The sequence below is a fragment of the Shewanella sp. OMA3-2 genome (assembly GCF_021513195.1).
Lineage (GTDB): Bacteria > Pseudomonadota > Gammaproteobacteria > Enterobacterales > Shewanellaceae > Shewanella.
Window position 1 is genome coordinate 2278497 of sequence record NZ_CP090974.1, and the last position, 57671, is coordinate 2336167.

General features: G+C 41.3%; 55 protein-coding genes and 1 pseudogene (2 of these 56 cut by a window edge). 37 read left to right on the top strand and 19 right to left on the bottom strand.

The window, feature by feature from the left end; translation table 11 throughout:
- The 6 genes from L0B17_RS10060 to L0B17_RS10085 all read left to right on the top strand — a co-directional run.
- Window positions 1–162, top strand: the final stretch of a protein-coding gene (locus tag L0B17_RS10060) for a HesA/MoeB/ThiF family protein (RefSeq protein ID WP_235084510.1). The gene continues 654 nt to the left of window position 1, outside the view; the window shows 162 of its 816 coding nt (coding positions 655–816); its start codon lies off the left edge, out of view; the stop codon is at window positions 160–162.
- A 109-nt stretch (window positions 163–271) separates the two neighbouring features.
- Window positions 272–475: a sulfur carrier protein ThiS gene (gene thiS / locus L0B17_RS10065; RefSeq protein WP_235084512.1), complete on the top strand. Its 204-nt coding sequence runs from the start codon at window positions 272–274 to the stop codon at window positions 473–475.
- A gap of 1 nt (window position 476) precedes the next feature.
- A complete protein-coding gene (locus L0B17_RS10070; protein ID WP_235084515.1) occupies window positions 477–1253 on the top strand; it encodes a thiazole synthase in 777 nt (258 codons plus the stop codon).
- Entirely contained in the window at window positions 1253–2365 is a 1113-nt protein-coding gene (gene thiH, locus L0B17_RS10075) for a 2-iminoacetate synthase ThiH (protein ID WP_235084517.1), read from the top strand. The genes L0B17_RS10070 and thiH overlap by 1 nt, the downstream gene beginning before the upstream one ends.
- A gap of 82 nt (window positions 2366–2447) precedes the next feature.
- A complete protein-coding gene (locus L0B17_RS10080) occupies window positions 2448–2729 on the top strand; it encodes a chemotaxis protein (RefSeq protein WP_235084519.1) in 282 nt (93 codons plus the stop codon).
- A gap of 73 nt (window positions 2730–2802) precedes the next feature.
- Window positions 2803–4371 carry a putative metalloprotease CJM1_0395 family protein gene (locus L0B17_RS10085; protein ID WP_235084521.1) on the top strand — a complete coding sequence of 523 codons (1569 nt, stop codon included), beginning with the start codon at window positions 2803–2805 and terminating at the stop codon, window positions 4369–4371.
- Here the strand turns inward: L0B17_RS10085 and L0B17_RS10090 are convergent.
- Both L0B17_RS10090 and L0B17_RS10095 read right to left on the bottom strand, forming a co-directional pair.
- Window positions 4347–5270: a LysR family transcriptional regulator gene (locus L0B17_RS10090; protein WP_235084523.1), complete on the bottom strand. Its 924-nt coding sequence runs from the start codon at window positions 5268–5270 to the stop codon at window positions 4347–4349. The two genes, L0B17_RS10085 and L0B17_RS10090, sit on opposite strands and share 25 nt — an antisense overlap.
- Window positions 5271–5466: 196 nt before the next feature.
- Window positions 5467–5871, bottom strand: coding sequence for a DUF1801 domain-containing protein (locus L0B17_RS10095; RefSeq protein ID WP_235084524.1), 405 nt, complete (start codon window positions 5869–5871; stop codon window positions 5467–5469).
- A 314-nt stretch (window positions 5872–6185) separates the two neighbouring features.
- On the opposite strand from L0B17_RS10095, the gene L0B17_RS10100 reads away from it, so the two are divergent.
- The gene (locus tag L0B17_RS10100; RefSeq protein WP_235084527.1) at window positions 6186–6752 is read left to right on the top strand and encodes a DUF6843 domain-containing protein; all 567 of its coding nucleotides are present in this window, start codon (window positions 6186–6188) and stop codon (window positions 6750–6752) included.
- 541 nt (window positions 6753–7293) lie between these two features.
- Here L0B17_RS10100 and asnB read toward each other — a convergent pair.
- The 4 genes from asnB to L0B17_RS10120 all read right to left on the bottom strand — a co-directional run bounded on the left by asnB (window position 7294) and on the right by L0B17_RS10120 (window position 13509).
- Window positions 7294–8961 (bottom strand): asparagine synthase B, encoded by a 1668-nt coding sequence (gene asnB / locus L0B17_RS10105; protein WP_235084528.1) that lies wholly within the window; start codon window positions 8959–8961, stop codon window positions 7294–7296.
- 351 nt (window positions 8962–9312) lie between these two features.
- On the bottom strand, window positions 9313–10989 hold the full coding sequence (locus L0B17_RS10110) for a M28 family metallopeptidase (protein ID WP_235084531.1): 1677 nt from the start codon (window positions 10987–10989) through the stop codon (window positions 9313–9315).
- Window positions 10990–11225: 236 nt separating this feature from the next.
- Window positions 11226–11972 carry an HAD-IIA family hydrolase gene (locus L0B17_RS10115; protein WP_235084533.1) on the bottom strand — a complete coding sequence of 249 codons (747 nt, stop codon included), beginning with the start codon at window positions 11970–11972 and terminating at the stop codon, window positions 11226–11228.
- 160 nt (window positions 11973–12132) lie between these two features.
- A complete protein-coding gene (locus L0B17_RS10120; protein ID WP_235084534.1) occupies window positions 12133–13509 on the bottom strand; it encodes an L-serine ammonia-lyase in 1377 nt (458 codons plus the stop codon).
- Window positions 13510–13865: 356 nt separating this feature from the next.
- On the opposite strand from L0B17_RS10120, the gene nagZ reads away from it, so the two are divergent.
- Window positions 13866–14882, top strand: coding sequence for a beta-N-acetylhexosaminidase (gene nagZ / locus L0B17_RS10125; protein ID WP_235084536.1), 1017 nt, complete (start codon window positions 13866–13868; stop codon window positions 14880–14882).
- Between the two features lie 373 nt (window positions 14883–15255).
- Here the strand turns inward: nagZ and L0B17_RS10130 are convergent, their stop codons facing one another.
- Genes L0B17_RS10130 through L0B17_RS10140 form a run of 3 tightly spaced genes read right to left on the bottom strand, consistent with a single transcriptional unit; the run spans window position 15256 to window position 17824 of the window.
- Window positions 15256–16203, bottom strand: coding sequence for a polysaccharide deacetylase family protein (locus L0B17_RS10130; RefSeq protein ID WP_235084538.1), 948 nt, complete (start codon window positions 16201–16203; stop codon window positions 15256–15258).
- A complete protein-coding gene (locus L0B17_RS10135) occupies window positions 16200–17144 on the bottom strand; it encodes a polysaccharide deacetylase family protein (protein WP_235084539.1) in 945 nt (314 codons plus the stop codon). The genes L0B17_RS10130 and L0B17_RS10135 overlap by 4 nt, the downstream gene beginning before the upstream one ends.
- A 14-nt stretch (window positions 17145–17158) precedes the next feature.
- On the bottom strand, window positions 17159–17824 hold the full coding sequence (locus L0B17_RS10140) for an isochorismatase family protein (RefSeq protein WP_235084540.1): 666 nt from the start codon (window positions 17822–17824) through the stop codon (window positions 17159–17161).
- Window positions 17825–18202: 378 nt separating this feature from the next.
- On the opposite strand from L0B17_RS10140, the gene L0B17_RS10145 reads away from it, so the two are divergent.
- The 18 genes and pseudogenes from L0B17_RS10145 (at window position 18203) to L0B17_RS10230 (ending at window position 36110) form a co-directional block, all read left to right on the top strand.
- A complete protein-coding gene (locus tag L0B17_RS10145) occupies window positions 18203–18976 on the top strand; it encodes an enoyl-CoA hydratase/isomerase family protein (protein ID WP_235084542.1) in 774 nt (257 codons plus the stop codon).
- A gap of 160 nt (window positions 18977–19136) precedes the next feature.
- On the top strand, window positions 19137–19388 hold the full coding sequence (locus tag L0B17_RS10150; protein ID WP_235084543.1) for a PaaI family thioesterase: 252 nt from the start codon (window positions 19137–19139) through the stop codon (window positions 19386–19388).
- A 132-nt stretch (window positions 19389–19520) separates the two neighbouring features.
- Window positions 19521–20459, top strand: a complete 939-nt coding sequence (locus tag L0B17_RS10155) for a DUF1838 family protein (protein ID WP_235084546.1) — start codon at window positions 19521–19523, stop codon at window positions 20457–20459.
- A 187-nt stretch (window positions 20460–20646) separates the two neighbouring features.
- Complete coding sequence (locus L0B17_RS10160) at window positions 20647–21378, top strand: hypothetical protein (RefSeq protein ID WP_235084548.1); 732 nt, start codon at window positions 20647–20649, stop codon at window positions 21376–21378.
- Window positions 21375–22571 carry a class I SAM-dependent methyltransferase gene (locus L0B17_RS10165; protein WP_235084550.1) on the top strand — a complete coding sequence of 399 codons (1197 nt, stop codon included), beginning with the start codon at window positions 21375–21377 and terminating at the stop codon, window positions 22569–22571. Before L0B17_RS10160 ends, L0B17_RS10165 begins: the two co-directional genes overlap by 4 nt.
- Before the next feature lie 59 nt (window positions 22572–22630).
- A complete protein-coding gene (locus tag L0B17_RS10170; protein ID WP_235084551.1) occupies window positions 22631–23023 on the top strand; it encodes a hypothetical protein in 393 nt (130 codons plus the stop codon).
- A gap of 6 nt (window positions 23024–23029) precedes the next feature.
- Complete coding sequence (locus L0B17_RS10175) at window positions 23030–24526, top strand: MmgE/PrpD family protein (RefSeq protein ID WP_235084554.1); 1497 nt, start codon at window positions 23030–23032, stop codon at window positions 24524–24526.
- A complete protein-coding gene (locus L0B17_RS10180; RefSeq protein WP_235084556.1) occupies window positions 24513–25889 on the top strand; it encodes an MmgE/PrpD family protein in 1377 nt (458 codons plus the stop codon). Before L0B17_RS10175 ends, L0B17_RS10180 begins: the two co-directional genes overlap by 14 nt.
- Window positions 25886–27286 carry a phenylacetate--CoA ligase family protein gene (locus L0B17_RS10185; protein WP_235084557.1) on the top strand — a complete coding sequence of 467 codons (1401 nt, stop codon included), beginning with the start codon at window positions 25886–25888 and terminating at the stop codon, window positions 27284–27286. Before L0B17_RS10180 ends, L0B17_RS10185 begins: the two co-directional genes overlap by 4 nt.
- A 49-nt stretch (window positions 27287–27335) precedes the next feature.
- Window positions 27336–28712: an amidase gene (locus tag L0B17_RS10190; RefSeq protein WP_235084559.1), complete on the top strand. Its 1377-nt coding sequence runs from the start codon at window positions 27336–27338 to the stop codon at window positions 28710–28712.
- Between the two features lie 248 nt (window positions 28713–28960).
- Complete coding sequence (locus L0B17_RS10195; RefSeq protein ID WP_235084561.1) at window positions 28961–29269, top strand: REDY-like protein HapK; 309 nt, start codon at window positions 28961–28963, stop codon at window positions 29267–29269.
- Between the two features lie 9 nt (window positions 29270–29278).
- Complete coding sequence (locus L0B17_RS10200; RefSeq protein ID WP_235084562.1) at window positions 29279–30121, top strand: SDR family NAD(P)-dependent oxidoreductase; 843 nt, start codon at window positions 29279–29281, stop codon at window positions 30119–30121.
- A gap of 27 nt (window positions 30122–30148) precedes the next feature.
- Entirely contained in the window at window positions 30149–31021 is an 873-nt protein-coding gene (locus L0B17_RS10205) for a polysaccharide deacetylase family protein (RefSeq protein WP_235084564.1), read from the top strand.
- A 23-nt stretch (window positions 31022–31044) separates the two neighbouring features.
- The gene (locus tag L0B17_RS10210) at window positions 31045–31860 is read left to right on the top strand and encodes an HpcH/HpaI aldolase/citrate lyase family protein (protein WP_235084566.1); all 816 of its coding nucleotides are present in this window, start codon (window positions 31045–31047) and stop codon (window positions 31858–31860) included.
- Between the two features lie 49 nt (window positions 31861–31909).
- On the top strand, window positions 31910–32428 hold the full coding sequence (locus L0B17_RS10215; RefSeq protein ID WP_235084568.1) for a MaoC family dehydratase: 519 nt from the start codon (window positions 31910–31912) through the stop codon (window positions 32426–32428).
- Window positions 32429–32453: 25 nt separating this feature from the next.
- On the top strand, window positions 32454–33629 hold the full coding sequence (locus tag L0B17_RS10220) for an acyl-CoA dehydrogenase family protein (RefSeq protein ID WP_235084569.1): 1176 nt from the start codon (window positions 32454–32456) through the stop codon (window positions 33627–33629).
- A gap of 10 nt (window positions 33630–33639) precedes the next feature.
- Complete coding sequence (locus L0B17_RS10225) at window positions 33640–34830, top strand: CaiB/BaiF CoA transferase family protein (RefSeq protein WP_235084571.1); 1191 nt, start codon at window positions 33640–33642, stop codon at window positions 34828–34830.
- A gap of 222 nt (window positions 34831–35052) precedes the next feature.
- Window positions 35053–36110 (top strand): annotated as a pseudogene (locus L0B17_RS10230) (CaiB/BaiF CoA transferase family protein).
- 91 nt (window positions 36111–36201) lie between these two features.
- Here L0B17_RS10230 and L0B17_RS10235 read toward each other — a convergent pair.
- A complete protein-coding gene (locus L0B17_RS10235) occupies window positions 36202–36903 on the bottom strand; it encodes a Crp/Fnr family transcriptional regulator (RefSeq protein ID WP_235084573.1) in 702 nt (233 codons plus the stop codon).
- 625 nt (window positions 36904–37528) lie between these two features.
- Here L0B17_RS10235 and L0B17_RS10240 point away from each other — a divergent pair.
- The 8 genes from L0B17_RS10240 to L0B17_RS10275 all read left to right on the top strand — a co-directional run bounded on the left by L0B17_RS10240 (window position 37529) and on the right by L0B17_RS10275 (window position 45432).
- A complete protein-coding gene (locus L0B17_RS10240; RefSeq protein WP_235084575.1) occupies window positions 37529–38278 on the top strand; it encodes an electron transfer flavoprotein subunit beta/FixA family protein in 750 nt (249 codons plus the stop codon).
- Window positions 38278–39222 (top strand): electron transfer flavoprotein subunit alpha/FixB family protein, encoded by a 945-nt coding sequence (locus tag L0B17_RS10245; protein WP_235084577.1) that lies wholly within the window; start codon window positions 38278–38280, stop codon window positions 39220–39222. The genes L0B17_RS10240 and L0B17_RS10245 overlap by 1 nt, the downstream gene beginning before the upstream one ends.
- Window positions 39223–39326: 104 nt before the next feature.
- Complete coding sequence (locus L0B17_RS10250) at window positions 39327–40217, top strand: DUF1838 family protein (RefSeq protein ID WP_235084579.1); 891 nt, start codon at window positions 39327–39329, stop codon at window positions 40215–40217.
- 61 nt (window positions 40218–40278) lie between these two features.
- Entirely contained in the window at window positions 40279–41643 is a 1365-nt protein-coding gene (locus tag L0B17_RS10255) for an FAD-binding protein (RefSeq protein ID WP_235084581.1), read from the top strand.
- On the top strand, window positions 41624–41785 hold the full coding sequence (locus L0B17_RS10260; protein ID WP_235084582.1) for a hypothetical protein: 162 nt from the start codon (window positions 41624–41626) through the stop codon (window positions 41783–41785). The genes L0B17_RS10255 and L0B17_RS10260 overlap by 20 nt, the downstream gene beginning before the upstream one ends.
- Window positions 41786–41797: 12 nt before the next feature.
- Complete coding sequence (locus L0B17_RS10265; RefSeq protein ID WP_235084584.1) at window positions 41798–42010, top strand: hypothetical protein; 213 nt, start codon at window positions 41798–41800, stop codon at window positions 42008–42010.
- 834 nt (window positions 42011–42844) lie between these two features.
- Window positions 42845–45187, top strand: a complete 2343-nt coding sequence (locus tag L0B17_RS10270) for a TonB-dependent receptor (protein WP_235084586.1) — start codon at window positions 42845–42847, stop codon at window positions 45185–45187.
- Window positions 45188–45267: 80 nt separating this feature from the next.
- Window positions 45268–45432 carry a hypothetical protein gene (locus L0B17_RS10275; RefSeq protein WP_235084587.1) on the top strand — a complete coding sequence of 55 codons (165 nt, stop codon included), beginning with the start codon at window positions 45268–45270 and terminating at the stop codon, window positions 45430–45432.
- A gap of 25 nt (window positions 45433–45457) precedes the next feature.
- On the opposite strand, the gene L0B17_RS10280 is transcribed toward L0B17_RS10275, so the two are convergent.
- The 7 genes from L0B17_RS10280 to betI form a co-directional block, all read right to left on the bottom strand.
- Complete coding sequence (locus L0B17_RS10280; RefSeq protein WP_235084590.1) at window positions 45458–46147, bottom strand: RES family NAD+ phosphorylase; 690 nt, start codon at window positions 46145–46147, stop codon at window positions 45458–45460.
- Window positions 46147–46557 carry an antitoxin Xre-like helix-turn-helix domain-containing protein gene (locus tag L0B17_RS10285; protein WP_235084592.1) on the bottom strand — a complete coding sequence of 137 codons (411 nt, stop codon included), beginning with the start codon at window positions 46555–46557 and terminating at the stop codon, window positions 46147–46149. The genes L0B17_RS10280 and L0B17_RS10285 overlap by 1 nt, the downstream gene beginning before the upstream one ends.
- 263 nt (window positions 46558–46820) lie before the next feature.
- On the bottom strand, window positions 46821–47528 hold the full coding sequence (locus tag L0B17_RS10290; RefSeq protein WP_235089741.1) for a TorF family putative porin: 708 nt from the start codon (window positions 47526–47528) through the stop codon (window positions 46821–46823).
- Window positions 47529–47556: 28 nt separating this feature from the next.
- The gene (locus tag L0B17_RS10295; RefSeq protein ID WP_235084594.1) at window positions 47557–48774 is read right to left on the bottom strand and encodes a BCCT family transporter; all 1218 of its coding nucleotides are present in this window, start codon (window positions 48772–48774) and stop codon (window positions 47557–47559) included.
- Between the two features lie 235 nt (window positions 48775–49009).
- Window positions 49010–50692 carry a choline dehydrogenase gene (betA, locus tag L0B17_RS10300; RefSeq protein WP_443019947.1) on the bottom strand — a complete coding sequence of 561 codons (1683 nt, stop codon included), beginning with the start codon at window positions 50690–50692 and terminating at the stop codon, window positions 49010–49012.
- Between the two features lie 26 nt (window positions 50693–50718).
- Window positions 50719–52185, bottom strand: coding sequence for a betaine-aldehyde dehydrogenase (betB, locus tag L0B17_RS10305; RefSeq protein ID WP_235084597.1), 1467 nt, complete (start codon window positions 52183–52185; stop codon window positions 50719–50721).
- Window positions 52173–52781 (bottom strand): transcriptional regulator BetI, encoded by a 609-nt coding sequence (betI, locus tag L0B17_RS10310; protein WP_235084599.1) that lies wholly within the window; start codon window positions 52779–52781, stop codon window positions 52173–52175. The genes betB and betI overlap by 13 nt, the downstream gene beginning before the upstream one ends.
- A 596-nt stretch (window positions 52782–53377) precedes the next feature.
- On the opposite strand from betI, the gene L0B17_RS10315 reads away from it, so the two are divergent.
- The gene (locus L0B17_RS10315) at window positions 53378–53584 is read left to right on the top strand and encodes a hypothetical protein (RefSeq protein WP_235084601.1); all 207 of its coding nucleotides are present in this window, start codon (window positions 53378–53380) and stop codon (window positions 53582–53584) included.
- Window positions 53585–53674: 90 nt separating this feature from the next.
- On the opposite strand, the gene L0B17_RS10320 is transcribed toward L0B17_RS10315, so the two are convergent.
- Entirely contained in the window at window positions 53675–55036 is a 1362-nt protein-coding gene (locus L0B17_RS10320) for an MATE family efflux transporter (protein WP_235084602.1), read from the bottom strand.
- Window positions 55037–55068: 32 nt separating this feature from the next.
- Between L0B17_RS10320 and L0B17_RS10325 the strand changes: the two genes are divergently transcribed.
- Complete coding sequence (locus L0B17_RS10325; RefSeq protein WP_235084604.1) at window positions 55069–55683, top strand: riboflavin synthase subunit alpha; 615 nt, start codon at window positions 55069–55071, stop codon at window positions 55681–55683.
- A gap of 297 nt (window positions 55684–55980) precedes the next feature.
- Here the strand turns inward: L0B17_RS10325 and L0B17_RS10335 are convergent, their stop codons facing one another.
- Entirely contained in the window at window positions 55981–56181 is a 201-nt protein-coding gene (locus tag L0B17_RS10335) for a CPXCG motif-containing cysteine-rich protein (protein WP_235084606.1), read from the bottom strand.
- A gap of 304 nt (window positions 56182–56485) precedes the next feature.
- On the opposite strand from L0B17_RS10335, the gene thrS reads away from it, so the two are divergent.
- Window positions 56486–57671, top strand: the 5' portion of a protein-coding gene (thrS, locus tag L0B17_RS10340) for a threonine--tRNA ligase (RefSeq protein ID WP_235084607.1). The gene runs 743 nt beyond the window's last position; only the first 1186 of its 1929 coding nucleotides appear in the window; the start codon lies at window positions 56486–56488; its stop codon lies beyond the right edge, outside the window.

Consider the following 57671-nt stretch of genomic DNA (forward strand, 5'->3'; position numbering starts at 1 on the left):
CCAGCAGTTGGCGTTATGGCATCAATGCAGGCATTAGCTGGTATGAATCAGATTATTGGCCGGCCAATAGAGTACGGTGTGTTACATCGTTTTGATGCGAAAAGATTATCCTGGTCAAAAGCCAAAATGAATATTGATAAGCATTGCTATGTTTGCCAGTAACGGTTAGCTCAGTGCTGATAAAAGTCGCTGACTAAGTTTACTGATAAAGCGAGACAGATCAAAGTTGTTGAAAAGTAATACTAACAAACAGAATAGTTAAGGTGCAGTGATGATTGAAATCAACATCAATGGAGAGCTTCAGCGTCTTCAACCCAATACCTCATTAGCCCAAGTGCTAATGCTAAAACAAATAGAGCCCAAAAGCGTTGCACTTGTGGTTAATCAGCAAATCATACCACGCAGCGAGTGGCATCAATACCAATGCCAAGCTAATGATCAAGTTGAATTTTTTTCCGCCGTAGCAGGAGGGTAATATGTTAACGATAGCCGATCATCAATTTGAATCCCGCCTATTCACTGGTACAGGTAAGTTTGCTAATTCGGCCACTATGTTGGCCTCTATCGAAGCGTCAAAGTCACAGTTAGTGACGCTAGCGATGAAGCGTATCGATTTCAAAAATGGACTGGATGATTTACTCAGGCCATTGCAGCAATTAGGGGTAAAACTATTACCTAATACTGCGGGCGCAAGAAATGCCAAAGAGGCCATTTTTGCCGCCGAGCTTGCCTATGAAATGCTAGGCACCAAATGGATTAAGTTAGAAATTCATCCCGATCCAAAATACTTAATGCCCGATCCTATAGAGACATTAATTGCTGCTAAAGCGTTATGTGAAAAAGGCTTTATTGTTTTGCCCTATATTCATGCTGACCCAGTATTGTGCCGGCGTTTAGAAGAAGTGGGCTGCGCTGCAGTGATGCCACTGGGAAGCCCTATTGGCAGTAATCAAGGCTTAGCCACACAAGCCTTTTTAAAAATCATTATTGAGCAGTCAAGCATACCAGTGATTGTGGATGCTGGTATCGGTGCACCTTCACAAGCCTGTCATGCAATGGAGATGGGAGCCGATGCTGTGTTAGTAAATACCGCCATTGCCAGCAGCGCTAATCCTGTTTCAATGGCCGATTGCTTTAAAAAGGCAGTCCAAAGTGGTCGACAAGCTTATGAGGCAGGCCTGGGGGCGGTTAGCGCTAATGCTCAAAATACCAGTCCGTTAACCGGTTTTTTAACCTCTGGGTCGGTTAGCTAATGCGCTATTCAGACCAATTTAATCAGCTTAATATTGATGATTTATCAATGAAACTGTATGCCTGCTCAGCCAAAGATGTAGAGCGAGCATTACAGTATCCAAGTGGCGATCTAAACAGTTTAATGGCGCTGTTATCGCCCGCGGCACAGCCGTATATTGAGCAAATGGCACAGCAGTCGGCTCGTTTAACTCGACAGCGTTTTGGGGCTAACTTAGGTTTGTACTTACCATTATATTTATCAAATTTGTGCGCCAATGAATGTGATTACTGTGGTTTTACTATGAGTAATAAAATCAAACGCAAAACCTTAAACGATGATGAAATTTTAGCCGAAGTGGCTATCATTAAATCCCGTGGTTTTGACTCTATTTTGTTAGTTTCTGGCGAACATGAAACCAAAGTTGGTATCGAATATTTTGCTCACGTTTTACCGCAAATAAAGCAGCATTTTAGTTATGTGGCAATGGAGGTTCAGCCGCTTGAAACAGATGAGTATCGTCGTCTAGTTTCCCAAGGGTTAGATGCTGTAATGGTTTATCAAGAAACCTATCGGGCGCGCACGTACGCAAAACATCATACCCGCGGTAAAAAACAAGATTTTAATTATCGTCTCGATACGCCTGACAGGGTGGCAGAGTCAGGCGTAGATAAAATTGGGTTAGGTGTGCTGTTAGGGTTAGATGACTGGCGTATCGATGCGTTATTAATGGGGTATCATCTTGATTACCTTGAGCGACAATACTGGCGGACTCGCTACAGTATTTCACTGCCAAGATTACGCCCATGCACAGGGGGAATTGAACCTAAAGTAGTGTTAACTGATATAGGTTTAGTGCAAATGATTTGTGCATTTAGACTGTTTAATCATCAGCTTGATATTAGTTTATCCACCCGTGAAACACCTGAGTTTAGGGATAACTTATTGCCCCTTGGGATAACCAATATCAGTGCGGGCAGTTCAACCCAACCAGGCGGTTATCAGCAGCCTGATAGTCAGTTGGATCAGTTTGAAATAAGCGACCAGCGTAATGTCGAACAGGTGATAATAGCCATGCAACAAAAGGGCTTTAATCCTGTGTTTAAAGATTGGGAAAATAGCTGGATAAAATGATAATTGAAATGGTTAAATACTGTACATTTTAGCCAGTGTGAGCGATACTGAGTGAAGTTTTTTGGTTATTAGAGGACGTATTATGCAAATTCAATCCGCGTATTCATCGGGCGTTCAAGGTTTACAAAATTCACAACAAGGTCTGGCGCAGGCAACTACCGCTGTAGCAGCGCCCGATCCTAAGCCGACAGGACCTGCGGCTCAACAGGACACGGTAACATTAAGTAGCCAAGCTGTTGCACAGTCAGATAAAACCAGCGCATTAGTGTCTGCGGTTGAATCAAGACAGCAGGGCGAAGCTTCAGTTAAAGTGATAGAAGCCGCCACCGAAACGGTTGGCAGCATCATCAATATTGAGGCCTAATGAGGTAAGTGAGCGGTGACCGTTTAATCAGTATTTAGCGCCACAGCAACACTTATTTCACTTGTGATGAAAAATGGACATTCGTCAATCAAGCTTAGCAACCAGTAATTTTCAACCTGCGACGAGTCAATCTAAGCAGGTTGAAGTCGTTTCTGCTTCAAGCTTAGCTTCAGCAAACTTGGCTTCAACCAGTTCAGTATCAACCAGTGCGGCTTCAAGCGCCCGTTTAGCTGCCAATGTGGCAGTTACCACGGCTAGGCCAATTGCTAAATCAACCGTTACACCAACGGCTCCTGCTGTTAGCCAAAATGTATCGCCAGTGTTGACTACTTCTGCCGTTAAAACAGCAAGTTTTGCTACTGTATCGGCTATCAACACCAATAGCGTCGCAGCCAATCAAACTCCTAGTGTTCCCCCGACTAACAGTTCCAGTGTTAGTCCATCTAATGGATTTAATTTACGCACAGGGGCAAGTCATGTTGCGGCAATTAATCCTGCCCAAATAGCTAAACCTGAAGTCAGCCAAGCAAGTACTGTTAATCAAGCAAGTACTATTAATGTTGATGCAATACAAGCAGTCAATATTTTTGCCACAACAGAACCTAGTGAAACAGAATCTACTAATACCAAAACCGATTATCAGCAGTTGTTTCAACAGCAAACACAAACCGAGCCCAATGCGGAAGTTGAAAAAGAGCGCATTAACCCTTTTGAAGATAAAACCCCGCCAAGTGAGATTAATACCGGGTTTAGTCAAAGTGCTGTTAGTCAGAGTGCGGTTAATCAAGATCCCGATAATCGTCAGCAAGACGCTCAAGTAAACGATCAAGCGCAACAAGCAGAACAAGCTTCAACATCAGAACAAGCCATTGCAGCTGAGCAACAAAAACAGCAGCAACAAGCGCAAGAACAACAGAAACAGCAAGCTAGCGATCAAGTAGAACAGCAGCAACAAAAAATTGTTCAAGCTGAACAACAGCAGGTAAGTGAACTGTCAAAGCGTGATATTGAAGTAAAAACACACGAACAAGCCCACAAAGCTGTGGGGGGAATGTTTGCTCAAAGTCCTTCTTATTCTTACGAAAAAGGCCCTGACGGCAAACGTTATGCGGTTGATGGTGAAGTTCAAATTGATGTCGGTGTAATAGCCGGTGATCCACAAGCAACCTTCAATAAAATGCAGAAAGTATACGCAGCTGCAATGGCGCCTAACCAGCCATCTAGTGCCGATATTCGTGTCGCAGCAGAAGCAGTGCAGCGAATGAATCAAGCTAAAGCTGAGATGGCAGATTTACGTCAGGAAAAAATAATACCCGCTGAAAATATTCAGCATATCAATGAATTAGCTAATACCTATAAGCAGGCTGATGCGGAACAAAATGGATTTCAGCAGTCGCAGTTAGCGCCTTTTACCTTGGCAGCAAATAACAAAACGGCTTCAGTGGGAGTCAATTCGCCTGAGTTACAAGCTGATCCTAAAAGTCGTTTTAGTCAAAAGATGGCTGAATCACAAGACACCCAAACACCTCAAGTACCACTAGCAACCTTAGCTTATTTACAAAACCAAGCAGATCCCAAAACTTCCGCATCTAACTCTGCAATGTACGATAAATCACGTCAGGCATTAGCTTTTTCAGTATAACGCTGACTTGTTTCTATTTGATGCTGCAATAAAATCAAACTTTCTAATAAACGACAGGCAGGGCCTTGTCGGTCTCTATTAGGCACAATCAAATTTAAGGTTATTCTGCGTTGATAACTGCCATGCAGTTTCAATTTATGTAACTTACCTTGCTGTAAGTCATGTTCAACTAAAAAGTTGGGGATCCAACAAAACCCTAGCTGGCGGCCTAAAATTACCTTGGCTTCATGAAAGTTAGATACGGTAATACGTTGTTCTGCTTTTAGCCAACCAATATCATTCATCGAGTTTGACCCAGTATCTTTAATCACTATCTGCAAATGCTGTGCAAGCTGTTTTTCATCTTCAATACTGTCTAACTGAGCCAATGGATGGTTAGGGTGACACACTAATTCAAAATCACATTCACATAGTGGTTGCGCTAAATGTCCCCGTGGTGGGGTAGCACAAATAGCAATATTAACCATCTGCTGATTAATTAAATCATGGGTGCCTGAAATAACTGAATCAAGCACAGACACGCGTGTACCACGACTGAGGGGAATAAATGCTTCAAGCGCATCGACTAACTTTTCAGTAGGGTAAATAATCTCTTTGGCTATGGTTAAACTTGGCTCCCAGCCTTGACCTAAGTTAGTGGCAAGCTGCTCGAGTTCATCTACAGATTGGGTTAAATGACGTGATCGACGCAGTAATACTTCACCTTGTTCAGTCAGATAGGCTTTACGACCTTTTACTTCTAATAACTGAATACCTAATTGATGCTGTAATTTTGCCACCGCATGGTTGAGTGATGATTGGCTTTTATTAAGTTGTTCGGCTGCTTGAGCATAACCACCATGATCAACCACAGCTTGTAAAATTCGCCATTGCTCAAGGGTTGATTTAGCACGAGTCATATAAAAGCCTTTATAGTTAAATTCAGTTAGTTGAATGGCGTTAACCAGTACTCAGATAGTAGCATTTTGCAGCACAAAGCATAGTAGGAAGGGCGCTTTTAAAATCTGTTTTGGGTATGGATTCACTTTATCGTTATGCTTTACTTGTACAATTTCTGGGTAGACTTGTTTGTTAGCGCCTAATGTTAAAATTGATCTAAGCCCCAAGCAATGGTAAATGTTTGATACTTTTGTATTGCAGTGACAGCGTTAAACAATGTTCAATCACTTTAGTTGGAAGCGGACAATTAACGTTTAATACTATGGCTCTATTTCCCTGATATTGAATAACATCTGGATACAGCTCTCTAAATGTATCAACCAGTTTAGTGTTGCAGTTGAAAAAAATGAAATACTGCTCGGGGTATTTAGCTTTCCAGTCAATTCTTATCGGACTACCATTTTTAACCGCGTAACTCGGTTCACCCCATTTTAAAGTTTCTTCAACTTCACCTAAATTATGGTGACTGGCTATGTCGAAAATTAGCCTACGCAAATAAATTAATAATGGCTTTATCTGTTGAGGGTAGCTTTCAAATTTGTGTTGAACATCCATTTTCATGATCCCACTCTCTTTTTAAATACTGATTGTTATGACTAATTTGACTGAAGCCATTAAGCTTATCTCTGAATGCTGACTATCCGATGATTACAAGTGCATTACGTTTGCCTCTTAATTACAATAGTAGTTTTAAAGGGGCTGTCGGTGATGAACTATTTAGATAAGCTAATAAAAAACCTCAACTAAATTTTCATAAATTGCGGATTGGAATTACCATTTTACTTCTATCTCAGCAAATAGCGGCCATTTCATGCTGCTCGAAAAAGCCAGTTTAGAAAACTGTTTTAATGGCTTACTTATGTAAAGGCGACTTAATGAAATTCTTATTTAATATCCACCGTTTAAAAATACTGTTTATTAGCTTAATAATAACGTTACTTTCAGCCTGTACAGAGATAAAAAAAAGTGAACCTGTAATTTACCTAATACCTGAAGGCTATGTTGGCTCTTTATACATTATATTCAACGCACCAAATGGGTTGCCACCGAAATATGAAGGTGAATCTAGGGTATATGAAATACCGCCATCTGGTGTACTTGTTACACAAATGAATGCTAACGAAGGCTGGATTGAAAGTAGTAAAACACAATACTTTTTCGTGAATGATACTGGTGATAGAACGCCTATGAATGAAGACTCAGCATCAACAGAGCTGAATACGACTAACAGCAATGCAGAAACAACAAGAACCGTGTATGTCGGTGGTTTAGGGCAATCTGGCCCAATATATGGATGCACTGTGATTAATCAAAACTTTACGATTGGTACAGACTCTGAACAAATTGACAGCAAAAATTTGCTCGATATATACGATGCTATAAAGCTCAGAAATATAGATGAAAAACTTTTTGATAATATGTGTCAACAAGTGGTCAAGTAAAATTGGCCGCTACAGTTAAAATGTGGAGCGAAGCGGAACCTAACCTATAATTTGGTCAGAGTAAGCTTTACAGTAAGGCTGATTTTTACATCATTATTGACCGGCTTTATTTTCCCTAATAGGCGTGCTCGATGCTTGAGTTCGAGTTGACCTTGCGCTGTCCTTAAGTGGTTATACTTTAATCTGGCTTGAGGCGACAATCAATACCTTACTTCACATTATTTTTAAAAATTTCATTTAAAAATAACAGCTTGTATCAATACATATCTAATGAAGCTAAATCGAAGAGATTGAGTGGCGGAATGCAAATGCGGCTGCGACCTTTGCCAGCAGGGATGCTGGCGTAGAGCCCACATGGATGTGCTTGCGGCGTGTCGCAGAAGTGTTTGCACATAGGCTACTTGCAACATTTGAAATAAAAAACCAACGATTATTAGTCTAACAATATGAACTAGCAGCATAAAAAACGCCCGTGACATAAGTCGCGGGCGTTTAGGCATTGTTAAAATTTAAAACTGCAATCCAGAATCCAGAATCCAGTTTACTGGTAACTGCTGGCGTGTACGTTACGTACTGCGCGTCCTGATGGGTCGATAATGCCGCGTAAACTTTCATCCCAAGCCAATGCTTCTGGAGTCGAACAGGCAACTGATTTGCCACCTGGTACTGTTTCTGCAGCACTGGTTAATGGATAGAACTCTTCAAAGAAACAACGGTAAAAATAGGCTTCTTTGGTTTCTGGTGTATTGTAAGGGAAACGGAATTTCGCGTTTGCCAATTGCACATCATCAACGTGTTTACCCGCATGTTCTTTCAAGCCATCAATCCAAGAATAGCCTACACCATCACTGAATTGCTCTTTTTGACGCCATGCGACTTCTTTAGGCAGTTTATGTTCAAATGCCTGACGCAGAATGTGTTTTTCGATACGGCCATCTTTAGACATTTTCGCTTCAGGGTTGATGCGCATTGCGACATCCATGAATTCTTTGTCTAAGAAAGGCACGCGGGCTTCAAGTCCCCAAGCCGCCATAGCTTTGTTGGCACGTAAACAGTCGAACAAATGCAGTTTGTCTAACTTGCGGACTAATTCCTCGTGGAATGCCTGTGCGTTAGGGGCTTTGTGGAAGTATAAGTAACCACCAAATAATTCATCAGCACCTTCACCTGATAACACCATTTTAATGCCCATGGCTTTAATTTTTCGTGCCATTAAATACATAGGTGTCGCTGAACGAATAGTGGTGACATCGTAGGTTTCTAAGTGATAAATCACTTCTTTAATGGCATCTAACCCTTCTTGGAAAGTGTATACAATTGGGTGGTGAATGGTGCCAATGGCATCGGCCACTTTTTGTGCTGCCACTAAATCAGGTGATTCAGCTAAGCCAACGGCGAACGAGTGAAGTTGTGGCCACCAGGCACCGGTTTCACCATCGTTTTCAATACGATGTTTTGCATAGGTTTGGGTAATAGCTGACACAACGGAAGAGTCTAAACCGCCAGATAACAGTACGCCATAAGGCACGTCAGACATTAATTGACGTTTAACCGCCGCTTCTAAGGCTTCACGTAACTCATCAATACTGGCTGGGTTATCTTTAACCGCATCATATTCCATCCAGTCACGGACATAATATTGCGTTGGTTGACCATCTGCTGAATATAAATATTGGCCTGGTAAAAACTCTGCTACGGTTTTACATACTGGCATTAGTGCTTTCATTTCTGATGCTATGTAGAAGTTACCCGCAGTATCAAGCCCAGTGTAAAGCGGGATAATACCCATGTGATCACGACTGACCAAATAAGTTTTGTTGGCTTTGTCGTACAACACAAACGCAAAGATACCGTTAAGTTTATCTAAAAAGTCACAACCGTATTCCTGGTATAAAGATAAAATAACTTCACAGTCTGAGTTGGTTTGATATTGGTATTTATCGCCTAAATCAGCTTTAAGTTGCTTGTGGTTATAAATTTCACCGTTAACTGCTAATACTATGTTGCCGTCTTGACTGATCAGCGGCTGGGCACCATGGTCAACGTCGACAATGGCTAAACGCTCATGTGCAAGAATCGCATGTTCATCAGCATAAATGCCTGACCAATCTGGGCCACGGTGACGTAACAGTTTTGACATTTCAAGTGCCACTTGGCGAAGTTCACTTGCATCTGATTTGATATCTAAAATTGAGAATATTGAACACATAAGAGGACTCCAGCAACATTGTTTAATCTTTATCTGTTTGGTACTTTGACAGCATTTTATTCACTAGCCAAGTGTTATTTTTGATTAAAGCTCATTAAATATGTCTTTTTAGTGATTATGCGGTTGCTTAACTGGTTTTGTTTTGAGGATTGTTTATAAAATTTTATGATCTATTGATGAATCTTCGATTTAAGCAGGGAGAGGGCAATGTTTTTGAGGAATTGTTAATGATATGGCTGAAGATTATTAAGTGATAAAAATGTATTTTTTTAGCTAATTTTTGTATTTAGGTTTGAGAACAACATAAAAAAGAGCCCATTAACAAATGGGCTCTTTCAATATACTGAATAACTATTTAGCTGGACGTAGGCTATTAAACTCTGAGCCTGCTAGGTAACCTGGCCAATCTTGATTATTGCCTAGGCTCTCTGCCGCTTGGTAATACACTTGTAAGTCTTGCAATGCGCCGGATAAATCCCATGACTCATGATAATGATCACACACATTGTGGTAACAGCCTTTCATGGTTTTTTCCATTTCAGCTTTATAGACCGCGGTAGCATCATCAGGGGGCTCGCTGCCACCACCAGCAAAAACTGCTGGCACGCCGTACTTAGCAAAACTGAAGTGGTCTGAACGGAAAAATCCGCCCGATGCTGGGTTACGTTCTGATTTAACTTCACGGTTTTGCAGTTTGGCCGCATCGGCTAGGTAGTTTTCTAATTCAGACTGACCTTTACCAACGATGGTGTAATCTTTTGTTTTACCATAGACATTAGTGCTGTCTAAGTTAAATACCGCAACGGTTTTATCCAATGGGTAAATCGGGTTGGCTGCATAAAAGCGTGAACCTAATAAACCTTGCTCTTCACCCGTTGTTGCCACAAACGTTAATGAACGTTTTAAACCTTTGCCTTGTTTGGCTTGGGCTGCAAACTGACGGGCAATTTCCATAATACCCGCAGTACCAGAAGCATTATCTAGGGCACCGTTGTAAATTTGATCGCCTTCTTTGGTTTCATCTTTACCTATGTGATCCCAATGTGCGGTGAACAGCAACTGCTCATCTGCTTGGCTAGTGCCTTTTAAGGTGGCAACAACATTATAACTGTCGGCATATTCGGCTTTATTGGCAAACTTAATCGACGCAGTTTGAGCAAGTTCAACATTCACAGGCTCATCTGCAGCGCGCTCCATTAAGGTCGGTAATGAAAAGCCAGATTTTGTAAATAATTGCTTCGCTGCATCTAAGGTCATCCAGCCTTCTACTTGAATGCGATTATTCGCTTCATCAGTATTAAGCACTAAATCTTGTTGCGGACCTGTCCAGCTGTTTTCTACCACAGACCAAGGATAAGAAGCGGGTTTAGTGTCGTGAATGATAATGGCACCTAATGCGCCTTGACGACTGGCTTCTTCAAACTTATAGCTCCAGCGACCGTAGTAGGTCATGGCTAAACCATTAAACTTAGTGCCTTCAGGATTAGCAAAGCCTGGGTCATTGACTAAGATAACCGCGATCTTGCCTGTCATATCTATGCCGCTGTAATCATTCCATTGCGATTCAGGGGCATTAATGCCATAACCGACAAATACCAGTGGTGCTTTGTCGATAGTGATTTGCTCGTTGGCATGACGGCTACTCAATACAATGTCTTTGCGATACTGCATAGGTAAATCGGCCAGCGTAATGGTTTGCTGCTCGCTTGGGGTGTAGGTCACCATAGGCACAGCTTGTAGAAAGCTGCCTTGGTTGGCACCGGTTAATCCCATGTCGGTAAACTGTTTAGTCAGATAATCTAAGGTTAACTTTTCGCCTTTGGTGGTGGGTGCACGGCCTTCAAATTCGTCAGAAGACAGTACTTTTATATCTTGACGAAAACGTTGTTCGTCAAAGGTGACTAACTGGGTTGTTGAGTTGGCTAAAACGCTACTATTAGCCTGTGATACTTGTGCGTTGTCTTTAGTGTCGCCATTACAGGCGCTCACTAACAAGGCCACTGCGCAAAGGGGAAATAAATGCTTCATCAGTATTCCAAATATTATTTTTATTGTAAACCAAGGTGGTTTAATTCAGTTATTAGGCCAAGCGATTAGGTTTAGTTACTCGGTCTAGTCATTAAAAAGTGTAGTTAGAGATTGTGCGCTTTAACGTCTTGTTGATTATAATGAAGCAAGCCAGCACCTTATAAAAGTGTGCTGGCTTGAAAATGTGTTACCTAATGTAAATCTAGTCGCTTTAACTGGATGAATAAGTCAGCCAGTTAAATTACATCAATATCGCCGGCACAGGCGAATACATGGTTAGGTCTGAAGGGTTCTTTATCTATATCGGCCATTTGGCTTACGCCACTGGTCACCAAAATGGTTTCAAGACCAGCTTGGAATCCTGCCAAAATATCGGTACGCATATTATCGCCGATGATCACAGTATTTTCAGAATGCCCCTGAATATGATTAAGGGCCGAGCGAATAATCCAACTTGAAGGTTTACCGATATAAAATGGCATTTTGCCGGTAATACGCTCAATGGGTGCGCATAAAGCACCACAGGCTGGACTAAATCGCGGTCCATGGGTATCAGGATTCGTCGCAATAAAGCGCGCGCCGCCAGCAATAAAACGTGCTGCTTTATGGATCATGTCCCAGTTATATGAGCGGGTTTCGCCAATAATGACAAAGTCTGGGTTAATGTCGGTAATGGTAAAGCCAGCATTATACAGTTCATGGGTGAGGGCGCCTTCACCAATAACAAAAGCTTTAGTGCCTTTTTGATGCTTTAAAAAATCAGCAGTAGCCATCGCCGAGGTATAAAAACAGTCTTCGGGCACATTAATGCCTGCCGCGCCAAGTCGGTTTTGTAAGTCTTTACCGGTTTGCACTGGGTAGTTAGTTAATAAAACCAGCGGGTTGCCTTGTTCGATAATGCGATGAATAAACTTATCACTGCCTGGGATCAGCTTGTTATCGTGCAGTAATACGCCATCAATATCGCAGATAATATTCTTCATCAATTCAATCTCATCTTTTTAGCTAAAATGGGTTTTTCTATACTTTATATAACGCTAAATATTGGGTAATAACAATGTGTTTTAAATGAAAATGCCAACCTGAGTAGGTTGGCATTGATTTGTTGTTTGCGCTCAGCAATTAAAATCTAGCAGAAAGTGATTAACACTCTACAATATTCACCGCTAAACCACCTTTGGCGGTTTCTTTGTATTTACTGCGCATATCACGACCGGTATCCATCATGGTTTTAATCACTTTATCAAGAGATACCTTATGGTTACCGTCACCACGTAACGCCATGCGTGAGGCGTTAATGGCTTTTACCGCGCCCATCGCATTACGTTCAATACAGGGTACTTGTACTAAACCGCCAACTGGGTCGCAGGTTAGACCTAGGTTATGTTCCATACCTATTTCAGCAGCGTTTTCTACATGCTCTACAGTGCCGCCCATAATTTCAGTTAACGCACCTGCTGCCATAGAACAGGCTACGCCCACTTCACCCTGACAGCCAACCTCAGCACCTGAAATAGAGGCATTTTTCTTGTACAAAATACCAATAGCAGCAGCGGTTAATAAATATCGACTACATACATCTATATCCACTTCTTGCACAAACATGTCGTAGTAACATAATACCGCAGGGATAATACCCGCAGCGCCATTAGTTGGTGCGGTTACCACGCGAGCGCCGGCGGCATTTTGCTCGTTTACTGATAAGGCAAATAAATCTACCCAGTCCATTGCGGTTAACGGATCGGTGTTATTACGACCTTCTGCTTTTAGACGGCGATATAAAGAAGGTGCACGGCGGCGAAGTTTAAGGCCACCCGGTAATATGCCTTCTTTTTGATAACCGCGGTCAACACAGGTTTTCATGGTTTGCCAAATTTTCCATAAACCCTGTTTTACTTCTTCTTCGCTGGCAATACTCAGTTCATTAGCCATCATTAAAGATGAAATGCTTAAGCCGTTCTCACAACATAACTCTAATAATTGTGCTGCGCTGTTGAAATCATAGGGCGCTTCTTTAATCGGCGTTGCCGGAGAGGCATTACGTTGGGTGATTTCATCTTCATCAAGAATAAAACCACCACCAACTGAATAGTAAGTACGCTGATAGGTGATTTCACCTTTGGTTAACGCATATAACGTCATTGCGTTTGCATGGGCGGGTAAGGTTTTACGGCGATGGTAAGTTACGCCATTTTCACGGGTAAACTTAACTAATCTACCATCAGCAAGTTTCAGCTTTTGATCGTTTGATACCGCTTCTAAAATACCGTCAATGGCGTCGGTGTCGACGGTTTCTGGGTCTTCACCCATTAAGCCTAAAATAACCGCTTTGCCTGTGCCGTGACCTTTACCTGTTTGACCTAATGAGCCAAATAATTCTGACTGTAACTCGTCAATACCCGACAGTAGATCTTGATCTATCAGGTTTTGCATAAATATTTTGCCAGCTTTCATTGGGCCTACGGTATGGGAGCTAGACGGGCCAATACCGATTTTGAACATGTCAAATACGCTAATCATAATTTTTAGCCTTTATGTGGTCGTTTATTGTTTTAGTTATGTGAGAGTATTATCATCGCGCTATTAAAATCATCGCGTCACCATAGTCGAAGTCACTATAGTTGAAGTGACTTAATTATAGCTGATTTACTATAGTTGAGTGTTTTGTTATCTGTTTTGCTACCGAGATAGTAAAACAGATAGCAAAACACTGAACTCTTGTTTAATGGCATACTCGTATTTTTAACACGCGTTAAATTAGTTGAAGTATCCCATATTTTTGATAGGACAGTTCATTAGTTTTTTTTATGCATTATTTTCAGATTAGCCTAACTTATACATTAAGCTTACTAGGCTAAATTATTCGAGGTATACGATTGAGCTATTTAATGATGGATCTAGCAGGACTGACTGTGTCAGCGCTAGAAGCAGAGCAACTACAACATCCTCAAGTGGGCGGTATTATTCTATTTACCCGCAATTATTCTAATAAATCTCAACTCATTGAACTAGTCAAAGAGGTGAGAAATATTCGACCAGAGCTATTAATCGCCGTTGATCATGAAGGCGGTCGAGTGCAACGTTTTAAGCAGGACTTTACTCATATTCCTGCTATGGGCGATATTTTACCCGCAGCAAAAGGTGATTTGGCATTAGCAAAATTGTGGGCTAAAGAGTGCGGTTTTTTAATGGCGGTTGAATTACTTGCCTGTGATATCGATTTAAGCTTTGCACCTGTGTTAGATGTTAATGGCATTAGTGAAGTGATTGGTAAGCGAAGCTTTAGCGCAAATCCGGATGAAGTGACCAGCTTAGCGGCTGAGTTTATTCTAGGGATGGAACAAGCTGGCATGGCCGCTGTGGGTAAGCATTTTCCTGGCCATGGCAGTGTTGCTGCAGACTCACATGTGGCTATGCCTGTAGACAGTCGCAGCCAGGCGCAAATTGAAGCCTTTGATATGCAGCCTTTTGTGAGTTTAATGGCGAAAGGGCAATTAAATGGTGTTATGCCTGCACATGTTATTTATGATCAAGTTGATCCTAATCCGGCAGGATTCTCTACTTACTGGTTGCAAAATGTATTGCGCCAACGTTTAGGGTTTAAAGGGGTTATTTTTTCTGATGATTTAGGCATGAAGGGTGCCAGCTTTGCGGGCGACTATTTAGGCCGAGCGCAAGCAGCATTAGATGCAGGTTGTGACATGATTTTAGTTTGTAATGATCCAACCGGTGTGGCGACATTATTAAGCGAGTTTACCTGGCCTGCAAATGCACCAGTCGCCAATGCATTAAGTTTAAAACCTGACACACATAATGTGGTGAATGCATTAGAGCAAGATGCGCGCTGGTTAGCCGCAATTGAAACAGCTAAGCAAATCCACGCAGCAGTGTAACTTGTATTCGTCATTGCCGTCTGCCTGCGCAGCAGGCTGTCTGGTTAGTGCTTTAGATAGGATTAATAGGTAAACAGTCTATCCAAGAAGTGTGTAGTGCGATGGTTATCGCACTACATACAGTTTGAAAGTAACACTTGGTCTTGTGTCGCACCGAGTGGATAACTGAAGCAAGTGCGAGTCGATATCAAACACTTTATTCTTCCAGCTAAAAAAAAGCACCGAACGTTTCACGTTCAGTGCTTTACATACCAGTCGCTATCCACTTAAATATCAACAATGGTGCTTATTCGAATAGCATTACAACTTAAGTGGGGGCTTTTTGCTATGCCCGATGGTATCAATCTTAAAATTAAGCCACTAGAAATGCCGGCTACGACTCAACCGTGCCGGCAGCTTGCTGAGCAGTAAAAGCTTGCAAGATATCGCTAGCTGAAGCACTCCAAATAGGTTGCTGGCTTAAACGCGATAATATCTGTTCAAAGTACTGAATGCGATGAGGTTGGCCCAGCAACCAAGGATGAATATTTAAGGTTAGCATTCGGCCACCTTGTGTTGCGGCTTCTTGGAGTAAAAAATCGCAAGCATCGTTTATTTGATCAACGTAAGCTGTTTCACTGTGTAGGTTATTACCCAGTATATAGAAGTCTTCTAGCTCAGTTGAAAGCGGCATGGCCCATAAACCATCTTGCTTAAAACGATAGGGCATATCGTCATTTACCCAGTCAGCACAATAACTAATGCCATTTTCGGCCAGTAGGGCTAAGGTGTTTTGGCTTTGGTTTCTAGCAGGGCTTAACCAACCAGTTACGGCTTGGCCGGTTAACTCTCTTAACTGATTAACCGACCGAGAAATCAGTTCAGACTCGTCGGCACGGTCCATCTTACCGTGATGCAGGCTATCCATGTTCCAACCATGGCATAACACTTCGTTACCACGCGATTTTAGTAGCTGCACTAAGTATGGTGTTCTAATGGCAAGTTCAGTATTTACCGCAAAGGTTGGCGTTATATTAAACTTATCTAATGCTTTTAATATTCTAAATAAGCCAACCCGATTACCATAATCACGCAGACTATAATGGCGTAAATCAGGGTAGGGCATCGTCATACCACCAGGGACTTTAAATGGTACACCTTTCTGATTTAGCGGGAAAAATTCTAAATTAATATTCACCCAAACCGCTAAGGGTTTATTGTTAGGCCATTGCACTTTTGGTCTATCAGTTAGCATTGACCAGTCATATAAATCGTGGTCCATGCCATACCGGCGCACTGGATAGTGTAGAGGGCTATTGGGGTCGGTCACTTTATCTGTCATTTATTGGCTCCTAACTTAGCGCTGATATCGGCTAAGGCAGCATCGTAATAATGTTCACGATAATAGTCGGCAATCTCACGTCCTGTTGTCACCCAGACATCAGGATGACTAGTGATATAATCCAGCGCTTCTTCAAATGCTTTCATTCTGTGCGGGCAGGCAACTTGGTAATTATGGGTAGGAATACACATAATGGTGCCGGACTCTTCACCCTCTTGGTAAAGACGATCAAAATTGTCTTTTAACATTTGACCGTAGCGACGCGGCTCTACTTTGTTGACCACATAAGCGATGGTGTCGTTCATTTCTAGTGAGTAAGGGATAGACACAAAACGCTTATCACTGCGTAACTTAATAGGCGTTGGTTGGTCATCATGAAATAAATCGCAGGTATAAAACCCAGCGTCATTACCAAACAGTTCGGTGCCAACTTCGGCAAATAAATCTAAGGTTAATTCAGAATGCGACAGCGCGGGTGCAAGATAACCGGCGCAATGCTGGCCTGTGTGGCGATAAATGGTTTCCATAGAATCGCGGATCATATCGCGCTCTTGTTGCTCAGATAAACCATAGGTATAACGGGTGTTATAAATACCATGACTGAAAAACTCCCAGTTACGATCTTTACACATTTGAATAATTTCTGGATGGTGCTCACATAAAGCGGTGGATAAACTTATCGAACCACGGATACCATATTTATCGAGTAATGCCATTTGGCGCTGGTGGCCGACACGGTTACCATAATCGCGAATACCATAACCTTGTATCGCAGGATAAGGCTGAGGCCAGGCTTTCCTATGCGGGTTTTCTGGCGGGTTTAGCTCGTAAAATTCAATATTAGGTGCAACCCAGAAAGCCAATTTTTTGCCATTGGGCCAACGGATTTTAGGCCTATCTTGATAAGGCCAGTAATCATAAAAGCTTGGATCTGCTTTCATCGTGTTCTCCTGTCCTATTTTTGTTGTTTAAGCCAATCTAGTACTTCAGACACGTTTAATACGTCAGCATACTTTAATGCCATATCGGTAAGGTTAGCGTAATGATAGCTTTCATGTTTATCAGCGACACATTCTTCAGGCACTATTGTGCGGTAACCACGCGATAATGAGTCCACAGCAGTAGCGCGAATGCAGCCTGAAGTTGAGCCACCGGTAATGATCACTGTATCGGCTTGGTGCCAGGTTAGTAATGATTGTAGTTGGGTTTCAAAAAAAGCAGAGGGCATTTTTTTGCAGTAAATAACATCACGTTTTGCGTCAATTTGCACTCGATCATCAAACTCTGCGCGCTCTGAATTAAACTTAATATTTTGTAGCGAGTCTGGTGTGTCTGTGCGCGTGGCCCATATGCCTGCATCTTCGCCTGAATCCATGTAAGCAACATAAGTCCAAACTACCGGCCAGCCTAAGCGACGACATTCAGTGGCTAATTGGTTCATATAATCAATTTGATTAGGGTCGGTCTCATAAGCTGTAGCGAACTTACCTACAGCAGTATAAGCTTTTTGTGGATCGACATTGATTAAAACGGCTTTTTTACCAAAACCAAAACGTTTTCTAGCAGGATTATTTTTTACATCTAAATAAATTTCTTTAGCGGTTTTATTTGAGGTTTGCATTTTACACCTGTAATTGCAGACATAGGTTATAAAATACTACGACAATGTCAGTGCTGGCCAATTGACAAATATCAGACGAAGCAACAATCATTTCTATTACGTGGCCGCAAGATAAGAAAACTCAGCCCTAAAAATGAGTGTTGCTTGGCAGGCTTGGTGAAAGCATGAATGTTGACTTTTAGAACGTTACGGTTAATGAACCTATTAAGCCTATCTATTTGCGGTGCTTTTGCTTTCTAGCAAATCAAGCCACATTGAAATCTTGTCAGTAAGGTTGGTGACGTGGTATCACAATAAAAGAATCGATACAGAGCAATAGTATCTGTTAAAGCACTTAATTGGGCTACCAACGAATTTTAACTATGAGAGTTTTGATAAATGTCAACAATATCGCTGAGTGTGACTGGAAAAATTGCCAAAATAACCATCAATAGAGCCGATAAACGCAATGCGCTAAATAAAGCGATGTGGCAGCAATTAGCTGATTTTTGTGATCAATTAGCCAATGATATTAAGCCACGTGTGGTGGTAGTTCAGGCCGAGGGCGATAAAGCGTTTAGTGCAGGGGCTGATATTGCCGAGCTAACAGAAATGCTGGCGTCACCTGAGTTATTACAACAAAACAACGATATTGTGCAGCAAGCACAATTAAAATTGCAGCGCTTACCTTGTGTCACGATAGCGGCCATAAATGGCGCCTGTTTTGGTGGTGGCCTAGGTATAGCACTGTGTTGTGATTTTAGAATTGCTGCTAGCCATGCCACTTTTGCCATCACGCCAGCCAAACTAGGCTTATTGTACAGTATTGAAGATACACAGCGCTTAGTACAAACCGTTGGTTTACCCACAGCTAAAGCCATGTTGTATTTGGGGAAAGCGCAAACTGCAGAGCAAGCCATAAATAATAAACTTATTCATCAAGTGGTTGCAGCAAACGAGTTAGATTCAGCAGTACAAAGCTTTATTAATGACATAGTTGCTGCCAGTGGTAGCGCAATCCAAGGCATGAAGCAAACCTTAGCGTATTTAATGGCAGATCCAACGTTGCAACAAGCAGAAATACGCCAGTTATCTCAGCAGGCATTTGACTCAAATGATTTTAAAAAAGCGTCGCAAGCTTTTATGACTAAAACCAAAGTGGAGTTTGATTAATGAACAAGTTAGCAAGCCTTGGCTATACGCTATGTGAAGACATGCAAGGTTTTAGCACAATAGCGGGGCCGTATTATGAAAAAACCGAGCAGGGAATAGTAACCGGGCACTAGAGATTACCCAGCAGCATTTAAATCCACAAGGGGTGGTTCACGGTGGGGTGTCGTTAGCCATGATGGATTTTGTGATTTATCGCGCGATAGGAGATGAGCTTACGCATGATAAACAATTTGCCACTATTCAGTTAAATACCAACTTTTTAGCGGCAGTAAAACTTGGCGATATAGTTTATGGTCGCGGTCGCATTCAGCGTAGTACTCGGTCAGTTATCTTTGCCGAAGGCGAACTTTATACCGAATCGCGTTCCACCATGCAGGGCACTGGTATTTGGAAAGTGCTTGGGGCTAAATAAAGGCGTCAAATGTTGTGATTAGTATTCTTTATTAATCAGTTGTTTAACTGTGTTTTATGCGATTTTGACTTTTATCAAGGCTTATTGCTTCTGTTTAACACACTCTGATTATTCTATTAAGGGAGAAACACCATGCACATTAAACCTATGCACACCAAACGACGACCATTGCGCTTATTGTCCTTAGCCGCTGGCTTAACGTCATTACTGAGTATTCAGTTACATGCAGCGCCTATTGATCTTAACACGCCAGACGGTGCGACTACCGCCTCGCGAAAAATTCAGTGTTCAACTGTAGATGACAAACCGGTATTTTATAGCTGGGAAGGTAAATTGTTTTCTCGTCGCATGGGTGAGGCTGATCAGCATCTGTTTGATATTGAAGGTTACAGTGTTCGTGCGTGTAAAACAGTTGATGGTGGCAAGCAAGGTAAAAGCTTTAAGTTAGTCACTCGAGAAATTTTACTTTATAAAGATAAAAAAACTGGCAAGCCGCTTAAAACTTGGCTTAACCCTTGGACAAATGAAGAAGTCGACGTATTCCAAGTATTAAACGATCCTGTTAACCAGCCGGTTAGATTTAACCGTGATAAAAACGGTAAAGTATTACCTTATGCGGCTAAATTCATGGCTAGCCAACAAGCTGATCGCTGGTGGTTAACTTTGCCAGTACCTTTATTTTATCATAACCCGCTTGCTGGTGATTATCAGAAGCAAGTCGGTGGCATATATCATGCGACAGAGTTATTTAACTTTTTAGGTGATATTGACAGTCTAGTCGATGAAAAAACAGATACGGCTGATGTACAAGTCGGTTGGGTTAGAATATCAGATTGGCTACCGTTTATGATGATGAGTGGTCGCGAAGGCGGTATTTATATTCATGCAGCGGGTCGTAAACTTGGCAAGTATGACGAGGTGAGTGACACCATGAAATCGTTTATTGCTGCAGAAGCACCTAAGTATAGTGTGCCACCACCAACCAATGATAATAGACCAAATGATACTAGCTGGACTACCTATAAAAAGGATGTACCAGGTGCACCATTTGCATCACCAACAAGTCATTAAACGCTAAATTCACTTCCCGTTTTTCAACCAAATTTATTCATAGTGTAATATGTAAGCCCGCGTAATAACGCGGGTTTTTTTTATTCCTATCCGTAAATTTACAGTTATTGATAAAGATCAACGCATCTTTTCTGACCTCACTTCACTATGAACCTAATAAGGCTAATTAGCTGATTAGGAGTATCGAATGAAACATAGAACTATCCAAGGCACCATACTTTATACCAGTAAAAAACCTGAACGTATGGATCAAGAACGTGGCCGAGAGTTTTTTAGTATTACTACCCAGTCTGATGACGTAAAAGTATTACATGCTCATTGTGAAATTGATGATGCACCTAATGTGGTGCGTGACGTTATTCTAGCCATGAACTCAGATGCTAGCCCAATAGATTGCAGTGTGCGCATTAGTGTTGGCGATAAATATGAAGGCTCTGGTTGGATGCGTTTCACGCCAAATTATGTCGAATGTGAAAGCCATAATCAGCGCGATGGCCGTATTACCCAAAAAGTAGATATTTCGACGCCAGTAAAATGGTTGCAAGCACACCCTATCGTGGGTGATGCGTTATTAATGCGTATGTATGATTTAAGCCAAGGTCCGGGTAAAACCTTCTTTCCCGATCTATTCTTAACTTCTCCCGATCACCGTGGTGCGACTGGCCCATTACTGTTTAAAACCGGTTTTGGTATTCGGTATGTCGGTGAAGAAACAATTACGGTGAAAGCAGGTACTTTTAACGCCCGTCATTTCCAGGTGGTAGATACCGCCGGTAATTTACCTGAAGAGCACCCGCCTTACAATTTGTGGTGTACTGCAGATGATGATTACTTATTTTTAAAAGCGGGCGTAGAAGGTTATATGAAAACTTTTTATGAGCTAGTGGATTATAAAATTACCGAGAGAGGCCAGTCATGAGTAATGTAAAGACACTGCCTTCATGGCGAGCGCTCACTCAGCATGGCGTCATGCCACAAGCTAATCATGATGAAGCCGCGCGTTTAAACGTATTAACTCATTTAAACCTGCATTTAAGTAGCCGGGTGATACCAGGGTTACGCCAAGTGTATGAGAAACATGTTCATCCTGCTTTTGTTAAAGAGCACGGTCGTGAACCAGAAACTCGACATGAAGTACGCAAAGTGATGATGGAAGATGGCTATTGCCAATTGTGGAGCGCACTTAGACGTAACACTATGGAAATGCGTCATCAGACAGGTAGAGCAATGGTATTACGCCAAGCTGATGCATTGTCTAAAAAAGTAGAACAGTTAAATAAAGGCTGCGATACCTTACAACTTGACCCAACAATTGAAGTCCCCGCCAATATTAGTCAAGTTGATATTCACTGCCAACCAGGTTGTTATTACCAAGAATATTATGATCAAGATGTCACCGTAGCGGCTAGCTATGATGTCGGTTTATTTGTTACCACAGCTGGTTTACTCGGTGCATTAAGTGACGGTGGTGGCCAAGCTATTGCAAATTGGCTTAAAGCCGAGCACCCGAATTTTAAACCTAAGCGTATTTTAGATTTGGGTTGTACGGTTGGTCACAATGCCGTCCCCCTAGCCCAAGCATTTCCAGATGCAGAAGTGATTGCTATTGACGTTGCTACGCCTTGCTTACGTTATGCCCATGCCCGCGCTAAATCGCTGGGTGTTGACAACATTAGCTTTGTGCAAGCGAATGTTGAATCTTTACCGCAGTACGCAGATGAAAGCTTTGATCTTATTACTTCTGCCATGTTTTGGCATGAAGCATCACACAAAATGCTGCCTAAAGCGTTAAAAACAGTACAGCGTTTACTTAAGCCTGAAGGGTTAACTATCCACTTAGAGCAACCGCAATATCACGGTAAAAGTGTGTTTGAACAGTTTATGCGTGATTGGGATACTTATAACAACAACGAACCTTACTGGGGGCCTATGCATGATCTTGATCTTGCAGAGCAACTTGATAAAGCCGGTTTTGATGGTTCTGCCATGTTTGAAGTTGGTGTGGTCGCTAAAGTGGACGAGAAAATTTTTGGTAAATCTGCTGCAGGTGATTCTGGCGAAGATTTCGGCCGGGCACCGGTTTGGAATGCTTTTGGTCTCTGGAAAAAATAAGCCGCTTAGTTTATTTAAGTAACGGGTAAAAGCCGCAGACAGCGTTGAGGAACAGAATAATGACAAGTGCGAATACAAGTACCAAAAAAAGTAGCGCCGATATAGATATTTTAGATTTAGCCGGTACTAAGGCAAAAGGGCAACGGCCTTATTTTTTAGCCGATAAACAGGTTGAGCAAGTGCTGTCTATCGCCATGGCAGTAGCAACAGAACTGGCTGTTACCCGCGAGCGCTTAGCCAGTTTAGAAGCGGTATTAGCCGAAAAAGGCATTATAAGTGCAGATGCTATTGAGCAGTTTTCTCCTAGCGCTAAGCATACCGCCGCAAGAAGTCTTGATACTCAAGAATACCTTGCCCGCATTTTACGTATTGTGCAGCAAGATAAAGAAGAGATAAGTCAGGATGACAAGTCGATGGAACAGTTACAACGTGAACTTACCCAGACTGATTAATCGCAGATGACAAATTTAAACTCACAACCTACCACTGGAACCTTAACTGAACAGTTAGTTGCCCAGCTGTTACACAAGCCTATAACCGCAGCCGATCGTCAGCGCAGTGCTTTGCATGTCATAGACTGGCTAGCCTGTGTTGCCGGAGGTTCAACGGCAGATGTGGCTAAAATTTTTGCTAGCCAGCTTACGGCTGTTAACAACAATACGGCAACAGCCAGCTTACAAGCTACAGCGTTATGGCAGGGTAAAACAGATTGGCAATCAGCACTGCAATATAATGCGGCTCTGGGTAACGTGCTAGAAATGGATGACGTTCATAGAAGCTCAATATTACATGCGGGACCTGTGGTAATTCCTGCAGCGTTAGCCATGGCAGAGCACTGTCAGGCGAGCCTCGACCAGTTTTTAGATGCGGTTATTTTAGGTTACGAAGTCACCATTCGCATTGGTCAAGCCATTGGCCGGAGCCATTATCGTTATTACCACAATACGTCTAGCTGTGCTGCTTTTGGCGCTGCGATGGCTGCGGGTTTTTTGCTTAAATTAACACCGCAGCAATTAGTTTGGGCTTTGGGGAATACCGGAAGCCGCACCGGTGGTTTGTGGCAAATGCGCCATGAAGACGTTATGACTAAACAGTTTCATAATGCAGAAGCCAGCAAAAGTGGTGTGCAAGCTGCGTTACTGGCTAAAGCCGGATTAACCGGGCCTGCGGCTATTTTAGAAGGGCCGCAAGGGTTATTTGCAGCAACGTCAAATGATGCCACTCCTGAAAAGGTGCTGGCATCGCGCGCACATTGGTTAATGCACGATTGTACGTTTAAACCTTGGCCTGCGTGCCGACATGCCCACCCAGCAATGGATGTGGTGATCCAAGCGTTTGGCCAAAATACTGATATAAACTTAAATGAAAATACAGAAAGCACAGGCTTAGAGTATAAAGACCTCAGCGCGATTGTTCAGCATATTAAAATCGGCTGCTACCAAGATGCGTTAACCTTTTGTGACCGCCCAGAACCGCAAACCGAGTTGCAAGCTAAGTTTAGTATTCAGCACGCCGTAGCCTGTTTATTGGTTTTTGGCGAGCCAAAGCTTTGGCATTATCAAGCAGAAGCCAGAGCTAATGAAAAAGTAGTGGCTATGCGGCGCAAGATAACATTATTTTTAAATGCAGATATCGAAGCGCATTATCCGACGCATTATGGTGCCAGTGTTTGTATTCAGCTAACAACTGAACCGCTTGCTATTAGCCATCAGCATCAAGATACCTTGGGCGATCCTGAGCGACCGCTTAGTCAGCAGCAAATAATGGCTAAAGCTGACTATTTATTTAAACAAAATGGCTTAACGTTAGCACAACGGCAACAATTATTATCTTTTGACTGGTTTAGCCAAAATGACTTGTCGGCGTTAACTCAGCTACTGCTGCCTATTTCAGATAAAACAGCTAACGGCGCTATGCAAACAATGACGCAACGAGGCGCGCATGACAGCAATTAAAGCATTATTACAGCACATTGAAACGGTACGTTATGCCGATTTACCACCACAAACTATAGCGGCAGCAAAAACCTTTATTTTTGACTCTATCGGAGTGGGTATTAGTGGCAGTAGAGTGCCAACGGTAAGCCAGGTTAAGCAAGCTGCGAGTAGCTGGGGCGACGCTAAACAAGCTCAGGTTTGGGCAACCGGTGAGTGGTTACCCGCCGGTAATGCCGCGCTTATTAATGGTTTTCAAATTCATAACCAAGAGTGGGATGCGGTGCATGAAAAAGCCGTAGTTCACCCAATGGCAACCATATTATCGGCGTTAACAAGTTATGCCCAACAGCATAACTTAAGTGGTGAGCAATTAATTTTAGGCATAGTGATCGCGGTAGATGTCGCCACTTGCATAGGCAGTGCGGTGACCTCGGGGCTAAAGTTTTTTCGCCCGTCGATGTGTGGCGCTTTAGGGGTTACTGCTGGAATTTGCGCCATGCAGCAGATTAAAGGTGAGGTATTAGCCAATGCTATGGGCATTAGCTACAGCCAGCTTAGTGGCACCATGCAAGCACATGTTGAAGGTTCAGGCATGTTGGCGATGCAAATAGGCATAAACGCCCGCTCAGCTATGCATGCGGTAGATTTAGCGCAGGCTGGATTTTCTGGTCCTAAAGATATTTTAGAAGGGCCTTTTGGCTACTTTAAGTTATTTGAAGATAGCTACGATATCGATTTGTTTTATCAGCGCTTAGGCAAACAGTTTCAAATTGAACGTGTTAGCCATAAACCTTTTCCTACCGGTCGTGCCGGTCATGGTTGTATTGATGGCTTACTAACCTTACAGCAGCAGTACCGTTTTAGCATTGAACAAATTCAACATATTAAGGTATTTGCACCACCGCTAATTATGCGTTTAGTTGGCCGACCGCTAAAAGCGGATATGGACAGCAGCTACGCAAAGCTATGCCAAGGCTACATAGCGGCTATCGCCTTACAAAAGGGTAATGTTGGTGTTGAAGATTTTTCAGTACAAGCGTTATCAGATCCAGACACCTTAGCGCTCGCCGCGAAAGTGAGTATGCAGTTAAATGATTGCCAAGATCCTAATGCACTGGCACCTGTTCGGGTTGAAGTGACCTTAATTGATGGCCGTTTTCTGCACATAGATTTACCGGCTGTATTAGGCCACCCAGATCGACCTTTAAGTAAAGAGCAGCAAGTAAAGAAATTTTGGGCTGCTTGTCGTAGTGCTATTTATCCTTTTTCTGATGATGCCATTAGCAAATTGATAAATGCCATAGACGGATTAGAACAAATCTCAAATATTAATAATCTAGTCCAATTAATGATTTATACCGAAAGTAGAGGCATTTTATGAGTTACCCAAATTATCTGCAATCTTTTGACATCAATAAGATGCTTGAGGACTATCCGTTAGGTGATGAATTACTGCAACGCTTTAAAGGCATGTCTAAAGCAGAGCTAAAAAAGTTACAAAATGAACGCTTTTTAGAAGTCATGGAGAAAGCGTGGACTATCCCATTTTATCAGCGGATTTGGGGGGATGCTGGCGTTAAGCAGCAAGATATTAAGTCATTAGATGACATTACTAAATTACCGTTAATTTCTAAAAGTGACATTATGGAGAGCGTTGAACGCTTTCCTCCTTTTGGTGACTTTCATGGTTTAGATAATATTGCACCTGAAAACCGACCACCGATTGTATTTCATACCACCAGTGGTACCACAGGTACTCCGCAACCGTTATTGTTTGGCCCGAAAAGCCGTGAAATTCAATCGTTATTAGTCGGTCGTAGCTATCGATTTATGGGGCTTAAACCGGCGTCGACTATTCAGTCTTGTTATGGTCACGGCATGATTAATGGCGGTCACTATATTCGTGAAGCGGTTACCCATTATACCAACTCTATATTTTTATCTGCCGGTACCAGGGTCGAAACCCGCTCAGTACAACAAGTTAACTTGATGAAAACCTTTGGCGTAAACGTGTTAGTGGGTTTTGTTGACTACATAAAACGTTTATCCGATGTCGCTAAAGAAGAAGGCATAGTGCCGGGTAAAGATATCAAAATTGATATGATTATTGGTCACTTAGGCATGGAAAGTCGAGATGCAATATCAAAAGCTTGGGGCGGTACCGAACTGTTCGATTGGTATGGCGTAGGTGACACCGGCACTATTGCTGCTGAAGGCCCAGATCACGATGGTATGCATGTCTGGGAAGATGCGCAATATTTAGAAATTCTTGATACCGAAAACAATGAAGTCGTTACTCCAGGTACGGTAGGGAATATGGTGGTTACATGTCTATATAAAGACGATGTCTATCCTATTATTCGTTTTAATACCCATGATATTACTGAAGAGTTATTAACTGAAAATAAAATTGGTTTCCCGTTTAAACGTATACGTGGCTTTATGGGCCGCTCTGACAATATGGTTAAATTGCGTGGTATCAACATTTATCCGCAAGGCGTTGGCCCTATGTTGGAAGAACGCAAAGAGTTTTTAGGCGAGTTTATTTGTAAAGCCATACGTGACGAAACCGGTCGTGATGAGCTAATTGTTTATGTTGAAGTCGACGTAACACCAGAGGCACGTGCGAGTTTATTACCAGAATATAAAACATTACTAAAACAAAAAATTGGTATTGAAGTTGGTGTAGAGCTTGTCGGTGAAGGTGAATTGACGGCATTAACCCAAGTTGATGTGCGGCAAAAACCGATTCGCTTACTTGATGAGCGCGTAATCTAGTTTGGGTCATCTTTTCAATTTTCAAATATTCAAATATGGATCTTAAAATATGTCGGTAAGTGATACTAAGAGCATTGATTTAAGTTTACTTAGCCTTGACTTTACCGCGTTAAGTAAGCTTATCAGCCAGGGGCAGATTTCTGCCGCTGAGCTGTTTGCGCAGCATCAACAAGCAGCGGTTAAGCTAAACCCTGCTTTAAATGCATTTATCAATATTAATACCGCTAAAAATAGCGCAGGCTCAAACCTAACAGGTGCTTTGCATGGTTTAGCGCTGGGTGTTAAAGATAATATAGATGTTAGTGATCTGCCAACAACGGCAGGGCTGGAAATACGCCGTCACCATTTGCCTGATAACGATGCTTTTGTTATTAACCAACTAAAGCAAGCGGGTAGTGCGATTGTGGGCAAATTGAATATGCATGAAGGTGCCTTAGGTGCGAGTAATCATAATGCCCATTTCGGTCATTGTTATAACCCGCATCAACTAGGCTATACACCTGGTGGCTCTTCTGGTGGTTCTGGTGCTGCAGTTGCAGCATGCATTGTGCCAATTGCGCTGGGCACCGACACTATGGGCTCGGTAAGAATTCCAGCATCTTACTGTGGCGTCTTTGGTTTAAAACCCAGTCGTGGCGCAGTCAGTAATAGCGGCAGCGTGCCTTGCGGTAAAGTATTAGACTCAATAGGGCCTTTAGCCCGTTCGGTACGAGATTTACAACTTATTTATCCGTATATGGTGGCGTATGACGCCGCCAGTATCAGTTCAGAGCGAATGGTTTTCACACCTTCGGCGCCTAAAAAACCTGTGTTGTTGGTGCCTGATGATTTGCAGGCGTTTAATGTTGATGCCTCTATCATTAACGACTTCAACGCTAATTTAGCCGCTTGGCAGGATCTAGGTTGTGAAATTCGTTATTTTCAGTTGGCTGATTTTGACACCACTAAAGCACGCCGAGCCGGTTTATTAATCTGCGAAGCGGATATGCGCATTGAATATGCCGCCGAGTGGAATAATAAGCGCGAGTTGTTCTCCAATTATCTTTTAGCATTACTGAGCTTTATTGATACTAAATCTGCAATAGATTTAACCAAAGCGCATGATGTTGTTACGTTAGCTAAATTACAAGCTCGTAGCTGGTTAGAAAAAGGTGATTATTTATTATTACCTACCACTTTGCAGCGGGCATTTGACATGCAAGATGCAATACCGGCTAATCAGGCTGATTTTACCAGCATTGCTAATTTTGCTGGCTTGCCCGCGTTATCAATGCCAATGCTTACTTCTGCAGAGTTGCCAGCAGGTATGCAGCTAGTGGGTAAAATAGGCAGTGACTTTGAGCTGTTAGACTTAGCCGCTAAGTGGCAGCAATTAACGGGTTACAACTATACCGTTAGCAGTGCGATTAAAGCTTTATATCAGTAAGGGTAGCCATGCTGAAGAGGTGCTAACCCGTATCGCAGATACTGCTGATTAAACACCATTAAGTAAAAAGCCCGTATTCGCGCTCATAAAAATGTCAGACAAAGCACAGTAATCACTGTGCTTTTTTGTTTGTAACTTCTCCTTTAATTGCCAAATGTCAAACCTAGTCTTATTAGGCCGTGATTTGATAGACAAACGACTACAAGTTGATTAAATTTGTACGGACAAATAATTTAACGGAGCTGAAGATGACGACCCTTGTTGTGCTATTCAATTTGAAATCTGATACCGACCAAGCCGCTTATGAGCAATGGGCCAAAACCACAGACATTCCGACAGCAGGTGGATTAGCGTCTGTAGATAGATTTGAGGTGCTAAAAGCACAAGGTCTATTAATGAGTGACTCTCCCAGCCCGTATCAATACGTTGAGCTAATTAAAGTTAATGATATGCAGCAGTTTGGCCAAGATGTGCAAAGTGATGTTATGCAAAAAGTGGCAGCACAATTTCAGAGCTTTGCTGATAATCCGCTGTTTATTCTCACTCAAGCGCTATAAGGAGTCGACATGGCATTGTATCCAGACTTAGCCGGAAAAGTCGCTGTTATCACTGGCGCAGGCCGGTTGCTTGGGCTTGGTGAAGCGATGGCGAAACGCTTAGCCGCTGAAGGTTGCAAAGTGGTTATCACTGATGTTGGACAATCAGAAGATAAACACTTGCCTGCATCTGAGATTGGCACTAGCGCTGAAATGCAGCAAATAGTGAGTGAAATAAAACAACAAGGCGGTGAGGCCAGTGCGTTTTCTTGTAACGTGCTTAAACCCGAAGATGTTGAGGCCGCGGTTGAATTCGCCGTTAGCCAGTATGGCAAAGTTGATATTTGGATTAATAATGCCGGTATTGGTTATTTAATGAAGCCCATTTTAGACATGGATATTGACGAGTGGGATACCGTTTTGAACGTTAATCTTCGCGGCAGTTTTTTAGGGATTAAATACGCAGCTAAGCAAATGGTTAAGCAAGGCCATGGTGGAAAAATCATCAACATTGGCTCGCAAGCATCAAAATCAGCTTTTCCAGAAGCGTCTGCCTACACCACCTCTAAACATGGCATGACCGGCTTAACCTGGGTTGCGGCGATAGAGTTGGGTAAACATGCCATTAACGTTAATCAAATTTGTCCTAACCATATTACGACTGGGTTAGGCGCTTGGCAAAATGCGCATTTTTCAGAAGTCACTGGCAAAGGTCATGACAAATATATGCAAGACATGAAAGATCGTATTCCGTTAGGTCGTCCAGGTTTGCAGGAAGATATTGCTAAGGCTTGTGCCTTTTTATGTTCTGAGCAATCTATATATATCAGCGGCGAAGCAATGAACGTGTCTGGTGGTGAAGAGTATCACTAGGCAATTATTAAATAAGTTGGAACCTTTATGAATCAACAATATGCATGGCCAAAACAAGCAAAACTAGCGCTTTCTATCGTTGTAAATGTCGAAGAAGGCTCTGAGTACAGCGTAAAAGACGGCGATCCAGGAATGGAGCCCGTCGACGAATTACAGGTACATTTAAGAAAGCCTATCCGTAACTATGGCAACGAATCAAATTACCAGTACGGTATTAATGAAGGTGGCCCACGAATTATTGGTTTACTTGATAAGTACAATATTCCTGCAACCTGGACCGCTGCTGCGTTAAGTTTAGAGCGTGCTCCGTATTTAGCCGAAGCCATTAAAAGACGCGGTGATGAAACCTGCTCGCACGGCTATCGTTGGATCCACCAATTTAGAATGGACGAAGCAGAAGAGCGCGAATTTATTCAAAAAGCCGTAACCAGTATTGAAAGCACCACTGGTAAAAGACCTTTAGGTTGGTTATCGCGTTATTTATTAACGCCGAATACTCGCCGGTTATTACAAGAAGAAGGTTTTCTGTATCACATGGATGATTACAGTGCCGATGCGCCTTTTTGGGATGACGTAGAAGGCAGCGATAAGCAAATGATCATTGTGCCTTATGCGCTTGATTCAAATGATATGAAAATGTGGGTTGCGCCATCTTACACGCCTGATGCCTGGCTAAAGTATGCCAAAGATACCTTCGATACCTTATATGCCGAAGGTGCTGAACAAACTCGAATGATGAGTTTAGGCTTACATTTGCGCATTATCGGCCGACCTGGTCGTATTTGGGCTTTGGAAGAGTTTTTACGCTATGTCAGCAGTAAATCAGATATTTGGTTTGCCACTCGCCAGCAAATTGCTGAGCACTTTGCTGCTCAGCCCGTTCAAAAAAACAAAGCATAGCCATTAATAAAAGGACGTCAATAATGAACGCAATTCGTTCTTTATTATTTGTACCTGGTTCACGTAGCGACAGGTTTGATAAAGCCCTAGGTGCAGGTGCAGATTTAATTTGTATTGATTTAGAAGATGCGGTACTACCCGATCAAAAAGACAGTGCACGAACGGCTGTGCTTGATTATATCGCTAAAGGTAATAACCAAGTTTGTGTCCGGATTAATCCGGTAAATACCGACGTAGGCCAACAAGATTTAGCGGCTTTTAGTCAAAGTGATGTGGCATATGTCATGTTGGCAAAATGCAGCTCTGCTGCTGATGTTAAGGCTGCAGAAACAGCTTTTGCTAACAATAATATCCAGCTTATCGCTTTAATCGAAAGCCTAGACGGTTTAACCAATGCGGTTGAGATTGCTCAGTCTTCAACAAGACTGTCGGCATTGATGTTTGGTGGTGCAGACATGTCAGCCGAACTGCGCTGTGACTTTAGCTATGAGCCGTTGCTTTTTGCCCGTAGTCAACTGGTTTTTGCCGCAGCAAAAGCTAACTTGCAGCTGATTGATGTGCCTTATATCGATATTAAAGATGAAGCAGGTTTAGTAGAAGAAACCCAGCGGATTAAAGCCTTAGGTTACTCGGCAAAAGCGGCTATTCATCCAGTGCAAATTGCCACTATTCATCAGGTGCTAACTCCAACTGCTGAACAGGTTAGTTATGCCGAAAAAGTGGTAGCTGCTTCAGATGCCGCCGGTGGTGGTGTGCTGGTAGTCGATGGCCGCATGATTGACAGACCCATCGTTTTAGCATCACAACGTATATTACAAGTTGCCGCTTTGGCACATTAATTTATTAATCCATTATTGTTTTTATAACTTCAAAAGAGAGAATAGAACCATGGTACAAAACGTAAAAAAAATCAGTGAAAACCGTTATCGCGAAACGTTTGGTCGTTACTACGAAGACTTCGTCGTAGGCGATGTTTATGAGCACCGTCCAGGCCGCACTATCACTAAAACCGATAATACTTGGTTTACCTTATTAACCATGAACACTCACCCAATGCATTTTGATGATGAATATGCAAAAGGCAGTGAATTTGGTAAATGTATCGTGTGTTCGCCGTTAACCGTTGCGTTAATGGTGGGTATGAGTGTGACTGATGTAAGTCAAAAAGCCATTGCTAACCTAGGTTGGGATGAGATCAAAATGACTTATCCATTATTTGAAGACGATACCTTAACGGCCGAGTCTGAAATATTAGAAAAGCGTGAGTCTAAGTCGCGTCCAGGTGCCGGCATAGTGGTAACCAAAAGTACTGGCTTTAACCAAGATGGCAAAATAGTGTGTACCTTTAAACGTACCATACTTATCGCTAAGCGTGGCCATTCAGTTGAAGACCAAGTTAATTACTAATAATTACAGACAAACGAGGTGAGCCATGGCTGATATTTGGACCAAAGAAGACGAGCTATCAATCTTAGATATGATTGATAAATGGGTGGAAAATGAAGTTCGACCTATTGCACAGGAACACGACCAAAATGATACCTATCCAACAGATTTAGTCGAGCAAATGAAAGAGTTAGGTCTGTTTGGTGCCACTATCAGCCAAGACTACGGTGGTTTAGGTTTACCAGCAGCAATTTATGCCAAAATAGTGATGAAAGTCTCTTCGGCTTGGATGGCGCCAAGTGGGGTTTTTAACTCACACTTAATTCAAGCTTCTGCGATTGAGCGCAGTGGCACTGATGCGCAAAAAGAGTATTTTCTACCTAAAATGGCCACTGGTGAGTTGCGTGGTGCTATTGCCTTAACCGAGCCCAATGCCGGTACTGATTTACAAGCAATTCGTAGTACTGCTGTGCGTGATGGTGACGACTATATTATTAATGGCAGCAAGACTTGGATCACTAACTCGTTACACGGCAACGTGTTAGCAGTATTAGTTAAAACCGATCCAAATGCTAAACCCGCACACCGAGGTACCAGTTTATTTATAGTCGAAACTAAAGATGAGCAAGGTAACTTTAAAGCAGGGATAACGGTATCTAAACTGAAAAAGTTTGGTTATCGCTCTATTGATACCTGTGAAGTGATATTTGAAGATTTTAGAGTACCAGCGGCAAACTTAATTGGTGGCGAAGAAGGTAAGGGCTTTTTACAAGCGATTGGTGGCTTAGAGCTAGGCCGCATTAACGTGGCAGCACGTGGTGCTGGTATTGCGTTAGGTGCGATGGAATTAGCTGTACGTTATGCCCAAGAGCGAGAAACCTTTGGCAAGCCGATTTGTCAGCATCAAGCTATTCAATTAAAACTGGGCGAAATGGCAACCAAAGTCGAAGCAGCACGCTTACTAATTGAGCAAGCCGCAGCTAAATTTGATGCTGGTGAGCGCTGTGATATGGAAGCGGGTATGGCTAAGTATGCGGGCTCAGAAGCCGGAGTGTTCTGTGCCAATGAAGCTATGCGTATCTTTGGCGGTTACAGCTATTCAGTTGAATATGATATAGAGCGCTTTTATCGCGATGCCATGCTGATGTGTATTGGCGAAGGTACCAATGAAATGCAGCGCATTATCATTGCTAAACAACTCGTTGAACGCTACAAAATTTAATAGGTGAACCATGAAGACACTTCCACTAGAGGGAATTCGTATTATTGCCGTAGAGCAATACGGTGCAGGGCCCTATGGATCAATGTTTTTAGCTGATCTAGGTGCCGAAGTTATTAAAATTGAAAATCCTAAAATTGGTGGTGATGTTTCTCGACAAACTGGGCCATTCTTTTTAGGTGAAAATGATAGTTACTTCTTTCAAACCTTTAACTTAAATAAAAAAAGTCTGACCTTAGATCTTAAAAGTGCCTCAGGTCGGGCGGTTTTTGAAAAACTGGTTAAAACAGCAGATGCCGTGACTAACAATTTACGTGGTGATCAGCCAGAAAAACTTGGCATTACCTATGATAAATTAAAACATATTAATCCGAAAATTGTTTGTGGCCACTTATCCGCTTATGGCCGCGATAATGATCGCGCTAGCTGGCCTGGCTACGACTATTTAATGCAAGCTGAAGCTGGCTTAATGTCACTAACTGGTGAACCCGATCAACCACCGGCACGCTTTGGTGTGTCGATGATTGATTTTATGACAGGTGCAGTGGCGTCATTAGGTTTAACGTCTGCGTTACTTGGTGCGCATCGCACCGGCCAAGGCAGAGATGTTGACGTGTCGTTATTTGATGTCGCCTTACACCAGTTGTCTTACCCAGCAACATGGTACTTTAACCAAGGTCATGTTACAGAGCGCCTAGCCCGATCAGCACACCTGGCAACAGTGCCTTGTCAGCTATATAAAACCGCTGATGGTTATATCTTCTTAATGGCCATGACGGATAAATTCTGGAATGTATTGGTCGACTTATTGGATGACGCCACATTAAAACAAGAGCGTTTTGCTACTGTGGCTCAACGTCGTGACAATAGAGATTTACTGACTACCGAGATTGACCGTGCACTTAGCGCACACAATACCGATTATTGGTTAGAGCATCTTAAAGGTCAGATCCCTTGCGCGCCAGTACTCGATATGCCGCAAGCGTTACAAAACCCGTATATCCATGATATCGGTATGGTGAGAACCGTTAATCATCCTGAAAAACAGGATATGCAAGTGTTAGGTTGCCCGATTAAAGTAGATGGCCAACGTATGGCTGGTAAAGCGGCTGGTCCTATGGGTTGTGATACGAACGATTTGCTAAGTTCGTTAGGCTATAGTGCTACTGATATTGCCAGTTTAAAGGCTGATGGCGCTATTTAGTCCGCTTATTAAAGTGCGTTTTTAACAGCGTAAAGGCAGCTATTTAGCTGCCTTTTTTAACGGCGACTAAGCACTGAAATAGCGCTGATATAGTATTTATAACGCACTTATACCGAACTTATATAAAATATTTACTGCATCAATTAGGAAATTATTATGAAGCTACAAGGGATCCGAGTACTCGATTTATCACTGTTTTTACCAGGACCACACTTTAGTATGATGATGGCTGATCATGGTGCAGAGGTCGTGGCGTTAGAGCCTCCTTATGCCGAGCCTGTACGAGCTGTAGGGCTGAAGCAAAACGGTCACTCAGTATGGTTTCGTAATGTGTATCGTGGTAAAAAAAGTATTAATTTGGATCTAAAGTCCGCCACGGGTAAAGCAGATTTTCTTAAGCTGTGTGAGACGGCTGATGTGGTAATTGAAGCGTTCAGGCCAGGCGTTATGCAGCGCTTAGGGTTAGATTACGATGTGGTTAAAGCGGTTAACCCTGGCATTGTGTATTGTTCTATTTCTGCCTATGGCCAAACGGGCAGCAAGGCGTTAAAGCCTGCACATGATCTTAGTATTCAAGCTGATTCTGGTGCCGTGTTTATTAATGAAGGCCAAGACGGTAAACCGGCAATGCCGGTATGCCAGTAGCTGATATGGCAGGCAGCTTAATGGCTTTTTCGGGTGTGTTGATGGCGCTGTTAAAGAAACAGCAAACCGGCATGGGTGATTACCTCGATATTTCTATGCAAGATTCTTTAATCGCTTGGTACCCAAATGTTATGGGGCCACCCTTCGTAGAAAATCGCTCGCCTGTGGTAAAACAAGAGCGCAGTTGGGGTGGCGCAGCATTTTATCAAATTTATGCCACAGCTGATCAGCACTATTTAACCTTAGGTGGCAGTGAGATTAAGTTTGTTGAGAACCTGCTTAACGCTCTGCAACGGCCAGATTTAATTGATTTATGTAAGCAACCTCCAGGTGAAGTGCAGCAACCCGTAAAAGACTTTTTAGCTACGACCTTCGCTACTAAACCTATGGCTTACTGGCAAGAATTTTTAGCTAAAGTAGATGTGTGTTGGTCACCGGTGCGCTCACTTAACGAAGCGATACGTGATCCACATTTAAAACAAAGAGACATGTTGTTACAAGATGAGCAGGGCAGTTATCATCTTGGTATTCCGATAAAATACCGCAATGAACCTGGGCAAGTTAATTTTACTTTACCAGAGTTTGGTCAACATACTCAGGATGTACTGCAACAATGGAACACAGGTAAAAGTTGAATTGATAAGTATCTGATATTAAATATATAAATTCATTACTGTTATGATGAACTTAACCGTTCACCTTAACAGTAATGACGAAAATCAATGATTAATTATCTGCATACTCGGCTAAAGATTTTGGATTTAAAATAGTGATACTGTAATTACTTTCAATCGAGATTAACTCTTTATTTTTAAGGCTAGTAAAGCCTCGGCTCGTGGTTTCTAGTGACATACCTAAATAGTCAGCAATATCCTGTCGACTCATGGGCAGAAAGAATTTTTGTGTGCCATGACCAATTCTTTTGACCATATCTAATAAAAATAACGCTAATCGTTGATGAGCCGTTTTTTGGCCCATGATAAAAAGCTGATCTAAAATATAATTTAATACCATATTAGTATATTCATGGAAACGCTTGGCAATTTGCGGGTGGCGCTCAAATACATTTTTAATCAAGCTTTTGTTAATTTTTACCATAGTAGAGTTAGATAATGATTTAGCACTAAAGGTATAAAATGAAAACTCGGATAAACCAATTAAGTTGCCGGTAAATAAAAAAGCGAAAACATGGCGAGACCCTCTAGCAGTGGAGCGCTCAAGCATAATGACGCCAGAAATAGGTATATATACAAAGTTGCTTTGCTCATCCTCTTTAAAAATGTAAGTGTTTTCGTCAACAGTAATTTCTTGGGCCAAAGAGGCTAATTCTTCTAAAAAATCGTGGCTACCTTTTAGGTCTTGAAAGTTAGAGCCAAAACAGGATGCGAGTGAAGTTTTAATAGAAACTTTTGATGTGTCTAACGTCATAATACTCTTATTTATTATAGTTTTAATAACAGCTTATTAAGAAGCCAATGTGCACGTTTTGCTAAATAGCATTGTATTAACGCTTATGTTGCCTGATAAACTTACTATGTATTTTAGAATAAGTAAAAGCAACTTTTGACCTATAGAGGATTTAAGATTAATGCTGTTTCTATATTTTTGCAACATAAGAAGTGACTGGGAGGTGAGTTGATAATATCCTGTTTCAAAACGAATTAAGTGACTTACCCTGTCAGTATTAGCACAATATAAAACAGATGATAGGTAAACCAATGGTTAATTTAACATTATTTTTGCATTTATTGATTCTATCTTTCGTCTAGGTGTTGTTACCGCTCACCATCACTCTGTGAACACTTCAATAAGATTGACCAATGTCAAAAACAATCCGATCTCACAAGTATTTTAATTCTTGTTCAATGAACAGTTTGCTAGAATGTAATTTGTCTGGACAAATGCATGTTTGATACTAAAGCAGTATTGTTAATTACATCTTTGTAAACCAGAAAATAATTGATAACACTAAGTTTGACCAAAGTTTTTAATCTTCTTCGCTGACAAAACGAAGTCAAAAATTGGTTAATATTGTCTAAATCAAGGGGATGTTATGAAAATACTGGTTCCGGTTAAACGAGTGATAGATTACAACGTAAAAATTCGGGTTAAAACTGATCAGAGTGATGTTGATCTTAATAACGTTAAAATGGCCTTAAACCCATTTTGTGAGATTGCTGTTGAAGAAGCGGTAAGACTAAAAGAAGCCGGTATTGCATCTGAAGTGATTGTGGTGTCTATAGGCACTAATCTAGTACAAGAGCAGATCCGTACCGCGCTGGCATTAGGCGCAGACAGAGGCATTCACATCAATACAGATCAGAAATTAGATTCTATTCATGTCGCTCGATTATTGAGTAAGGTTATCGAGACTGAGCAGCCAACGTTAACGATATTAGGTAAGCAATCTATTGATGCTGATAATAATCAGACAGCGCAAATGTTAGCCGCCATAACTCATTACAGTCAAGGTACCTTTGCTTCTAAAGTCACAGTTGAAGCAGATAAAGTATTAGTCACCCGTGAGATTGATGCAGGGCTTCAAACTATCGCACTCACTCTACCAGCCATTATTTCAACTGATCTTAGACTTAATGAGCCTCGTTATGCGTCTTTACCTAATATTATGAAGGCAAAAAGAAAGCCGATTGAAACGCTTGAAGCTAGCAGTTTGAATGTGGATTTGGCTCCAACCTTCGAGCTGTTATCTGTCAGTGCGCCTGCACAGCGAAAAGGTGGCGTTAAATTAGGCTCTGTAGCAGAGCTCGTTGATAAACTAAAAAATGAAGCGAAGGTGATCTAATGAGTATTTTAGTAATAGCTGAATACAATGCAGAAATGGATTTAACTAATTTACGTAAATCAGTTAAAGCAGCCCAGCATATAGGCTCGACTATCGATATTTTAGTGACGGGTGCAGACACCAGCGCTTTCGCTGCAGCGGCCAGCCATATTAGCGGCGTCAATCGAGTTGTGATGGTGGAAGATAGCGTTCTTGGCCAACCATTAGCTGAAAATCATGCCTTGGTTATTACTAAATTTAGTGATGATTATGAGCACTTTATTTTTGCCGCAACCAGTTGGGGTAAAGATGTTGCTCCGCGGGTAGCAGGTACCTTAAATGTGGCTCAGTTCTCAGATGTCATTGATATTGAAAGCGCAGATGTGTTTGTTAGGCCAATCTATGCTGGCAATGCCATTGCTAAAGTGAAAGCCTGTTGTGCGAAAAAAGTATTAACTATTAGGGGCACAGCCTTTCCTGAAGCAGAGTTAGGTGATAGCGCTGCAGAAATTAAAATGGTTAGTTTAGGTGCCACTAATAATAGTGCCGATGCTGGTTTATCCCGTTTTGTTAGCGAAGAACTATCAAAATCAGAGCGACCTTCAATTACGGCTGCCAGTATTATTATTTCCGGTGGTCGCGGTATGCAAAATGGGGAGAACTTTAGCATCCTCGAACGTGTAGCAGATAAACTTGGTGCTGCGGTTGGCGCGTCTAGAGCTGCTGTTGACGCGGGTTTTGTGTCAAACGATATGCAAATTGGCCAAACCGGTAAAGTGGTGGCACCCAGTTTATATATCGCTGTTGGTATATCGGGTGCTATTCAGCATTTGGCTGGGATGAAAGATTCAAAAGTTATTGTTGCTATTAATAAAGACGAAGAAGCGCCTATTTTCCAAATTGCAGATTATGGTTTGGTTGGTGACTTATTCGATATTATGCCTGAGTTAGAAGCGGCACTGTAATATTGCTAGTGTTTTTAATGATTCACATTCATAAATTACATCGAGTAAAGCAAGCCTATTTTTAAGTTACCCATTTTTAATTAGAATAATTTAAAGGAGATATTATGCGGTTTAAAAATTTAGTGCTTATGGTTGCATTGTCAACATTAGCCTCATGCACACAAGCAGAACAAAATAAAAAGTTAGATTTATCTGACTCCGTTGATTCGTATAAAGCGATGTTAAGAGTTGTTGGCAACTTAGATGGTTCGGCAGTATATAAAGACTGGGATGCGACTATCATGATGGTGCTTCCTGGTGAAAAGCCTAAGCCTATTTTACGTACTATTGGCTATAACGCAGGTCGTATGATTGCCAAAGAAGATGGCAGTTATGAGTGGGTAACACGTGAAGTGTCATACTATGTCGATTTGAAAACAGGTGAAATTATTAATCAATGGCATAATCCGATTTCAAACAAAACGGTTTGTGTTCTAGATGTGGTCAATGACCCCGTCAGTAATGCTTTCCCTTCGCCAGGTAGCAAGAACAATCCTTTTGCCGCTTTTAGCCAATTTGATGTTATGGGTGATGTCGCCGCCTTACGTTGGGATGTACCGTTAAAATACCCTAATGCATTGCAACCAAAAGAGCATCCTGCTGAGTCTACCGGTGAAAATTATGTGGCTTCTGAGCACTTTATATTCTTTGCTAATAAAGAAGACTTAGAGCAAACAAATAGTACTTCAACGAATACTCATTATTCATGGGCTAGAACAGGTCCTTGGTTACCTTGGATGGAGCTAGGCCAAACAGAAGGTTATTTAATCTATAGCGGTCATGGTAATAAATACCATTCATTTGATGAACTTTCTAGTCAGTTAAAAGAGTATACCTTAAAGCATTATCCGACATTTACTGATGCACCGACTAGCTTTTACCAGCCTAACGAAACCAGCTGGACTTACTACTTAAAGCAAAAGAAAGCCGGTAAGTTAAAAACTAACTGTAACTAAGCTGTTCAGCATTTTAGTTATGTAAGATATTTAAGTTATTAGCACGTCTAGGAGTGTCTAAATGGCAAGTTTATTATCTGTAAAACAGTGGGACATTGAAACGGATGTCTTAGTGTTAGGGTTTGGTTTAGCAGGCGCCAGTGCGGCAATTGAAGCATTAGACGCCGACCCAAATGTAAAAGTCACTATTTGTGAAAAAAATCCCGAAAAATATGCTGGCGGTAACTCCCGTGCTGCAGGGCAATCATTGTTAATTGCAAAAAATCCAACGGCACTTAAGGCCTATCAAAAGTCCATGAGCACATCGAATCCTATTCCTGAAGAAATGTTAGATGAATGGGCAATTCGCATGTCACAACTTGAGCCTTGGATCCAAGCCCGCGCAGAAGAAGTGGGCTCGCAATATATACGCGGAACAGGCTTTACCGATCGTGACGCTGTATTAGAGTTTCCAGAGCTGGGGGCGGAAGATGCGGTTACTTACACCGCAACTATTTTGCCTATTCCTGCAGGTGTGTGGTTAGCGTTTAAAAAGAACGTCGATAAACGAGCTGTAGACGTTTTATATAACTCACCGGTAAAAGATTTAATTCAAGATCCAGACACGCTTGAAGTATTTGGTGCCGTCATCGAGCAAGATGGGGTATTAAAAAACGTAAAAGCCAAGCGTGGCGTCATAATGGCAGTTGGCGGTTTCGAAGCTAACTTAGATATGCAGCGTAATTATTGTGGTTATGAAGAGATCTTCCCATTAGGTAACCCAGCTAATACTGGCGATGGTATTCATATTTTACAAAAAGCCGGTGCCGATATGTGGCACATGCGTAACAAAGGCCAGTCTGGCGGTATTTGGCCAGGGCTACAGGTGCCAGGTTATAAGACTGTATTCTTGCGTAACTTATTTTGGCAAAGCTACAGCTGGGTGGAAATTGCCGCTGATAACAAGCGTTTTTACAACGAAACCGCTGAATTACAGTTAACGCATTATAAAGAAAAGAAACATAAGCATTGGGTAGATACACCGCATATTAATGCTGGCCCAATTCACATGATTTTTGATGAAACCACGCGTGAATATAACTGTTTAGCGTTAAAAGCCTTTACTTGGAATATTGCAGCAGAAAACCTTGACTGGAGTGACGATAACTTAGTTGAAATTGAGCAAGGCTTAATTACTAAAGCCGATACAATTGAAGAGTTAGCGGTAAAAATCGGTCGCGACCCAGCAGAAGTAAGTGCTGAAATACAAAAGTATAATGATGCCTGTGCTGCAGGAGAAGACAAAGAGTTCTCACGTATTCCTATTACATTGCAACCTATTATTAAAGCGCCATTTTATGGTGTGAAAATTGTGCCGGCTGTAGTGTGTACAGGGGGGGGGTGGACGGAGAAATATAGAATCAGAAGTGTTAAGTCCGGTCGGTAAGCCTATTCCGCGCTTATATGAAGCAGGTGAGTTAGGCTCTATGTTCTCTAACTTGTATCAAAATGGTAGCTACCTGACAGAAGCGATGATCTCTGGTCGTGCAGCAGGTAAAAATGCTGCAAATCAAAACAGTTGGGATTAAAGGAACTATTTTATGTTAGTTAAAACTGTCGCGATGAAAATGGGCGTACGCATAGAAAAAGCTGAAGCTGTCGATCAGTCGATAGTGCTACATGGCTTTGCTGGCACTATGCCCTGTGAAACAATAATAACTTCAGAAGAAGCATTAGTCATTTTTAAGATGTGCTTTCAATGGAGCATTATAAAAATACTGTTTAAATCTTTGTTTTCAAATAACAGTAAGTAAACTATGAAGTAACATCAATGCTATCGCTTTATTATTATAATAATGCGATAGTTTATTTCACATTGTTTTATTGATAAATACTCATAAAAGAGTCATTTTTAAATATACATTGCAGTTAATGTTGCAAATTACACTATTAATTCCACATTATTGGTTTTAGTTATATCGTTGATTATAATTTTGGTTTGCAAGTTATTATTTAGTTTAAAATGATAGGGTAGTTATCCATGTTGATGGAAGCTGGTTAATGCGGGATTAAAATTATTGTAAATAATATCTAAGGTGTATTTTTAATTAAGATCTATTAAATTTGATCTGTAGATTTTGTTTGTCTAGCGATATTTTATTGCGAAATGACCAATGAAGCTACCGCGCTTAGCTCTGGTGCTGACGTAAAGCTATGAAGGTAACCACAAGGCCTGTTTTTCGCCAATCCGATGGTTCTGGCAGCTTGAGGCTGCCAGTTCTACTGTGTTATATGAAATAAATCCTATATTTTCTTTCAGCCAGCAGAGCTGTCCCCGTTGTTTTCAAGCAAGAACTTCCTTGTTTAAATACCCGTATTAAGCTATAAAAACAATCATCAAAAGACACAGCGTCTTAGTGGCTAGCATATTATTTTATTTTATTTTATTTTATTTACATATTTTTTTAATATACCGCTAACAGGGTTTGTTTTATTTATTGTGTAATATAAAAATAGATCACATCAGAATTGATAAAAGTCAAAATACTCACCTCATATAAATTTTTAAAAGCTTATTTGTGTGTACTGTAGATAGGCTAATAAATACACATTAAAATTTAAATGTGATTACAACAAGAGGGAACTACATGATGAATAAAAAATTTACCCCAAAATTACTTAGCTGCGCGATAAAAGCAGCATTGCTAGTAACCATGTCGCAGGCAGTTGCCAATGACGATATGCAACAAGTAGCAGAAGCCACTAAAGTGACTGAAGCCACTGAAGTAGCCCAAGCGGCGAAACAAGATCACGCAGGCATAGAGCACATACAAGTGACCTCGCGTAATCACAGTGAATCAATTAATAAGATCCCCGTTTCTGTTATTTCGTTAAGCTCTGATGAAATGAAAAAAGCCAATATGCAAAATATTAATGATGTTGCTGCTGGTGCGGTTGGTTTTTCAATGGAAAAAACTTATGGCCGACAATCTGACATACCCGTTATTCGTGGTGTGTCTTGGATCCCTGGTTACGGCACTCAGAAAGCATCGTATTTTATTGATGGTATTTATTACGACGGTTCATTACAAAGTTTACCGATGGACTTAGTCGAGCGTATTGAAATTATCAAAGGGCCTCAAAGTGCTTTATACGGCCGTCGTACTTTCTCTGGTGCAATCAATATTGTTACAGCAAAGCCGACTGATGAATTATCAGGATATGTTAGCGGTACTATCGGCTCGTACGGTAATGAGAAGTTAGGCGCAGGCGTGGCAGTGCCAGTTAATGACTGGTTTGCTTTAAGGGCCTCACTATCGGCAGACAATTATGATGGTAACTGGGAAAACTCCAAAGTAGATGGCCCAGGTATTGGTGGCGAAAAATCTAACTCGCAAATGTTAGGTCTGTATTTCAAGCCATCATCCAATACTAATATCGACATTAACTTTATTCGCAATGAAACCGATGATGAACATTCTCCTTTTATGCGATTGGCAAATGATGATAATCCAGAAACAAACCTAAACTGTTATTTAGATACTACCCCTTATTTCTGCGGTGAAGTACCTACAGATTTACCGCTAAATATTGGTGGAGTTTTAGATAATAGTGAATATGGCCTGCGCGGTGAAAGAACGCACTTTAGCCTTAATCTTAACCATGCCTTTGACTTTGGTACGTTTACGTATATGGCTGGTTACAATAAATACGATATCGAAAGTGGTATTGATCAAACTTATACTGGTGCAGAGCAAGTATTTGATTTTGGTTTCTATACTGGTGGTCCTATGTTTGGCCCAGCAACAGAATGGCATACTGTTTCTGAAGACCATAATCAAGAATATAATCATGAAGTTCGTTTTAAATCATCAGCATTTGATTACAGATTAACCTGGTCTTTAGGTGCATATCTGTGGCATTCAGAGAAAGAAACCACGGATCGTAATAAAGCCGATATCATAGAAGACAACTTTGCTTTAATGGGTATGGTTTCATATGACTTTACGGATGATTTTAAGCTATCACTCGAAGTCAGAAACTCAACTGATAAAATTGAATCAGCGGTTTATAACGAGTTAATTCAAAATCCAGAGTTTGCCGATATTGATAATGAGTTTAATAGTACTACCACCCGTTTAATTGCTGAATATGAATTAAGCTCAGACACTATGATTTATGCGACACGTTCTGAAGGTAATAGTCCAGCTGGTTTTAATGGTGCTGCAGGATTACCGGCTGAATTAATTGTTATTGAAGAAGAAGAAATGTTGATGTATGAAGCAGGTATTAAATCAACTCTGCTTGATAATCAACTGTATGTCTCTGCCGCTGTTTACAATATGGACTGGGATAACCAACAGTTAACGGATACCTATCTAGTTCCTGGTGGAGCAACACCAATCTCTTATACTGCTAATGCGGGTAAAACAGAAATTAACGGTTTAGAAATTGAGCTTAAGTATCTATTTAATGATTACTTTGATGTAGATGTGGGTTATGCCTTAACCAAAGCTGAGTTTGTTGAATTATTTGATTCAAACCAATGTAAATTAATTATAGGCCCTGGTAGAGCACCGAATAGAAACTGTGTAACGCCTGAAGAAATTAGAGAATTTGGTAACTTAAAAGGTAACACACCGCCACAAGTACCAGAGCATGAGGCTACATTAGCTTTAAACTTTAAAGCGCCAGTTTCTGACACGTTTGAATTATATGCACGTGCAGACATCAACTATGATGCAACGCGTTATGCTCATGTTCATAACTTAGCTGAGTCGGGAAGCCGTACCTTAGTTAATTTTAACCTAGGTGTATCTGACGGTATGTGGAACGTATCAGCTTGGATGAAGAACGTGTTAGATGATGACACGCCAACGTATATCTTCCGCTATATTGATACTCAAAGTGTTGGATTCGGTACTCGTTCATTTCCAATTGCGCCAAGCCGTGGCAGAGAGATGGGGATAACAGCGTCATATAGTTTTTAATTAAGTAGCGACTTGCTTAAACTATCACTAAAGCATTGTGCTCTAGGTTAGTTAACTTAAGATCGGTGGCTTATTGGATTTTGAACAATAAGCCACCAACCCCGCCACTAGATACCGCATTAGTTATTCATGCTAAAATCTCTGCAGAAAACCTTGACCACACCAAGTCCACTCGGGTGTACCTATCTTGTTGTGCTAACCCTCGTTTTATTCCATTATTTGCTGCAATCACACATCTGTATTAAAGCCATGTAAGTTATATAGAAACCCTTAAGGGGCTGAAATTAATCTCACCGCACTTATTTCTGTACCACTCCAAACATACTCATAATGCGATGACTGTACAATTTCTTCGAGACACTTGGGAGTAAATAGGGCATAGCAAGTTGAAAATGGATTTCTGACCGATGTAAATTGAATGCCTTCAATGGTGGATTTTCTTTGCTTAGCACCAAATTTCTGGGCTTCGTGATAATTGGTTTTATGATAAATTGGCGATGTAGCCATAGTTTCAAGGTCTATCACTTCACAATTAGTTAACACCGCGCTAAATACGCAGCGTAAACCTCGCATGATAATGGTGTCGTAGTGAACCCCTTTAATCGCCATTAGCATTTTCTGTTGATGGTATTTTGTTTCCGCAATCGCGGTATCGATATTATCGGCAAGATAAAGCACGCCAAATAAGCCACTAGAGAAGCGACTGCCGTCTTTATTAATATGAGTAAAAGGTGCGGTTGCATATGAGCAACCTTTAATACCAAAGGGGATGTCCAGTTTATTGAGCAAAGTGATGTCACCAATCTCATCCAGTAGCCTTGGATTGGTCAGGCTTTGTAAAGCAAATACAATATCAAAATCCTCCACGGATGCGACATCATCAAATATCGAAATCGGTGGGAATTTTGAATTAATCAGTCGATAGGTCACTTGATGCTTAACAGTTGATTGCGTTGTCATTACCAACCGCCACTGCGCATACTATCAATACGGCTAAACACTTCATGTAGTTCAGGAAATCCACCGTCTTTAATAATATCCAAAGGCTTGCGACCTTCAAAGTAAGGATTAGCATTTTCCATTTGCATAAAACCATAAACGTTTTCCGGGTTAGCGAAATACATTCTCAGTGCTGCGTGAATATTCAGTATGTAACTAATGCGGGTTAGCTGATCTTTATCCAATATAAATTTTGCATCTGGTTTTTTAAATGCAAAATAAGATGATCGGGGTAAGCGTAAAATATTGAGCATATCTTTGGGGGCGCAGCCCCATTTTTCGAGAATGGTTACAGCAGTACTAAAACCCACTTTAGAAGTCTTTGCATCCGTAAAATCAATGTTTGATGTTTTAGTGTTATGTGCAGCCATATTATCACTCTCCATTTTAGGTTTGAGTCAAATCGTTCGCAGCGGTGTTCGTTAGTGAGATTGGTATTGTGCAGGTCTTATTTTAGACTTAATAGGCTTAGTTGTCTACAGTTAGACTTGTGGGCGCTTGTACCCATTTTTTACCAATGCTAAAAAGATTCTGCATTTATGTGGCTGATGGATATAAAAAAGCAGAATAATGTCATCAACATTATTCTGCTTAGTAATACTCTCTAATTTGGTATTAAATAACTATAAAACAACTATAGTGTAAAGGTGCGAGCTACAGATACGACTGCACGGGTGTCACTTGTGTCGCTATCTAGGCTAGTATCTTCTACTGCTAAGTTAAAGTCGAAACCTTCCCAGCTTGTCATGTATTCTGCACGATAGTGGTTATAAGATGCATCATCGCCCCAAGCCCATTTGTCTTCGTCTTGCGAAGTTGAGCGGTCAAAGCTCACACGGATATCATGACCTTCGGCAACCGTAAAAGTATGTGCTGCCATGATGATGTAGTGGCCAGCATCGACGCCAAAGTAATCCCATGAGTACCAGAAGTTTAATTCACTTTGGCCCAGTGTTGAGGCATAACCAAACTTGGTGTATAGCTCAGGATAGTAATATTCATCAGAGAGGTCATCACCGTGATAAGTGTAATATGCAAGACCAGCATCGACAGATACCCTGTCTGTTAGCTCAATATATTTGCCTGCGTAAAAATCAAGCTCTAACCAGGTATCATCAGCATTACCAAAGTCTACATTTGATGCCCAGGCGCCTACGTACCAACCATTGTCTGCCGCATAATCAAGACTTGCTTGTATTGCAGGATTATTATCCGTTTGGCTAACACCGTTAAAGGTATAGTCAGAGGTTGCATTAACTGTGGTGCTTAACTCTCCAGCTATTACTGAGGTGGGTAATGCAAATAAGCTTAATAAGGCTAATTTTTTGATTGTCGTGTTCATCATTATTCCTTGGATCATTATTGTTGATTTAATCTAATAATTCGATTTTATTGAAATCGATTTTATTTTCTTTTGGAGACAGTTCAATTGCGCCCACTTTACGATAGCTCGATTTTAAGATGTAAAAGAAACAGCTTAATATCAAGGCTATGGCAAGTGCGCCTACCCATTGAATTTCTAAAAAGTCTAGTTTGAATAACAAGGTTAAGCCACTTAGCAGCACCAGATTACCGACGATATAAGTTAATTTACCGAAACGTTCAACGGTTAGATTTAAGTTGTCTGTATATAAACGGATTAACGAATCAAGTGAGTTAACCACAAATGTGACGCCTACAATAACCATCGCAAGATTATAGAAACCTGATGTATCTATGCCATTTGCACTGTAGTAATAAAGCACGGTGAACCAAATAGCGATAGGTATAGAAGGAAACACCATCATGGCAACTAATACTTGATAGGTTTTCATTCCGCCAACAAAGCGTGCGGTAAATTGACCAATCATAATACTCCATGCAAACCACCAAAATAGGTAGAACTCATGGTAGTCATTAAACGGCAGCACAAAGTTATGGATATTACCAAAGTAGTCGCCAATCAAAGCAAAGGTGGTAAAGAACTCACCGACACTCGAGTCGTCTGATAAGAAGGCACCTGACCACATCACGGCAATCAAACCAAAGAATAACCAGGTACTGCCTAAACTAAGATAACGCACATAACGGATGCTGGTGCTTGAATAGACTGCGGCTGCAATAACCAAAAATACGATTAAATAGAAGCTGCTGACAATGGATTCACCATCGCCTAATTGAGGTAAATACCAAGGTAAATTGGTTAACAATAAGTAAGCGGTAAAGGCACAAGTACCGATAATTACTAAGTTATTGATAAATTTGATCAGTGGAATTTCAAAATATTTTACTCTTGGTTCGATAACACAGAAGTAGAAGCAGGTTAAAAAGTAAAAAGCCCAAATTAAACAAGCCCAAAAGCCAAACTCAATCGCCAGTGGATTGGTAAATCCGTACTCTGGGCTAGTGGCTAAGTCGGCGTATCCTGCAAATTCAGTCAGTGGGAACATGATCAGCCCCACATCTAAACCCGAGGTAAATAGAATCGCAATAAAAGTAAATTTACGCACTGGTGTGACACCAATACATTGCATATTACCCCAGCGATAAATCACAAATGCGATAGCGGCGAATGTAAATAAAATACCGATTGATAACCAGGTTGTCATTACTTAGCTCCTGATTTTATTGTGTGTGCAAACATAATGTTGGCTCCTTGTTGTATGTTTTTAATACCATAGAACAATTTTTAAAGGCAAAATGCCCTCAGGCCTTAAGTATCGTATTGACGATAGTTAAACCCTGATAGATTGAACTTGGCTAAATTGACCATTTACAAAAACGTAGGTTGGCCATCAACCTGTTGTTTATGCGTATTCAGCAATACGCATAAACGAATAGATATTAATTAATTTGTCGCTTAGGTGCCTGAAGACGTTGCGATGTTTGCCATTGTTCGGCAACTGTCACCGTTGCCAAACTTGGCGCAAGCGGCGTATTACCTAAAATTAGATCGGCTGCGCGCTCGGCGACCATAATAGTCGGAGAGTTCAAGTTGCCGTTGGGAATGGTCGGAAAAATTGACGAATCAACGACTCGTAAACCTTTAAGACCGCGAACTTTTGTTTCAGAGTCAACAACTGCCATTTCATCTTCGCCCATTTTGCATGAGCAAGAAGGGTGATAGGCGCTTTCGACTGAGCGTCTTACAAAACGGTCAATTTCTTCATCGGTTTGTATCGCAAGGCCTGGTTGAATTTCTTCACCCCGATATTCATCTAAACCTGGTTGATTAATAATTTCACGGGTTAAACGAACACACGCTCTAAAGCCTTCAATATCATCTTGATGCGATAAATAATTGAACTGAATTTGTGGAGCAATCTTGGCATCATTTGATACAACTGTTACCGCGCCACGGCTTTTAGGTTTATTGTGGCCAATATGTACTTGGAAACCATGGCCAGCAAACGCTTCTTTACCGTCGTAACGCATGGCAGCAGGTAAGAAGTGGTACTGTAAATCAGGCCACTCTAAGCCCGCTTTTGAGCGGATAAAACCACACGATTCAAAATGGTTAGTTGCGCCCAAACCTGACTTATTTAAAATCCAGCGCGCGCCAATAAACAATTTGTTTAATGGATCAATTTTGCCATTAAGCGAAATCGGCTTTAAGCACTTAAATTGAAAGTAAAACTCTAAGTGGTCTTGCAGATTTTGACCTACACCAGGTAATTGATGTACTTGTTCGATACCAGCATCAGCAAGTGTTTTAGCATCGCCAATACCTGACAGTTGTAAAATGTGTGGTGAACCAATTGAACCCGCAGATAAAATCACTTCTTTATTGCAGTTAACATCAATTAACTCGCCTTTACGTTCGTAACGAACGCCAACAGCCGTTTTGCCTTGCATAATCACTTTATGCACAAGCGCATGAGTGACCACAGTTAAATTCGGGCGTTTCATTGCAGGGCGAAGGTAGGCATTTGCCGTTGACCAGCGTACGCCGTTTTTAACTGTCATGTGCATTGGGCCAAAGCCTTCTTGCTGACTGGCATTGTAATCACTCGTCGCTAGATAACCGGCATCGACACCCGCATCAACAAAAGCTTGATATAACGGATTTTTCATTTCATTACCGTTATTAACCGCTAATGGACCTTGGTCACCACGATAATCATTACCGCCAAAAGACCATGTTTCAGCTTTTTTAAAATAAGGTAGACAGTGAGCATAATCCCAGTCTTTTGCACCTTCTTGCTGCCATTCATCAAAATCACGTGCATGACCACGTACGTAGACCATGCCATTGATTGATGATGAACCGCCTAACACTTTGCCACGCGGACAATGCATACGGCGATTATCCAAATGTGGTTCGGCCTGGGTTTCAAACTGCCATGCATACTTTTTAGTATTCATCGGGATTGAAAGGGCTGTCGGCATTTGGATAAAAATACTCTTGTCGCTTCCACCCGTTTCAAGTATCAGGACTTTATTGTCTGGATTTTCCGTTAAGCGGTTGGCTAATACACAACCTGCGCTACCGGCACCAACAATAATATAATCGTATTGATGAGACATTTGCGTAGACATTAATTGGGTCACTCCTAAAATGGGCTTTCAAGTGACTGCATACCAACGTAAACAGCTTTAATTTGAGTATAGGCTTTTAATGTTTCAGAGCCATTCTCACGACCAATACCAGACATCTTGTAACCACCTACCGGCATTTCTGCAGGAGAGGCACCATAAGCATTTATCCAACAAATACCGGCTTGCATTTGATGAATAACCCGATGTGCACGGGTAATGTCTTGGGTAAATACACCCGCGGCTAAGCCTAGGTGAGTACTATTGGCACGCTTAACGACTTCATCTTCATCAGTAAAGGTAAAGACTGACATCACAGGGCCGAATATTTCTTCTTTTGAAATCGTCATCTCATCAGTGCAATCTGTAAATACCGTCGGCGCCACAAAGAAACCATTAGGTGCATTGTCAGGCGTTAATGCTGTTCCGCCTGTTAATAAGGTGGCACCTTCTTTTTTACCGATTTCAATGTAGTCGAGTACTTTTTGTTGATGATCGCGTGAAATCAATGCACCAAAATTGGTATCAGGGTGCATTGGATCGCCACAAACGATGTTTTGCTCAGTACGTTGTTTTAAACGTTGGATAAAGCGCGGATAAATATCTTGCTGCACAAATACGCGAGTACCGTTGGTACACACTTCACCTTGAGTATAGAAATTAGCTAACATCGCGGCTGATACCGCATTTTCGACATCGGCATCGTTAAAGATAATCAATGGCGACTTTCCGCCTAGCTCCATGGTCACTTCTTTTAGTGAACCCGCAGCAGCGGCCATGACTTTTTTACCTGTACCGACTTCACCAGTAAATGACACTTTAGCGATATCTTCATTGGTGGTTAACCATACGCCAACGCTACCGTCACCTTGTACCACGTTAAACACGCCATCTGGCACACCGGCTTGAGTGAATATCTCCGCCAAACGCATTGCGCCTCGAGGGGTTTCTTCTGATGGTTTAAAAATCATTACATTGCCGCAAGCCAAAGCCGGAGCGGCTTTCCAACACGCAATTTGTAACGGGTAGTTCCATGCGCCAATACCGGCACAAATACCTAATGGTTCACGGCGAGTATAATAGAAGTCAGCACCAACAGGTTGTTGATTACCTTCAATACTTGGCGCAAGTCCAGCAAAGAATTCTATTGAGTCAGCGCCAGTTACCACATCAACAACCGAGGCTTCTTGCCATGGTTTACCTGTATCGAGTACTTCACCCATTGCTAGCTCATCATTGTGTTCACGTAGTAGGGCGACGGCTTTAAGCAAAATACGGCTACGTTCTATCGGCATCATCGCTGACCAAACAGCAAAACCTGCTTTGGCACTCTCTATTGCGGCTTTCTGCACAGATTCGGTTGCGACTTCAACTAAATAGCTGACATCTCCAGTTGCAGGGTTGATAACCTGGAAGGTTTCGCCACTGCCATTTGCAATATACTTACCGTGAACATAATTTTGATAGGTGATTAACGCTGACATTCAATTTCTCCGTGTTGCACGATCACAGCCTCGATAAAGGCTTTAGATAAAATTTGGGCTTGGTTAAAATCTTCTGTAGGGGTGTGACTTAGCGCGCTGCGTAACCAAAAACCGTCAATAATTGCAGCGGTTTGCTTTGCTGCATTAATGGCTGCCATGTTTGGCAATAATTGTTTAAACGAAAAAAGCAGGTTGCTATATAGGCGTTGGCTATTGATGTGTTGAAGTCTTGCCAGTCCTGGATCGTGCATTGCTTGAGACCAAAAGCTTAACCATGTTTTTGCCGCGGCGTTTGAGCGTTGTAAATCAGTAAAATTGGCTTCAACTATCATCAATAATCTGGCCATTGGAGTTAATGTTTTACCTGATGTTCTTGCCAGTAATGCTTGCTTTAACTGCTCAAGTAAAAATTTTTGAGTTGCTTCGATCAAACCTTGTTTACCACCAAAATAGTGACTAATAATGCCTGATGACATTCCAGCTATACCACTAATGGTATTAATGGTAGTTTTTTGTAATCCAAAACGTTCAACTGACATTAATGTGGCTTCAATTAACTGTTGTTGTCGAACACTTTTCATAACAGGTCTTGGCATTAATAATTTCCTATTTATAACGTAAACAATCATTGATTGAACGTTCAATTAACATCAATCCTAATGATTAGAGCACTAACTATCAAGTTTTTATTTGATTTAGAACACAGTAATTTATGCCATCTTTTGATAGATCTTTATTGAGTTTATTTGTAATTGATTGTTATTAAATGATTATTATTGTTTTGTTTAACATGGATTATGAATTTAGGTTTACGGAAAAAGATTCGTGCTGAAATCATTTTGGTTGTGATTCATCAGTGACATCTGTTATTTGAATGGAATTATAGCTAAATAGAGTAACTGAATTAATTGCACTAAAATAAGCGTGAAATAGAGAAAAAAGCATATAAAATTGCTGATAATTTTTGTAACAATATACGATTCTCGATATGAGAAATAGAAAGTTTAAAGGTGACATTCTGATAGTTTGGCATAGGTTAGAAATAGGTTGCGGGTTCAGATTAACGCTGAAAACCTTGGTAGCACATTCAAAGTGATACGCTATGGCCACACATGACCTTTATGTTGATAATTAAGCGATCAAAGCCTGTCGGTGGGCATATACTCCAAAGTAAGACAACCAGGATAATAAGATGGACAGTACAACAATGATCATGTGGAGCGTATTATTTGGTGCGATTGGGATGGGGTATTTTATTTATGGCAAACGCCAACAAGCTATTGTTCCGTTATGCATTGGTATGGTCTTAATGGTGTTTCCGTATTTTGTTGCCAGTGTGGCTAGCTTAGTTATAGTCGGTATTGTGTTAGTTATAATACCGTATTTCTTGCGCCACTAATTGTTGTATGTTGATAAGCTATTTACGCCGCTCACGCAAACATGTTGAATGAGCGGCCTAGTTTCAAATCTAGACTAATCAATATTTTATTTAATCTAGTTCAACAAAAATAATGCCTTTGCGCTGAATGTAGATCAATCTCCAACCAAATAAAACCGCTGCTGCTGTGAGCCCTGCTATGAGTCCTATCCAGAATCCATGTGCGCCCATAGCGGGAACAATATAGTCGGTATATGCCAATACATACCCTAATGTCATGCCGATAAACCAATATGAAAATAAGGTAATATAGAACGCGCTACGAGTGTCTTTATAACCACGTAATGCCCCTGCGGCGACAACCTGAATAGAATCTGATATTTGATATAAAGCAGCCATTAGCATCAGGCTACCCGCTAATGCGACAACCTCTGGGTTATCATTATATAGTAGTGCTATTTCATGTCTAAATACTACGGTTGAAATAGCGGTTAACATAGCCAGAGAGAAGGATAAACCTAAGCCAACGTAAGTGACTAATTGCGCTATATCGGTCCTTTCTCGGCCAAGATAATACCCAATGCGAATGGATGCCGCGATACCAATGGATAAGGGCAGCATGAACACAATAGATGAAAAATTTAACGCAATTTGATGGCTTGCTACGACATTTGCTCCCATTGGTGCTAGAAATAATGCAATAACCGCAAATAGACTGACCTCAAAGAATAGTGCCATTGCAATAGGAAATCCCAGTTTGCTCATCGATTTAATCGTGGTCCACTTAGGGGCGTAAAATTGCTTAAAGGGAGCAATATCAATAAATTTCTTATCAATTAGCATATATATGGTCATAGCAATCAACATTGCCCAGAAGACCATCGCGGTTGCCACCCCACACCCAGCGCCGCCCATGGCTGGCACCCCAAATTCACCATAAATAAAGATGTAATTTGCAGGAATATTGACCGCTAAGCCAACAAATCCAATCACCATAGTAGGTAAAGTGTAAGATATGCCTTCGCTGCAACCTCGAAGTACTTGATATAAAGCAAATGCAGGTGCGCCCCAAAGGATGCCATCAATATAACCGACAGTTAAGCTATGTAACTGTGGTTCTAAATCCATTAAATCTAAAATATAGCTCGAAGAGGCTAAAAATAACATCACACCCAAAGCACCAATTATGGCAATATAACCAGCTTGAAACAGTAAATTAGGGATCACCTTTTGATTATCTGCGCCGTGATGTTGTGAAAATACTGGTGTGAAGGCCATCAATAGGCCTTGAACAAATAAAATCGCCGGTAACCATAAACTTGTGCCGACGGCAACAGCCGCCATATCGACAGCGCTAACTCGTCCAGCCATGACAGTATCAATAAAACCCATCATAGTTTGAGTTACTTGAGCGATTAATATCGGTAAAGCGAGTTGTATTAAGCGCTTGGCTTGAAAGCCGGTGTTATTCATATTTGAGCCTATTATTAAACGAGAGTTATTTTATGTTTACAGGAATTGTACAAGCCACGTGTGAAGTGGTATCGGTTCAACAGCAAGCTGGATTGAAACGTTTTGAAATTGCGTTTAAACCTGAATTGCTAACAGGATTACAAACAGGTGCCAGTGTTGCAACCAATGGCGTTTGCTTAACAGTAACTAAGATAGCGAATGATAAGGTTTATTTCGATGTAATGGAAGAATCATTAGGACTAACTAACTTAGATAGAGTCCAGCAAGGTGACCAAGTTAATATTGAGCGTTCGTTAACCTTTGGCAGTGAAATTGGCGGGCATATTCTTTCTGGTCACATTCATACCCAAGCGGAAGTGATATCGGTCAGTGATACTGCTGAACATTATGATATTGAGTTGGCTTTAGATACTAAGTGGAAAGATTATGTATTTTATAAAGGTTTTGTCGCTGTCAATGGCTGTAGTTTAACAGTAGGGCAACTGACAGCGCGCGGTTTTAAATTGCACTTTATCCCAGAGACACTGAGACTCACCAATATTAAAACATACCAAGTAGGCGATAAAATGAATATTGAAATTGATAGTCAAACTCAAGTTATTGTCGATACGGTTGAGCGTATTTTAGCCAAAAAGCGTGTTGATTAGTTATCAGACGATAATTTAGCTAGATATTAGGGCCTTTTTCAAGGTTGTTTTTGCAGCGAATTGTTGGCCATTTGTACAAGGCAGAGACTTTGTGGTGTCGTTATTCTACATAAAAAGTCGATAACGCAATAAAAATGACCAATAAACGCTGCCCGAAGGGGTCGACTACAAACGTTTTACTCTTTGTTGAATGCATCTTAGTGAATAAAGAGTTGCTTAGATGACCAGGCATCAATCCATTCGCCTTAATTAAAACGTTGTTAACTCGAACAAAATTCAACCAGTAAAGAGCGGGCCCTAGTAAATTTGTTCATCATCTGAACCAATAAATAATTGAATGGTTCGCCTGCTGTCATCTAAATGCATTTTTATATGGATAGGATTACAGCAGATACGGCAATCATCATAATATTCTTGATCGCCTGAACTGGCATCAATGGTTAAATGTTGATGATGACCACAATGTGGGCAGCTTATTGAGCGCGACAATAATTTCATATCTTGTGCACCTGAGATGGAGTTTAAGTTATTTTCTGAGCTTTATTAAATATAGTCCTACATTAAATATAGTCCTACTTTGGCGATTCCGCATCTAATCTAAGAGACGAATTTATTCTATCTAGGTAATAATGACAGTGGTTAAAGGTTGATCCGTCACTATGATGTCACATACAATTGAATACTACGTTTTTGGGTAACTAAGACTCTTGTACTGTCTTTATTTCAAAAATGTTTTCACAACTTTTATTCACTATTTACCAAGTGGCCCTACGTGTGGGTCACCACTGGACAAGGAATTTTCATGCCTGTTATTACATTGCCTGATGGCAGCAAACGTGAGTTTGCTAATCCCGTATCTACCCTTGATGTTGCTGCAGACATCGGCCCAGGCTTAGCAAAAGCCTGTATTGCTGGCCGTGTGAACGGTGAACTAAAAGATGCTTGCGATTTAATTTTTACCGATGCGGATTTATCTATCATCACGGCTAAAGATGAAGAGGGTGTTGAAATCCTTCGTCATTCTTGTGCGCATTTATTAGGTCATGCTATTAAGCAGCTTTGGCCTCAAACTAAAATGGCCATTGGTCCAGTTATCGATAATGGTTTTTACTATGACATCGATTTAGAGCACAAGCTTACCCAGGACGATATAGATGCGTTAGAAAAGCGCATGCTAGATCTGGCTAAAACAAACTATGACGTAGTAAAACGTGTAGTGTCTTGGCAAGAAGCCCGTGATGCATTCAGCGCGCGCGGTGAAGAATACAAAATTGCCATCTTAGATGAAAATATCAGTAAAGATGCAACGCCTGCTTTATATGACCATGAAGAATATATCGACATGTGTCGTGGTCCACACGTCCCTAACATGCGTTTTTGTCAAAACTTTAAGTTAATGAGTGTTGCGGGTGCGTATTGGCGTGGCAACTCTGATAACAAGATGTTACAACGCGTTTATGGTACGGCTTGGGCAGATAAAAAAGCCCTTAAAACGCACCTTACACGCTTAGAAGAAGCGGCTAAACGTGACCATCGTAAAATTGGTAAGCAGTTAGATCTTTATCATATGCAAGAAGAAGCACCTGGTATGGTGTTTTGGCACAACGATGGTTGGAGCATATTTTTAGAACTTGAAAAATTCATCCGTCAAAAGCTAGGTCAATACACTTATCAAGAAGTGAAAGGCCCGTTAATGATGGATCGCGTCTTATGGGAACGTTCTGGTCACTGGGATAAATACTCAGAAGCCATGTTTACCACAAGTAGCGAAAGTCGTGAATATGCCATTAAGCCAATGAACTGTCCTGGTCACGTGCAAATCTTTAATCAAGGCTTAAAGTCATACCGTGACTTGCCATTGCGTATGGCTGAGTTTGGCTGTTGTCATCGTAATGAACCATCAGGTTCATTACATGGTTTAATGCGTGTGCGTGGTTTTACCCAAGATGATGCCCATGTTTTCTGTACTGACGATCAAGTGCAAACAG

Coding starts and splice junctions, on each gene's coding strand:
- L0B17_RS10320 (WP_235084602.1), bottom strand. CDS start 55,036: ATGAATAACACCGGCTTTCAAGCCAAGCGCTTAATACAACTCGCTTTA.
- L0B17_RS10205 (WP_235084564.1), top strand. CDS start 30,149: ATGAATCAACAATATGCATGGCCAAAACAAGCAAAACTAGCGCTTTCT.
- L0B17_RS10095 (WP_235084524.1), bottom strand. CDS start 5,871: ATGAAAATGGATGTTCAACACAAATTTGAAAGCTACCCTCAACAGATA.
- L0B17_RS10160 (WP_235084548.1), top strand. CDS start 20,647: ATGAAACATAGAACTATCCAAGGCACCATACTTTATACCAGTAAAAAA.
- L0B17_RS10155 (WP_235084546.1), top strand. CDS start 19,521: ATGCACATTAAACCTATGCACACCAAACGACGACCATTGCGCTTATTG.
- L0B17_RS10200 (WP_235084562.1), top strand. CDS start 29,279: ATGGCATTGTATCCAGACTTAGCCGGAAAAGTCGCTGTTATCACTGGC.
- L0B17_RS10215 (WP_235084568.1), top strand. CDS start 31,910: ATGGTACAAAACGTAAAAAAAATCAGTGAAAACCGTTATCGCGAAACG.
- L0B17_RS10255 (WP_235084581.1), top strand. CDS start 40,279: ATGGCAAGTTTATTATCTGTAAAACAGTGGGACATTGAAACGGATGTC.
- L0B17_RS10285 (WP_235084592.1), bottom strand. CDS start 46,557: ATGGCTGCACATAACACTAAAACATCAAACATTGATTTTACGGATGCA.
- L0B17_RS10270 (WP_235084586.1), top strand. CDS start 42,845: ATGATGAATAAAAAATTTACCCCAAAATTACTTAGCTGCGCGATAAAA.
- L0B17_RS10120 (WP_235084534.1), bottom strand. CDS start 13,509: ATGATTAGCGTATTTGACATGTTCAAAATCGGTATTGGCCCGTCTAGC.
- betA (WP_443019947.1), bottom strand. CDS start 50,692: ATGTCTCATCAATACGATTATATTATTGTTGGTGCCGGTAGCGCAGGT.
- L0B17_RS10080 (WP_235084519.1), top strand. CDS start 2,448: ATGCAAATTCAATCCGCGTATTCATCGGGCGTTCAAGGTTTACAAAAT.
- L0B17_RS10245 (WP_235084577.1), top strand. CDS start 38,278: ATGAGTATTTTAGTAATAGCTGAATACAATGCAGAAATGGATTTAACT.
- L0B17_RS10280 (WP_235084590.1), bottom strand. CDS start 46,147: ATGACAACGCAATCAACTGTTAAGCATCAAGTGACCTATCGACTGATT.
- L0B17_RS10325 (WP_235084604.1), top strand. CDS start 55,069: ATGTTTACAGGAATTGTACAAGCCACGTGTGAAGTGGTATCGGTTCAA.
- L0B17_RS10090 (WP_235084523.1), bottom strand. CDS start 5,270: ATGACTCGTGCTAAATCAACCCTTGAGCAATGGCGAATTTTACAAGCT.
- thiS (WP_235084512.1), top strand. CDS start 272: ATGATTGAAATCAACATCAATGGAGAGCTTCAGCGTCTTCAACCCAAT.
- L0B17_RS10240 (WP_235084575.1), top strand. CDS start 37,529: ATGAAAATACTGGTTCCGGTTAAACGAGTGATAGATTACAACGTAAAA.
- L0B17_RS10265 (WP_235084584.1), top strand. CDS start 41,798: ATGTTAGTTAAAACTGTCGCGATGAAAATGGGCGTACGCATAGAAAAA.
- L0B17_RS10100 (WP_235084527.1), top strand. CDS start 6,186: ATGAAATTCTTATTTAATATCCACCGTTTAAAAATACTGTTTATTAGC.
- L0B17_RS10165 (WP_235084550.1), top strand. CDS start 21,375: ATGAGTAATGTAAAGACACTGCCTTCATGGCGAGCGCTCACTCAGCAT.
- L0B17_RS10315 (WP_235084601.1), top strand. CDS start 53,378: ATGGACAGTACAACAATGATCATGTGGAGCGTATTATTTGGTGCGATT.
- L0B17_RS10295 (WP_235084594.1), bottom strand. CDS start 48,774: ATGACAACCTGGTTATCAATCGGTATTTTATTTACATTCGCCGCTATC.
- L0B17_RS10185 (WP_235084557.1), top strand. CDS start 25,886: ATGAGTTACCCAAATTATCTGCAATCTTTTGACATCAATAAGATGCTT.
- L0B17_RS10190 (WP_235084559.1), top strand. CDS start 27,336: ATGTCGGTAAGTGATACTAAGAGCATTGATTTAAGTTTACTTAGCCTT.
- L0B17_RS10085 (WP_235084521.1), top strand. CDS start 2,803: ATGGACATTCGTCAATCAAGCTTAGCAACCAGTAATTTTCAACCTGCG.
- L0B17_RS10110 (WP_235084531.1), bottom strand. CDS start 10,989: ATGAAGCATTTATTTCCCCTTTGCGCAGTGGCCTTGTTAGTGAGCGCC.
- L0B17_RS10115 (WP_235084533.1), bottom strand. CDS start 11,972: ATGAAGAATATTATCTGCGATATTGATGGCGTATTACTGCACGATAAC.
- L0B17_RS10180 (WP_235084556.1), top strand. CDS start 24,513: ATGACAGCAATTAAAGCATTATTACAGCACATTGAAACGGTACGTTAT.
- L0B17_RS10290 (WP_235089741.1), bottom strand. CDS start 47,528: ATGAACACGACAATCAAAAAATTAGCCTTATTAAGCTTATTTGCATTA.
- L0B17_RS10140 (WP_235084540.1), bottom strand. CDS start 17,824: ATGCAAACCTCAAATAAAACCGCTAAAGAAATTTATTTAGATGTAAAA.
- L0B17_RS10225 (WP_235084571.1), top strand. CDS start 33,640: ATGAAGACACTTCCACTAGAGGGAATTCGTATTATTGCCGTAGAGCAA.
- asnB (WP_235084528.1), bottom strand. CDS start 8,961: ATGTGTTCAATATTCTCAATTTTAGATATCAAATCAGATGCAAGTGAA.
- L0B17_RS10210 (WP_235084566.1), top strand. CDS start 31,045: ATGAACGCAATTCGTTCTTTATTATTTGTACCTGGTTCACGTAGCGAC.
- thiH (WP_235084517.1), top strand. CDS start 1,253: ATGCGCTATTCAGACCAATTTAATCAGCTTAATATTGATGATTTATCA.
- L0B17_RS10195 (WP_235084561.1), top strand. CDS start 28,961: ATGACGACCCTTGTTGTGCTATTCAATTTGAAATCTGATACCGACCAA.
- L0B17_RS10220 (WP_235084569.1), top strand. CDS start 32,454: ATGGCTGATATTTGGACCAAAGAAGACGAGCTATCAATCTTAGATATG.
- L0B17_RS10070 (WP_235084515.1), top strand. CDS start 477: ATGTTAACGATAGCCGATCATCAATTTGAATCCCGCCTATTCACTGGT.
- L0B17_RS10235 (WP_235084573.1), bottom strand. CDS start 36,903: ATGACGTTAGACACATCAAAAGTTTCTATTAAAACTTCACTCGCATCC.
- L0B17_RS10250 (WP_235084579.1), top strand. CDS start 39,327: ATGCGGTTTAAAAATTTAGTGCTTATGGTTGCATTGTCAACATTAGCC.
- L0B17_RS10175 (WP_235084554.1), top strand. CDS start 23,030: ATGACAAATTTAAACTCACAACCTACCACTGGAACCTTAACTGAACAG.
- L0B17_RS10135 (WP_235084539.1), bottom strand. CDS start 17,144: ATGAAAGCAGATCCAAGCTTTTATGATTACTGGCCTTATCAAGATAGG.
- L0B17_RS10170 (WP_235084551.1), top strand. CDS start 22,631: ATGACAAGTGCGAATACAAGTACCAAAAAAAGTAGCGCCGATATAGAT.
- L0B17_RS10130 (WP_235084538.1), bottom strand. CDS start 16,203: ATGACAGATAAAGTGACCGACCCCAATAGCCCTCTACACTATCCAGTG.
- L0B17_RS10335 (WP_235084606.1), bottom strand. CDS start 56,181: ATGAAATTATTGTCGCGCTCAATAAGCTGCCCACATTGTGGTCATCAT.
- betI (WP_235084599.1), bottom strand. CDS start 52,781: ATGCCAAGACCTGTTATGAAAAGTGTTCGACAACAACAGTTAATTGAA.
- betB (WP_235084597.1), bottom strand. CDS start 52,185: ATGTCAGCGTTAATCACCTATCAAAATTATGTTCACGGTAAGTATATT.
- L0B17_RS10145 (WP_235084542.1), top strand. CDS start 18,203: ATGTCAACAATATCGCTGAGTGTGACTGGAAAAATTGCCAAAATAACC.